This is a genomic window from Streptomyces sp. CA-142005, assembly GCF_050942335.1.
Taxonomy (GTDB): domain Bacteria; phylum Actinomycetota; class Actinomycetes; order Streptomycetales; family Streptomycetaceae; genus Streptomyces.
On sequence record NZ_CP192078.1, the window covers coordinates 5251653 to 5308846 of the forward strand.

The window sequence follows — 57194 nt, forward strand, 5'->3', positions numbered from 1 at the left end:
TGGGTGGGTTCGTCGCCTCGATGACGACGTTGTTCGCGGTGGGGGTGCTGCTGGATGCCACCGGGGACGACTACTCCGTGGCGTTCTCGGTCGTGTTCGTGTTGCAGGCGCTCGGGGTGTCCCAGATTCTGCGGCTTCGTGGGCGGGCGGCCCGGCGTGAGCGGGAGCGGCTGGTGGCGAGCCGGGTGGAGACGGTGCACGTGCCCGCGGCTTAGCAGCGCTCTCCCACCCGCGCGCCGGCCGTTTCCCGTGAGCCGGCCGGGCCCGTGGTCACCGTGGGGCGGCTGCGCGCAGTTGCGCGGCGCCCGCCCCCGCTCCGGTTACGGCGTCACCGTGAAGTTGTGCAGGATCGCTGCCGTCAGGTCCGGGTCGCCCTCGGTCTTCACCCGGTCGGCCACCGCCTCCGGGGTCACCCGGCCGCAGGCGAGGCGGACGTAGGTCTCCCAGTCGAGGGTGAGGGTGGCGGCGGGGCCGAGGGCGGGGGCGGTTTCCAGGGAGCCGCGGCCCTGGATGTCGACGCGGATGGTGCGCAGGAACTCCACCGGGCCGTGCACGTCGAAGACGATGGCCGAACTGCGCGGGGCCGCCGCGTCCTTCGCGACGACCTTGGGGAGCGCCTCGAGGAGGACGTCCCGGACCACGTACGCGCCCGGCGAGTCCAGGTTGCCGGGGCGGCCGAGGGCGGTACGCAGGTCCTGCTCGTGCACCCACACGTCGAAGGCGCGGGCGCGGTAGGCCTGTTCCACCGTGATCTCCGTGCCCAGCGGGCCGCGGACCGTGGTGCCGGGGTCACGCGACTCGTTGCGCAGCTGGCGGTTGCGGCGGATGACCGTGTACTCCAGCTCGGCCGTCATCTCCGGCGCCGTGTGGTGGCGGCGGACGTCGACCTGCATCTCCGTGTACCGCTGGTGCTCGGTGGTGACGTGGAAGAGGTCGCGGGGGAGGGTGTGGATCGGGCGCGGGTCGCCGAGCATCTCGCAGTCCATGCCGATGACGTGCGACACGATGTCCCGGACCGACCAGCCGGGGCACGGGGTCCGCCGGTTCCACTCGCCTTCCGCGAGCGACTGGACCATCTCGGATATCGCGTCGATGGAGTGCGTCCAGGCGTCGGCGTAGGGCTGGAGGGTGGGATGCAGACTCACGGAACGGGACCCCTCGGCGGTCGGTACACGGGCAGGTTGTGGCGGCGTTGCCAGCGGGCGGCGGCTGCACTTCGGCGGGCGTCTGGGAGCCCCCTGGTTCTCGGCTTCGCTCGAACCGGGGGGACCCCCAAGTTACGCTGCCTTCAGGCACCCCGGCAGTGCTTTCGTGTGACGATCGTAGGCCTGTGTGGACGACTCGAATGCCAGGACGGTGGTAGTGTGCGCGCCTCGCTGATCCAGATCGCCGTGAACGAGGATGAATCGGTCGACAACCGGCGGCAGCGGGTGGCCGCGCTGGTCCGGGAACAGGCCGGTGCCGACCTGGTGGTCCTGCCGGAGCTGTGGACCACCGGCGCCTTCGCCTACGAGGACTTCGGCCGCGAGGCCGAGCCGCTCGAAGGGCCGACGTTCGAGACGATGGCCAAGGCCGCGAGCGACGCGGGCGTGTGGCTGCACGCGGGATCGATTCCCGAGCGGGACCCGGACGGGCCGCTCTACAACACCTCTCTCGTCTTCTCCCCCTCCGGTGAGCCGGCCGCCGCCTACCGCAAGATCCATCGCTTCGGTTTCGACAAGGGCGAGGCCGTGCTGATGGGCGCCGGGCGGGACCTGGTGACGGTCCGGCTGCCCGGGACCACGCTCGGCGTGGCCACCTGCTACGACCTCCGTTTCCCCGAACTCTTCCGGGCACTGGTCGACGCCGGTGCCGAGACGCTGGTGATCCCCGCGGGCTGGCCCGAGCGGCGACGCGCGCACTGGACGCTGCTGGCTCAGGCGCGGGCGGTGGAGAACCAGGCGTTCGTGCTCGCGTGTGGAACGGCCGGGACCCATGCCGGAGTTCCGCAGGCGGGTCACTCGATCGTGGTGGATCCGTGGGGCGAGGTGCTCGCCGAGGCGGGCCCGGGCGAGGAGGTCCTCACCGTCGACTTCGACCCGGCGAAGGTGGCGACCACCCGCGAGCAGTTCCCGGCGCTGAAGGACCGCGTGCTGGGCCTGGAGCCGCCGCGGCGCTAGCGGGCCCCTCGAGCGGGGCTCGGGCGTGGGAGAGCCCCGTCAGTCGTCCGCCCGCTCCTTCTGCGCCAGGTGGATCACGCACACCGCCACCGCGATCAGCAGTGCCGGGTCCGCGTCCTCGCGCACGATGTCGACGCCGTAGGTGTCCCGAAGGGTCAGCCGGCGGCGGGAGATGACGGCCAGGAGTTCGCCGTCGTACTCGACGGCGAACTCGTGGTCGAGGATCTTGCCGCTGACGTCCAGCTCGGTGCCGTCGACCAGGGACACCCGGTAGTGGTTGCGCAGCAGGGACAGCCGCTTGCGCTTGATGGTGGCCAGGCCCTCGCCGTCCCGCTCGATCACCATGGTGTCGCGCAGCGCGAACATCTTCTGGTGGATGTCGATCAGCACGCGCCCATGGGCGTCCTTCAGCTGGAAGGTGTCCCGCAGCCGCATGGCCTTGCCGTCGACGAGGAAGACCTTGCGGCCGTGCTCGTCCTCGATCCAGTAGTCGTCGCCGATGCCGAGCAGCCGGTCGTGCACGAGGAGTCTCATGCGGGTACCGTTCCCCGCCGCCCGTTGATCGTCACGGGCCCGCCGGCCCGAAGCGCCTGCGGTACGCCGATGGGCTGAGCCCCGTCTCCCGGCGCAGCCGGGCCCGCAGATTGGCCGCCGTACCGAGGCCGCAGCGGGCCGCGACCACGTCCAGGCGCTCCTCGCCCCGCTCGATCAGCCGGCAGGCCAGCGCCACCCGCTCCCCGGTGAGCCAGGCCAGCGGGGTCGTACCCAGCTGGGTACGGAAGCGCCGGTGCAGGGTGGCGGGGCTGACGGCCGCCCGGTCGGCGAGGTCCGCCACGGTCAGCGGCTCGCCGAGCCGCTCCTGCGCCCAGGCCAGCAGCGGGCCGAGCGACTCGTCGGGCACGTCGGGCACGGGGCGCTCCACGAACTGCCGCTGGCCGCCGTCGCGGTGGGCGGCGAAGACGAGGCGCCGGGAGACGGCGTTGGCGACTTCGGCGCCGTGGTCGCGGCGCCAGAGGTGCAGCCCGAGGTCGAGTGCGGCGGCGCTGCCGGCGGCGGTGAGGATGTCGCCCTCGTCGATGAAGAGGACGTCCGGCTCCAGCAGGACCTTGGGGTGCAGGTCCCGGAAGGTGTCCGCCCACATCCAGTGGGTGGTGGCACGGCGCCCGTCGAGCAGTCCGGACTCGGCGAGGGCGAAGGTGCCCGTGCAGAAGCTGACGATGCGCGCCCCGCGCGCGTGGCTGCGCCGGATGGCCTCCAGCACGTCGGCGCCGCGCGGCACGACGTTGTCGGGGCGTCCGGGTACGACGAGGGTGTCGGCCTCGTCCACCGCCTCCAGGCCGGGTACGCCGGACAGGGTGAAGAAACCGTGGTTCATCCCGATCCGCGGGGTGGGCGCGCACAGCGTCACCGTGTACAGCGGCCCCTGACCGCCCAGTTCGGGCCGGGGCAGTCCGAAGAGTTCGGTCGCGACGCCGACCTCGAAGGGGTTGGTGCCCGCGTCCACGATCACGACGACCCGGTGCGGCGGCACGACCCGGTGCGGAGGCTGAGAGGATCCTTGCGGCATATGCGATTCCTAGCACTCGTGGGGCGCTGGCGGAACCTCGCACGATGACCCCATGGAACCCATCTCCGAACCCACCGCCCTGCCCGCCCGCGAGCCCGTCTCCCTGGACAAGGCGTTCGCCTCCTTCGACGAGTGCTGGAGCCCGCGCATCGTCGCCGCCGTCAACGACTACGACGTCCGGATCGCCAAGTTCGAGGGCGAGCACGTCTGGCATGTGCACGAGGACACCGACGAGTTCTTCCTGGTGCTCGACGGCGAGGTGCACCTGGGCCTGCGCGAGCCGGCCGGCGAGCGCACCCTCGTCCTGACCAGGGGCTCGGTGTTCACCGTGCCGCGCGGCACCTATCACAAGCCGTCCGCGCCCCGCCGCGCCGAGGTCCTCCTCTTCGAGCCCACCGGCACCCTCTCGGTCGGCGACCGGCACGAGGAGGTTCCCGACCACGTGGACGTGACCACGGGCCACGCCCTGTCCTGACCGGGGTCCGGAATCCATCGGGCCGGTGCGTGTCCCGCAGGTGAACTTCCGGTATGGAAAAGGAAGTCGGCCAACCCGCGGCGGGGTCCCCGAGTCGAACGGTGCGGAAGTCGTCACCACGATCCGCCCGTTCCTCCCGGAGGCCCCGCATGACCCGCATGCCCTCGATACGCGCCGCCGCCGTCCTGGCCCTCGGCGCCGCCCTGGCCGCACCCCTCACCCTGGCCGGGACCGCCGGCGCCGCCACCGCCTCGGCCACCGCCGCGGTCAACCAGTACGACTGGCAGCTCACCTACCAGGCCGCCCCCGGCCAGACCAACAAGGCCACCGTCACCGCGGCCTTCACCGCGGACCGCGCCGGCATCACCTATGTGATCGACGACGTCGTCCCGATCAAGGCGGGCCACGACTGCGCCCACCCCGACCGCGCGGACCGCACCAAGGTCTCCTGCACGGTCACCCTCGTGGACAGCCAGGACCCGTACGCCGCCCTGATCACGAACCTGGGCGACCGCAACGACACGGTCGCCTACAAGAACGGCACCGACCAGGTCTACTTCTACGCCCAGATCTCGCTGGGCGCGGGCAACGACAAGGCGACCGACTCCGGCCGCCTGGACGGCGCCTACGTCTCCGGTGACGCCGGCGACGACACCCTCACCGTCGGCGCGGAGGGCCTGGCCTGGGGCGGTGACGGCAACGACACGGTCTACGCGAGCGGCGGTGACAACATCGTCCAGGGCGGCAAGGGCGACGACGCGCTGCACGGCGGCGCCGGAGCCCAGTACCTGTCCGGCGACGACGGCAAGGACACGATCACCGGCGGAACCGGCGCCGACACCCTGAACGGCGGCACCGGCAACGACGTCCTGTACGGCAACAGCGGCGACGACAAGCTGTACGGCAACAGCGGGAACGACCGGCTGTACGGCGGCCCCGGCCGGGACACGCTCTCCGGCGGCCCGGGCACGGATGTGATCCACCAGGACTGAGAGCGACCGCACGACCGAGAGCGACTTTTCCACAGGCGCCTGAGCGGGCCCCGCCGGTTGTCCACAGGCGCCCCAACGGCTGTCGGAGTCGGGTGGCACTCTTGGAGCCATGACCGACTCCGCATCCCGACGCGCCCGCGTCCGCGCCCCCGAGCTGATCGGCAAGGGTGGCTGGCTGAACACGGGCGAGAAGCAGTACACCCTCGCCGACCTGCGCGGACGCATTGTCGTCCTGGACTTCTGGACCTTCTGCTGCATCAACTGTCTGCATGTCCTGGACGAGCTGCGCGAGCTGGAGGAGAAGCACCGGGACACGGTGGTGATCATCGGCGTGCACTCCCCGAAGTTCGTGCACGAGGCCGAGCACCAGGCGGTCGTGGACGCGGTGGAGCGCTACGGCGTGGAGCACCCGGTGCTGGACGACCCGGAGCTCGCCACCTGGAAGCAGTACGCGGTGCGCGCCTGGCCCACCCTGGTCGTCATCGACCCGGAGGGGTACGTCGTCGCCCAGCACGCGGGCGAGGGACACGCGCACGCCATCGAGCGGCTGGTGGAGGAGCTGGAGGCAGAGCACGAGGCGAAGGGCACCCTGCGCCGCGGCGACGGTCCGTACGTGCCGCCGGAGCCCGAGCCGACGACCCTGCGCTTCCCGGGCAAGGCGCTGCTGCTTCCGTCCGGGAACTTCCTGGTCAGCGACACCACCCGGCACCAGCTGGTGGAGCTGGCCGAGGACGCCGAGACCGTCGTACGGCGCATCGGCTCGGGCGCGCGCGGCTTCGCGGACGGCGGCCCGCAGGAGGCCTCCTTCAACGAGCCGCAGGGCCTGGCGCTGCTGGAGGACGGCGCGGTGGTCGTGGCGGACACCGTCAACCACGCCCTGCGCCGCCTCGACCCGGCCACGGGCGCGGTGACCACTCTGGCCGGCACCGGGAAGCAGTGGTGGCAGGGGTCCGCCACCTCCGGCCCGGCCCGCGAGGTGGATCTGTCCTCGCCCTGGGACGTGGCGGTCTTCGGCGGCCGGGTGTGGATCGCCATGGCGGGCGTCCACCAGCTGTGGACGTACGACCCCGCGGCGGGCACGGTCGCCGTGGCGGCCGGCACCACCAACGAGGGCCTGGTCGACGGCCCCGGCGCCGAGGCCTGGTTCGCCCAGCCCTCCGGTCTCGCGGCGACCGCCGAGCGGCTGTGGCTCGCCGACTCCGAGACGAGCGCCTTGCGCTGGGTGGACCTCGACGGGCACGTGCACACGGCGGTCGGCACCGGCCTGTTCGACTTCGGCCACCGGGACGGCGCGGCCGAACAGGCCCTGCTCCAGCACCCGTTGGGCGTCACCGCCCTCCCGGACGGCTCGGTGGCGGTCGCCGACACCTACAACCACGCCCTGCGCCGCTACGACCCGGCGACCGGCGAGGTCACCACGCTGGCCACCGACCTGCGCGAGCCCAGCGACGCCGTCCTGGTCGGCGGGGACATCGTGGTGGTCGAGTCGGCCCGGCACCGGCTGACCCGGCTGCGGCTGCCCGAGGAGGCGGTGCGGGTCGAGCCGGTCGCCCACCGCACCCGGCGCGCGGCGACCGAGGTCGCCCCCGACAGACTCCGGCTGGACGTCGTCTTCCAGGCCCCGGCGGGCCAGAAGCTGGACACCAGATACGGCCCCTCGACCCGTCTGCTGGTCTCCTCGACCCCGCCCGAGCTGCTGCTCAAGGGCGAGGGAGCGGACACGGACCTGAGCCGTGACCTGGAGCTGAACCCGGAGGTCGCGGAGGGCGTCCTGCATGTCTCCGCGATGGCCGCCAGTTGCGACGACGACGACACGAACGAATACCCCGCCTGCCACGTCCACCAGCAGGACTGGGGCGTCCCGGTCCGTCTCACCGAGGGTGCGACGGACCGCCTGCCGCTCGTCCTCGCCGGGATGGACGAGCAGTAGGCGGCATGGCGCGTCAGACGCCGTAGCCGTCGCTGTACCCGTCGCTGTACCCGTCGACGCGGTGGTGGTGACGGTGCGGTTCCTCCTCCACCACCGGCGTCGGCGGCATCACGACGCGCCGGCGCCGCGCGATACCGCTGAACGTGGCGACGCCGATCAGGCCCACGGCCATCAGGATCAGGCCGACGACGTCGAGGTTGACGCCGTTCATGTGCCAGTCGGTCGCGAACGTGAGGATGGCCCCCACGGCGATGAGGATGATGCATCCTCCGAGCCCCATGAGAAGTCGCCTCCCCTTTCGGTTCCGGAATCTCCGGTGCCGTCCGGGTACCCGGGGCGGAGCCGGCTAGCCCTCCAGAAAGGCCGTCAGGGCGTTCGCCAGCAGGAACGGGTCGTCGGCGCCGCACAGTTCACGCACGCTGTGCATGGAGAGGATCGCCACGCCGATGTCCACGGTCCTGATGCCGTGCCGGGCCGCGGTGATGGGGCCGATCGTCGTGCCGCAGGGCATGGCGTTGTTGGAGACGAACGACTGGAAGGGCACGTCGGCCTTCTCGCAGGCCGCCGCGAAGATCGCGCGGCCCGAACCGTCCGTGGCATAGCGGTTGTTGACGTTGACCTTGAGGATCGGACCGCCGTTGACCCGGGGGTGGTGCGTCGGGTCGTGCCGCTCGGCGTAGTTGGGGTGGACGGCGTGGCCCGTGTCGGAGGACAGACACACCGTGCCGGCGAAGGCGCGGGCCCGGTCCTCGTAGGAGCCGCCGCGGGCGAAGACCGAGCGCTCCAGCACGCTGCCGAGCAGCGGGCCGTCCGCGCCGGAGTCCGACTGGGAGCCGTTCTCCTCGTGGTCGAAGGCGGCCAGCACGGGGATACGGGCGAGCGGGGCGCCCGAGGTCGCCACGGCGGCCAGGGCGGCGGCGCCGGCGTGCACCGACAGCAGGTTGTCCATGCGCGGGCCGGCGACCAGGTCCCGGTCGCGGCCCAGGTAGGCCGGGGCCTCCACCGGATGCGTCATCAGGTCCCAGCCGGTGACGGAGCCGGCCGCGAGCCCCGCCTCCTGCTCCAGGAAGGCGATCAGGTCGCCGTCGCGCACATCGTCGCCCAGGCCCCAGACCGGCTGCAGATGACGCTGCTTGTCGAGCTTGAGCCCCTCGGTGCTGACCGAGCGGTCCAGGTGGATGGCGAGCTGGGGCACGCGCAGCAGCGGCCGGTCGACGTTGACCAGCACGGTGGAGCCGTCGCGCAGGCTCAGCCGGCCGGCCAGGCCGAGGTCGCGGTCCAGCCAGGAGTTCATCAGCGGGCCGCCGTAGATCTCGACGGCGACCTGCCGCCAGCCGTGCGCACCGCTGTCGGGCCGCGGCTTGATGCGCAGGTTCGGGGAGTCGGTGTGTGCGCCGACGATGTGGAACGGCGTGTGCGCCTCGGCGCCCTCGGGGACGTACCAGGCGACGATCGCGCCGCCGCGCAGCACGAACTTGCCGCCGCTCGTCCCGTCCCAGGCGTCCGTCTCGGCGACCTGACGGAAGCCCGCCTTCTCCAGCCGCCCGGCGGTGTTCGCCACGGCGTGGTACGGCGACGGGCTCGCCGCCAGGAAGGACATGAGGTCGTCGGTGTGGCCGCGGTCGAAGCGGGCTGGTGCGCTCATGGGGTTCACCTTAACGACGTGCACGGGCCCGCTCCCGGAAAGGGAGCGGGCCCGCACAGGGAATCCGTGGGTACGTGCCGGAACGGCCGGCAGGTACCTGCTAGAACGCGGCCTCGTCCAGCTCCATCAGGTCCAGCTCGACACCGGAGGCGACCTTGCGGGCGAGGGTGACGCCCGGCAGGACGTTCGCCGCGAAGAACCTCGCCGCGGCGATCTTGCCGGTGTAGAAGGCCTTGTCCTTGGCGGAGGCGGTGGCCAGCTTCTCGGCGGCGATCGCGGCGCCCTTGAGCAGCAGGTAGCCGACGACGACGTCACCGGAGGCCATGAGCAGGCGGGTGGTGTTCAGGCCCACCTTGTAGATGTTCTTGGTGTCCTGCTCGGTGGCGGCGAGGTCGGTCAGCATCAGGCCGACGATCGCCTCCAGCTCCACGGCCGCCTTGGCCAGGTGCTCGCGGGCGCCCGCCAGCTCCTCGCCGCCGGTGCCGAGCGCCAGGAACTTCTTGATGTCCTCGGCGAGGGAGTTCAGCGCGGCGCCCTGGTTGCGGACGATCTTCCGGAAGAAGAAGTCCTGGCCCTGGATCGCGGTGGTGCCCTCGTACAGGGTGTCGATCTTGGAGTCCCGGATGTACTGCTCGATCGGGTACTCCTGCAGGAAGCCGGAGCCGCCGAAGGTCTGCAGCGACTGGGCGAGCTGCTCGTAGCCCTTCTCGGAGCCGTAGCCCTTGACGATCGGCAGCAGCAGGTCGTTCAGCGCGTGCTCGGCGGAGGCGTCCTCGCCGGCCGCCTCCTTGATCTGGATCGCGTCCTGGATCGAGGCGGTGTACAGCACCAGGGCGCGCATGCCCTCCGCGTACGCCTTCTGCGTCATCAGCGAGCGGCGCACGTCCGGGTGGTGGGTGATGGTGACCTTGGGCGCGGACTTGTCCATGAAGTTGGCCAGGTCCGGGCCCTGGACGCGCTCCTTGGCGTACTCCAGCGCGTTCAGGTAGCCGGTGGACAGCGTGGAGATCGCCTTCGTGCCGACCATCATGCGGGCGAACTCGATGATGCGGAACATCTGGCGGATGCCGTCGTGCTTGTCACCGATGAGCCAGCCCTTGGCGGGGTGCTGGTCGCCGAAGGTCATCTCGCAGGTGTTGGAGGCCTTCAGGCCCATCTTGTGCTCGACGTTGGTGGCGTAGACGCCGTTGCGCTCGCCCAGCTCGCCGGTCTCGAAGTCGAAGAGGTACTTCGGGACGAGGAAGAGGGACAGGCCCTTGGTGCCGGGGCCGGCGCCCTCCGGCCGCGCGAGCACGTAGTGGAGGATGTTCTCGGACATGTCGTGCTCACCGGAGGTGATGAAGCGCTTCACGCCCTCGATGTGCCAGGAGCCGTCCTCCTGCTGGATCGCCTTGGTACGGCCGGCGCCCACGTCGGAGCCCGCGTCGGGCTCGGTGAGCACCATGGTGGAGCCCCACTGCTTCTCGACCGCGATCTTGGCGATGTGCTTCTGGACCTCGTTGCCCTCCTCGAAGAGGATGCCGGCGAACGCCGGACCCGAGGAGTACATCCACACGGCCGGGTTGGCGCCCAGGATCAGCTCGGCGTAGGCCCAGATCAGGGAGCGCGGCGAGGTGGTGCCGCCGATCTCCTCGGGCAGGCCGAGCCGCCAGTACTCGGAGTCCATGAAGGCCTGGTAGCTCTTCTTGAAGGACGCCGGGACCGGCGCGGTGTTGGTCTCGGGGTCGAAGACCGGCGGGTTGCGGTCGGCGTCGGCGAAGGACTCGGCCAGCTCGTTCTCCGAGAGGCGGGTCAGCTCCTCCAGGACGCTCTTGGCGGTGTCGACGTCCATCTCCTCGAACGGGCCGGTGCCGTACACCTTGTCGCGCCCCAGTACTTCGAAGAGGTTGAACTCGATGTCGCGGAGATTCGACTTGTAGTGCCCCATGGTCACGGCTCCGTAGAGGGATCGGCGAGGCACTGACTCCTCGCGGCTAGTTCACGTACCAACAAGTAGCTCCGATGATGCTACCCGCCGGTAATAAGAAGCAACCCCTGCCCCGGCAAGTGTGAGAAGGGTCTACTCCGCGGCGCTGGTGAGCGGGGCCGCCCGCCGTTCAGGGTGTCCGGCGAAAGACAGGTGACCGCCCGGTATCCCCGATCACGCGGTACCGGGCCGTCAACTCGCCCCTCACGCGCGGCGATACCCCGTGCTCGCCGCACAGACAACTCCGGCACCCGCTCCGCCCCCCTCCCTCGGTACTCTTGCGCCCATGTACGGCTACGACCAGAACGTTGGCGCTCAGCAGCAGTACGCCCCGCCGCAGCAGCCGGGCGGTGTCGGCGGGTACGGCCAGCAGCCGCCGCTCTACCCGGAGCCGTCCCCGCCCTCCCTCGCGGACGCGGTGCGGGCCTTCACCACCGGGCAGATGTCCGCCGAGGACTTCCAGCAGATCTTCGCCACGTCGAAGGTGTACTGCCCGCGCGGTGACACCCCCGGCTTCCTCGCCCTGCACAACACCCAGCAGCCGGTGATCCCGATGTTCACCTCGCTCAAGGAGCTGCGCCGGTACGCGGGCAAGGAGTCCAAGTACTTCGTGATCACCGGCGCCGAGGTGATCGACCTGCTGCCCACCGGCTACGGCTTCGTCCTGGACATGGAGGGCGAGCACCGGATGGTCTTCGACGCGAAGGCGGTCGAGCAGATGGTCGACTTCGCCATGCGGCGGATGTACGGCTAGCCGGCCGTGCCGCGCGGACGGCGGGGTGGTGCCGGTCGTGGTCTTCCTCGCCGCGCTTCCCGTGGGTGCCGTCGGCTGCTGGTCCGCCCGGGCCGGCCGGCGGCCGGTGCGCGCCGCCTGGGCGCTGCGCAGGCGGGGGCCGTGGCGGAGGGGCGGCTGGAGTCGTCGTACGCACTTGTACGGGCAAGGATGTCCGCGGTGACGCATGGGCGCCGATCCTGTACGACCCCGCCGATCCCGACGGAAGCGGCCGGGCCGGCACCGGCACCGCGGGGATGCTCGCGTCCGGTGCCGTCCTGTTGCTGGTGTTCGGGATTCCGGTGGCCGCCGGCTCGGTGGCGGTCCTGCTCGCCGTCGTCCTCGCCGTTGTCTGACGTGCGCTCCCTGGAGCCCGGAGGGAATTCCCTCCGGGCTCGTTCCGTTGGGGGTGGCAGAAAGTTCAACGCTCAACTAAAGTGAGTGCACAAGGAGGTACCGACCATGCCTGCAGTGACCGTCGAGAACCCGCTGACGCTGCCCCGCGTGACCGCCCCCGCCGACGCCGTGGCGCGTCCGGTGCTGGCCGTCGCGAACGCTCCGAGCGGGTTCGAGGGCGAGGGCTTCCCGGTGCGCCGGGCGTTCGCGGGGATCCACTACCGCCACCTCGACCCGTTCATCATGATGGACCAGATGGGCGAGGTGGAGTACGCGCCGGGCGAGCCCAAGGGCACCCCCTGGCACCCGCACCGCGGCTTCGAGACCGTCACCTACATCATCGACGGCGTCTTCGACCACCAGGACTCCAACGGCGGTGGCGGCACCATCACCAACGGCGACACCCAGTGGATGACCGCGGGCTCGGGCCTCCTCCACATCGAGGCGCCGCCGGAGTCCCTGGTCGTGTCCGGCGGTCTCTTCCACGGCCTGCAGCTGTGGGTGAACCTCCCGGCCAAGGACAAGATGATGGCCCCGCGCTACCAGGACATCCGCGGCGGCAGCGTCCAGCTGCTGACGACCCCGGACGGCGGTGCGCTGCTGCGCGTCATCGCGGGTGAGCTGGACGGCCACAAGGGTCCCGGCATCACGCACACCCCGATCACGATGATCCACGCGACCGTCGCCCCGGGCGCCGAGGTCACCCTGCCCTGGCGGGAGGACTTCAACGGGCTGGCCTACGTCCTCGCGGGCCGCGGCAGCGTCGGTGCGGAGCGCCGGCCGATCCACCTCGGCCAGACCGCGGTGTTCGGCGCCGGGTCCTCGCTGACCGTCCGCGCGGACGAGAAGCAGGACTCCCACACGCCGGACCTGGAGGTCGTCCTGCTCGGCGGGCAGCCGATCCGTGAGCCCATGGCGCACTACGGGCCGTTCGTCATGAACACCAAGGACGAGCTGATGCAGGCGTTCGAGGACTTCCAGAAGGGGCGGCTGGGGACGATCCCCGCGGTGCACGGCATGACCGGCGAGGGGCCGCAGGCCTGACGGCTACCGGTACCGGTACGGGTACCAGGGGGCAGTGCCCCCCTGGCCCCCCGGGCCTGTGCCCGCCCACGGTCCGAGCCGGTCGGCGGCAGAGGCCGGCCGGGAGCCGGTGCTAGGCCGAGGGCACCATCGTCCTGGCCGAGACGTCCTCCTGGGCGATCCGGCGCAGCGCGGCCATCGCGGCGTCGCCCAGTACTGTGCCCAGCACCACGGCTTCGACCTTGCCGTCCGCGGTCGGCACCCGGGCCACGGTGGCCAGTTCGGCCCCGGCGAGCCGGCCGGCCGCCGAGGCGTACTCGTCGAGCAGTGCCAGCAGATCCTCCCGCTCCAGATCGCGGTACGTCAGGATGAGCTGGACCAGCGCCACCCAGCCGGGATTCTCCGGCTCCACCCGCCAGCCGTGCCGGCGTACCAGCTCGGCCGCGTCCGCCTCGGCCCGCTCGCGGTCCTGCGGGGTGCCCCGTTCCGCGGCGGTCCGGCCGACGGCGGGCCGGGCGGCGCCGCCGAGCATCCCGTGGACGGTGCGGTCCGGGGCGTCCATCCGGGCGAGCACCTGTCCGACCGCGGTCACGGACATGCCGCCGACCTCCAGCATCGCCCGGATCAGCTTGAGCCTGTGCACGTGGGTGTCGTCGTACCGGACCTGGTTGGGGCTGGTGCGCACGCCGGGCGGCAGAAGGCCCTCCCGTGCGTAGTACTTGATCGTCGGAACCGGGACTCCCGTGCGCTGCGCCAGCTCTCCGATACGCATGGGGCGAGGATACGAGCCTCCCGGCCCGCCGGAGCCGCACCTCACCCGCCCGGCCCCGCGCGGCAGGACACCCGTCGGCGCCCATGATCCGCTGGACGTGTGCAGCTGTTGCCCGACCCCGTTCGACGCCTCGCCGCCTGGTGCGCAGTGCTGCTGCTCGTCGCCGGGGTGGGCTGGGTCGGGGTGCGGCTGTGCGGGGAGTTCCGTACGGCCGTCACCCCGGTGCTGGTCGCGCTGCTCGGCACCGCGCTGCTCGGCCCGTTGCACCGGCGGCTCGTGCGGGCCGGGGTGCAGGCGTCGGTGGCGGCCGGGCTCACCTGTGTCGCCGTCGTGGCCGTCGTCGGCGGTGCCGTGTACATCGTCGTCGCCGCGCTCATCGACACCGGCGACGAGATCATCGCCTCGCTGCGGGACGCCGCCAAGGCGGTCGCACAGCACTTCGGGGCGGCCGGCACCGGTCTCGACGACCTCGCCGCGAACTCGCGCAACCTGCTGAGCAGGTTCGGGAGTACGGCCGCGTCCAACGTCATCAGCGGGGTCAGCGTCGTCGGCGAGTCCCTCGCCATGGCCGTGCTCGCCCTGCTGCTCGTCTTCTTCTTCCTGCGCGACTCCCACCGGGCCGTGGAGGTCCTGCGGGCCGTGGCGCCCGGCGGCACCGCCGACACCCTGGAGGCCGTCGCCCGGCGCGCCTTCGAGGCGGTCGAGGGGTTCATGCGCGGGACGACCCTCATCGCGCTCATCGACGCCGTGTGCATCACCGTCGGCCTGCTGATCCTCCAGGTGCCCGGCGCGGTCGGGCTCGGCGCGCTCGTCTTCGTCGGCGCCTACATCCCCTATCTCGGCGCCTTCATCTCCGGCGCGGTGGCCGTCCTGGTCGCGCTCGCCGACCGCGGTTTCGTCATCGCGCTGTGGGCGCTCGGGGTCGTGCTCGCCGTGCAGGTGCTGGAAGGGCATGTGCTGCAGCCGGCCATCCAGAGCCGGACCGTGCAGATGCACCCGGCAGCCGTGATGCTCGCCATCACCGCCGGGGCGTCCGTCGCGGGCATCCTCGGGATGCTGCTCGCGGTGCCGCTGACCGCGGCCGCCTTCGGGGTCGTACAGGAGCTGCGTGCGCGTTACGCGGCGCCCTCCGACTCGGCGCCCTCCACCGCGGCACCTTCGAGCCCGGCGTCCACCGACGCATCGCCTTCCGCCGCACGCCCCCCGGACACGCCCCCGGACGCACCGCCCGACTCATAGAGCTCGAACCAGATGCTCTTGCCCTCGCCCCGCGGGTTCACCCCCCAGGCGTCCGCGAGGAGCTCGATCAGCATCAGGCCGCGGCCCGAGGACGCCAGCTCGCCGGGGCGGCGCTTGTGCGGGAGGTCGTCGCCCGCGTCGGTGACCTGCACCCGCAGCCCGCGCGCACCCGCCTCGCCGGTCACCTCGGCGAGCAGCAGCGCGTCGGTGTCGGTGTGGACCAGGACGTTGGTGACCATCTCGGAGACCAGCAGCACCGCCGAGTCGATCTGCTCGGGCGAGGCCCAGTCGTGCAGCAGCTCGCGCAGGTGCCGGCGGGCCTCGGCGATCCGGTCCGGCTCGTCCTGCGCCACCGACAGCAGGGTGCGCCGTATCGCGGGCCGTCCGGCGCCGTCCAGCGGCCTCCCCAGCAGAAGCAGTGCGATGTCGTCCTCGCGGCGGTCGGCCAGGGGACCGGTGGTGTGGTGGGAGGACGGCCCGTGCACACCCTGCACCAGCGCGTCGGCCAGCGACTCCAGATCGACCCCGTCGTCCCCGGGGTGCTCTTCCAGGATCGTGCGCAGTCTGCGCCAGCCGGTGTCCAGGTCGTGCCCGCCGGTCTCGATCAGGCCGTCGGTGCAGAGCATCAGCGTCTCGCCGGGTTCGAGCGCGAACCGGGTCGTCGGATAGTCCGCGTCCGGGTCCACGCCCAGCGGCAGCCCGCCCGCCGTCGGCCGCATCATCACCGTGCCGTCGGCCATCCGGATCGCCGGGTCCGGGTGCCCGGCGCGGGCGATCTCCAGCATCCCGGTCGCCGGGTCGGCCTCCACGTACACGCAGGTCGCGAAGCGGATGTCGGTCATCTGGTCGTCGTGGGTGATGCCGTGCAGGAACCGGGAGGCGCGGGTGAGCACGGCGTCAGGGCGATGGCCCTCGGAGGCGTAGGCGCGCAGGGCGATGCGCAGCTGGCCCATGAGGCCCGCGGCCCGTACGTCATGGCCCTGGACGTCGCCCATGGCCAGCGCGAAGCGGCCGGAGGGCAGCGGGATCATGTCGTACCAGTCGCCGCCGACCTGGAGACCTCCGCCGGTCGGGATGTACCGGGCGGTCACCTGCATGCCGGGGATCTCCGGGCCGAGCGAGGGCAGCATGGAGCGCTGCAGGCCCTCGGTGAGCTCCCGCTCGGACTCCTCGGCGCCGGCCCGGGACAGCGCCTGGGCCAGCATCCGGGCCACCGTCGTCAGCACGGCCCGTTCGTCGGGCGTGAACGCCACCGGATAGGCGAAGGCCGCCATCCAGGCGCCCATCGGGCGTCCGGCCGCCGTCAGCGGCAGGAAGGCCCACGAGCGGCGGCCGAAGTGCCGGGCGAGCGGCCAGGACGCCGGGTAGCGGGCCTTGTACTCCTCGGGGGAGGACAGATACACCGCGCGGCCCGTGCGGACGACCTCGGCCGCCGGGTAGTCGGTGGTCAGCGGCATGTCCGAGAAGGGGTTCATGTCGCCGGGCTGGTGCCCGTGCTGGCCGGTGATCGTCAGCCGGTCGCCCTCCACCCCGAACACCACGAGCCCGTCCGGGGAGAACCCCGGCATCGACAGGCCGCCGGCCACCCGCAGCACCTCGGCCGTGGACCGCGCCTCGGCCAGCGCCCGGCCCGCGTCCAGCAGGAACGCCTCCCGCGAGCGCCGCCAGTCGCCGGTGACCGCGCTGCGGGCGGCCCGGGTGCCCGGGGTCGGCTCGGTGACCTCCTGGAGGGTGCCGATCAGCTCGTACGCCCGCCGCTCGGGATCGAAGGAGGGCTTGGACCGGCTGCGCACGACCCGCAGGACGTTCCCCTGCTCGTCCATGATCCGGATGCGCACCTCGGCGAGCGTGCCCTCGTCGACCGCCAGCGGGACCACACCGGTGATCTCGTTCCAGTCCTCGGGGTGCAGCCGGGCCCGGGTCTGGACCTCGGTGAGGGTGGTCGGCTCCGCGGGCAGTCCGAGCAGCCGCGCCGCCTCCGCGTCCACGGTGACCAGTTTGGCGGCCGTGTCCCAGTGCCACAGCCCGGTCGCGAGGGCGGCGAGGACGTCTCCGACGGACGGGAGGGGCTCGCCAGTACGCATCGCCCCACTTTAGGAACATATGACCGGTGGATGCCACCTAGGTGACCGAACGGTAATGGTGGGGAGCCGATCTTGGGGTGCCCGGTACCCTTGATGGGTCCGGGCCCCGTGCCCGTTCTCGCCGGGGAGAGCACCCCTCCCCCGCAGACCCACACACGAAGGACGATGAACGACGATGCATCGGTACAGGTCCCACACCTGCGGCCAGCTCCGCGCCTCTGACGTCGGCACCGACGTCCGGCTCAGTGGCTGGCTGCACAATCGGCGCGACCTGGGCGGCATCCTCTTCATCGATCTGCGCGATCACTACGGCATCACGCAGCTGGTGGCCCGCCCCGGCACGCCCGCGTACGAGGCCCTGGACAAGCTCTCCAAGGAGTCCACGGTCCGCGTCGACGGCCGCGTTGTTTCACGTGGAACCGAGAACATCAACCCCGACCTGCCCACCGGCGAGGTCGAGGTCGAGGTGGCCGAGGTCGAGCTGCTGGGCGCCGCCGCGCCGCTGCCGTTCACGATCAACACCGAGGACGGGGTCAACGAGGAGCGGCGCCTGGAGTACCGCTTCCTGGACCTGCGCCGCGAGCGCATGCACCGCAACATCTTGCTGCGTACGGCGGTCATCTCGGCGATGCGCCACAAGATGACGGCGATGGGCTTCAACGAGATGGCGACGCCGATCCTGTCCGCCACCTCCCCCGAGGGCGCGCGTGACTTCGTGGTCCCCTCGCGCCTGCACCCCGGCAAGTTCTACGCGCTGCCGCAGGCCCCGCAGCAGTTCAAGCAGCTGCTGATGATCTCCGGCTTCGACCGCTACTTCCAGATCGCGCCCTGCTTCCGCGACGAGGACGCCCGTGCCGACCGCTCGCCGGGCGAGTTCTACCAGCTCGACATCGAGATGTCCTTCGTCGAGCAGGAGGACATCTTCCAGCCGGTCGAGAAGCTGATGACCGAGCTGTTCGAGGAGTTCGGCAACGGCCGTCATGTCACGTCCCCCTTCCCGCGGATCCCGTTCCGCGAGGCGATGCTGAAGTACGGCTCCGACAAGCCGGACCTGCGCGCCAAGCTGGAGCTGGTCGACATCACTGATGTCTTCGAGGGTTCGGAGTTCAAGGCGTTCGCCGGCAAGCACGTGCGCGCGCTGCCCGTCCCGGCCGTCCAGGACCAGCCGCGCAAGTTCTTCGACCAGCTCGGCGAGTTCGCCGTCTCGCTGGGCGCCAAGGGTCTGGCCTGGGTCCGCGTCGGCGAGGACGGCGCGCTGTCCGGCCCGATCGCGAAGTTCCTCACCGAGGAGAACGTTGCCGAGCTGACCAAGCGCCTGTCCCTGGCCCCCGGCCACGCGATCTTCTTCGGCGCGGGCGAGTTCGACGAGGTCTCCAAGATCATGGGTGCGGTGCGGGTGGAGGCGGCTCGCCGCGCGGGCCACTTCGAGGAGGGCGTGTTCCGCTTCTGCTGGATCGTCGACTTCCCGATGTACGAGAAGGACGAGGAGACCGGCGCGATCGACTTCTCGCACAACCCCTTCTCCATGCCGCAGGGCGGTCTGGAGGCCCTTGAGACCCAGGACCCGCTGGACATCCTGGGCTGGCAGTACGACATCGTCTGCAACGGTGTCGAGCTGTCCTCCGGCGCCATCCGGAACCACGACCCGGAGATCATGCTCAAGGCCTTCGAGATCGCGGGCTACGACCGCGAGACCGTCGAGGAGAAGTTCGCGGGCATGCTCCGCGCGTTCCGCTTCGGCGCCCCGCCGCACGGCGGCATCGCCCCCGGCGTGGACCGCATCGTCATGCTCCTCGCGGACGAGCCCAACATCCGCGAGACGATCGCCTTCCCGCTCAACGGCAACGCCCAGGACCTGATGATGGGCGCCCCGACCGAGCTGGAGGAGGCCCGCCTGCGCGAGCTGCACCTGAACATCAGGAAGCCGCAGCCGAAGTAGTACGGCAGCTTCAACGGAGAGGCCCGAAACCCCGGCGTGGGGTTCCGGGCCTCTCCGTCGTCAGTCCCCGTCCTCGACGTCCTCCGCGTCCGGTGACGCGCCGTCCTCCAGCAGCCGTTCGGCGATGTCGTCGGACCACTGCTGGGCCCAGGCGCGCAGGCCGGTGACCTCGGCCTCGTCCAGGCCGTACCGGACGAAGTCCAGGTCGGAGTAGAAGTCCGTGCCTGTCAGCCGGGACTGCAGGGTCGGCAGGTCGAACGGGTCGTGGGCGTGCCGGCGGCCCAGTTCCTCCAGGTCCGGCAGGGAGAACCGGACCGCGGCGGCCCGCGCGTCGATCAGGTCGACGGCCGCGCCCCGGTCGTACAGGGCCCGGATCTTCGTCCCGACGGCGTCCTCCAGGGACAGGGCCGGCCCGTACCCGGTGAGCGCCGGCGGCTGCCAGAAGGCCTCCTTGTGCAGCGCGAGGGCGCAGGGCTCACCGGTCGGCGGGTCGGTGACGGTCAGCTGGGCGGTGAGCATGCCCGCGGGCCCCAGGCGCACCTGCCGGCCCCGCGACTCCAGGGCCGCACCGAGGGCACCGGCGATCCGCTCCATGCCCTCGGCGCTCTCCGTGGCGAAGTCGAGGTTCGCGTGGGGGCGTTGCACCAGGCCGTGCGCCTGCAGGGCGTATCCGCCGGCGAGCACCAGCCCGTGGGGGCCGCCGGCGGTGACGACGTCGGCGAGGAGCCGGTGGTGGGATTCGGGGAGGTTCACGACACCGGTACTTTGCCAGAGATTTTTTCCGGCTCCCTGTCACACGCCCGCGAGCGCCGGTGTCAGAGAGGCGTCCGCAGCCGGATCACCTCTCCACGGGAGCCTCTCATGCACATCGCCTACGTCGTCGTCACCCTGCTCGCCGCGCTGATGGCCGGGTTCTCCGGGGCCGTGCTGCTGATGCGGGCCGACTGGATCGTGAAGGCGCTCACCGACTACGCGGTGCCGCGCAGTTGGTGGACGGCGCTGGGGCTGGCCAAGGCCGCCGGAGCCGGGGGGCTGGTGGTCGGGCTGTTCGTGCCGGTGATCGGAGTGCTGGCCGGGATCGGGCTGGTGGCCTACTTCCTCGGGGCCGCGGTCACCGTGGCACGGGCACGCTGGTACACGCACATCCCGTTCCCGCTCGTCTACGCCGCACCGGTCGTCGGCGCGCTCGTCCTCGGGCACGCCTCTTGAGCGGACATTCTCGCCACGGGCGGCAACCAGGCAGCCCAGGCGACGTGGACGGCGGGCCCGGGGAGGACGTCTTCCCGGGCCCGCTCAAGCTGTCGGACTCGTCAGCCTTCCTCGCCGCCGAAGCGCTCCTTGTACGTCGCCAGGTCCTCGTCGGTCAGCTTGGCGAAGAGGACCGGGGGGACCGTGAAGGGGGTGCCGGCGGGGACCGAGGTCAGGGCCTTGGCCTCGTCGGGGGTGACCCAGGTGGCGGTGTCGTCCTGCAGGGAGAAGGCCTGGCGCATGGCGGCGGACGTCGCCGGGATCAGCGGCTCGGAGACCACCGCGTACAGGTGGATCAGGTTCATCGCCGTGCGCAGGGTGAGGGCCGCGGCGTCCTTGTCGGTCTTGATCTGCAGCCAGGGGGCCTTCTCCTCCAGGTAGGAGTTGCCCGCCGACCACAGGGCGCGCAGGGCCGCGGCGGCCTTGCGGAACTGGAGCGCCTCCATGTGGCCCTCGTACTCGGCGAGGAGCTCGGCGATCTGCTCGCCGAGCTTCGTCTCGGCCTCGCCGGGGGTGCCGCCGACCGGGACCTCCTCGCCGAAGCGCTTCTTGGAGAAGGACAGCACGCGGTTGACGAAGTTGCCGAGGGTGTCGGCGAGGTCCTTGTTGACCGTCGCGGTGAAGTGCTCCCAGGTGAAGGACGAGTCGTCCGACTCGGGGGCGTTGGCGACGAGGAAGTAGCGCCAGTAGTCGGCCGGGAGGATGTCCAGGGCCTGGTCGGTGAAGACACCGCGCTTCTGGCTGGTGGAGAACTTCCCGCCGTAGTACGTCAGCCAGTTGAAGGCCTTGACGTAGTCGACCTTCTTCCACGGTTCGCGCACGCCCAGCTCGGTGGCCGGGAACATGACGGTGTGGAAGGGGACGTTGTCCTTCGCCATGAACTCGGTGTAGCGGACGGGGTTCTCGCCGGAGTCCGCGTCGTACCACCACGACTTCCAGTCCCGGTTCTCCGGGTCCTGGTCGGCCCACTCCTTCGTCGCGCCGATGTACTCGATCGGCGCGTCGAACCAGACGTAGAAGACCTTGCCCTCCGCGGCCAGCTCCGGCCAGGTGTCGGCCGGGACCGGGACGCCCCAGTCCAGGTCACGGGTGATCGCCCGGTCGTGCAGGCCCTCGGTGAGCCACTTGTGGGCGATGGAGGAGGCGAGCTGCGGCCAGTCCTTGTCGTGCCGGGCCACCCACTCGCGGACCTCGTTCTCCAGCTTGGACTGGAGGAGGAAGAGGTGCTTGGTCTCGCGGACCTCCAGGTCCGTGGAGCCGGAGATCGCCGAGCGCGGGTTGATCAGGTCGGTCGGGTCCAGGACGCGGGTGCAGTTCTCGCACTGGTCGCCTCGGGCCTTGTCGTAGCCGCAGTGGGGGCAGGTGCCCTCGACATAGCGGTCCGGCAGGAAGCGGCCGTCGGCGGGGCTGTAGACCTGGCGGATCGCCCGCTCCTCGATGAAGCCGTTCTCGTTCAGCTTGCGGGCGAAGTGCTGGGTGATGTCGCGGTTCTCGGGGGAGGAGCTGCGGCCGAAGTAGTCGAACGCGAGGGCGAAGCCGTCGTAGACCGCCTTCTGCGCGTCGTGCGCCTGGGCGCAGAACTGGTCGACCGGCAGGCCCTGCTCCTTGGCGGCCAGCTCGGCCGGGGTGCCGTGCTCGTCGGTGGCGCAGATGTACAGGACGTCGTGACCGCGCTGGCGCAGATACCGGGAGTACACGTCCGCCGGGAGCATGGACCCCACCATGTTGCCCAGGTGCTTGATCCCGTTGATGTAGGGAAGGGCGCTGGTGATGAGGTGTCGAGCCATCGTGGCTGCTCCCAGGTCGCTGCTTTTCTGCGGTTTCGAACCTTGAAATCGTAGCCGACATGGGTGGGCCGCCCGCTTCCCGTTTTGCAGGGTGGGAAGCGGACGGCCCGGATGTCACTCAGGGTGACCGCCCGTCGTGGTCCGTTACGGACGCCAGGTGGCGAGGACGCCCTCGTACAGCTCCGCGTCGGTCAGCTCGCGGGGGGTGGGTCCCGCGTGGAAGAACGACGTGTTGTCGCTCTTCAGTTTGCGGAGGTAGTCGAAGGCCTTGTTGTCGTGTTCGCCGAAGGCGACGAAGGAGAAGAAGACGGCGGGGTGGGTGTCCGCCGCCGCGGTGAGTGCCTGGGTCGCGGGGGTCTTCGCGTCCGGGGCGCCGTCGGTCTGGAAGACGACGAGGGCGGGGGTGGCGGGGGTGGTGTCCTTCTCGTACTCGTCGTAGTGCGCGAGTACGGCCTCCACGGCGGCGTGGTAGCTGGTACGGCCCATGCGGCCGAGGCCGGCGTGGACGTCGTCGATCTTCGTCTCGTGGTCCGGGGTGAGGGTGAGGTCGGTGGTGCCGTCGATCTCCGTGGAGAAGAAGACGGTGTGGACCGTGGCCTCGGGGTCCAGGTGGGCGGCGAGGGCGAGGGTCTGGTCGGCGAGGGCCTGGGCGGAGCCGTCCTTGTAGTACGGCCGCATGCTCGCTGAGCGGTCGAGGACGAGGTAGACCTTGGCTCGGGTACCGGTGAGGTCCCTCTTCTTCAGGGCGGTCGTGGCGGCCTTGTAGGCGGTGGCGAGGGAGGGGGTGCGGGACCTGACCTTGGCCAGGGTGGTGGCGGGCGCCTGCGGCGTGGGGGTCGGGTCGGCGTTCGCCTCGGCTTCGCCTTCGGCGTCTGTGTTCCCACCCGCACCACCCGTGCGGCTTTCGTCGTCGGCTGCGGGTGGCCCCTGTGGGGCGTCCTCGCCGTCGGCGGCTTGCGGGGCGGTCGTCTCGTCGGCCGGTGCGACGGTTTCCTCCGCCGTCACCGACACCGCCTCGACGGCCTCCGGCGCCTCAGCCTCCGGCTCGGTGTGGTCCTCGACCTTTGCCTTCTCGGCCTGCGGCTCCTCGGGCGCGGTCGGCTGCTCGGCCTCCGGCTCGGTGTGGTTCTCGGCGGGCTGCTGCTCGGCCTGCGGCGTGGTGTCGCCCTCGGCCGTCTCCTCCGCCTCGGCGGTCTCCGCGACCTCGGGCTCGGTGTGGTCCTCGACCTTTGCCTTCTCGGCCTGCGGCTCCTCGGGCGCGGTCGGCTGCTCGGCCTCCGGCTCGGTGTGGTTCTCGGCGGGCTGCTGCTCGGCCTGCGGCGTGGTGTCGCCCTCGGCCGTCTCCTCCGCCTCGGCGGTCTCCGCGATCTCCGGCTCGGTCGGCGTCTCGGCCTGTGTCGGCTGCTCGGCCTCCGGCTCGGTCTGCGTCTCGGCCTCTGCCGGCTGCGTGACCTCGGCCTCGGCCGTCTCTGTGATCGGCTCCTCCGGCTCGGCCGGCTTGTCGGACGTCGGGGTGGCGGGGGGCTCGGGCTCCGCCTGGACTGTGGGTTCCGCCTCCGAGGGGCGGGGGACCGTGATGTTGTTGAAGGCCGCTGCCACCAGGTCGTGTTCCTCGTGGGAGGAGCGGCGGGGTTCGGGGACGGTGGCGCCGGCCGCGGGGGCTGTGGGCTGGGGGGTTTCCGGCTGCGCCGGCAGGCGGTCCGCACCCTCTGCCTCCGTGGCTCGTCCCTTGCGGGAGCGGCTGAATGCGTTCCGCAGGAGAGTGAGAATGCCCATGTGTGCAACCCTTCGCGTGAGTTGATCCACGTCGATCCCTGGCCAGGACGGACACGTAAGGTTAGCGAAGCACTCAGTGGGGGGATGCGATCGACCGGGCCGCCGCGACCTCCTGGCGCAGCGGCTCCAGGACGCTGCCCGCGGGACCGGTGAGGTCGGTGCGGACCGGGGTCAGGATCTCGGCGTCCCGTACGCCCTCCGAAAGCTCCCGGAGTTGCAGGACCACCTGGGTGATCTCGGCCGCGGACGGGCGCGCCGCCCCGTGCCGCACACGGACGCGCGCCGCCGTCGTGGCGTCGACGATGCGTTCCACCGCCACGACCAGCGGCCACCACGCGGCCGCGCGGCGGCCGGTCGGCGGTGGTTCGGTCAGGGCCCGCTGGAACTCCGTACGGATCACCGAGAGGTCGCGGTAGAGGCGGCGGCGCATGCGGGCCCGCTCGGCGGGGTCCCCGTCGGCGGTGAAGGCCGTCTCCACGTACCGCGCCGTGTCCGCCACCGCGTCGGCCAGGCGGTCGCCGACCCTGGTGCGCCAGCTCTCCGGCCAGAGGAGGTAGCCGGCCGTCAGGGCGATCGCGCAGCCCAGGAGCGAGTCCGTCAGACGGGGGAGCAGCAACGCCGTGCCCTGGTGGTTCAGGATGTCCGACAGGAGGAGGATCACCGGGGTGATGGCCGCCGTCTGGTAGCCGTAGCCGCGGGGAGTCAGGGCCGGGATCAAGGGGGCCAGGAGCAGCATCGCGAGGACGTCCCACCAGCCCATCGGGACCTCCGCCAGGACCACCGCCGCGATCACCAGGCCCGCCACCGTGCCGAGGGCGCGCAGCAGGGCGCGGGAGAAGACCGAGCCGAAGTCGGGCTTCAGGACGAAGGTGATCGTCAGGGCGACCCAGTAGGAGCGGGGAACGGGGATGAGCGACACCAGGGCCTGGGCGATGCCGATGCAGACCGCGAGGCGCAGGCCGTACCGCCAGGAGTTGGCGGAGAGTACGACGTTGCGGGCCGCTCTGGCCGTTCGGATGCCCAGCGCCGCCGGGCGGCCCAGGCGGTCGTCGATGCCCCGGGGGTCCACGTCGGGGGCCGTCACCACCTCGGCCGTGTGGCGCAGGGCGTGGTCCACCGCGCGGGCCGTCTCCGTCGTCGGTACCGGGAGGTGCAGGGCCGTCCGGCCCGTATGGCCCGTTTCCACCGCCTGGGCCAGGTGGTGGACCGCCGCGGGGATCTCGGGCGGCAGGGGGCGGGCCGCCAGATGGGCCGCGGGGGCCGCCTCCACCACCGGGATGATGGCGTTCAACTGGGCGAGGAGACGGGTGAGTTCGGGGCTGCGGCCGTGGTGGCGGGCGCGCCGGGCGAGGATCAGGTCGTAGGACTGGTTGAGGGACTGGGTGACCGCATGGCGGGCCTCGTCGTACTCCTCGATGTGGTCCGTCCCGGAGACGGCGAGGAGCGTGCCGACGGTGCGGTAGGCGGCCGCCACCGCCGAGCGCTCGGGCACGCCCGAGCGCAGCGGCCAGGCCAGGAGGGCGAGGAGGAGGACCAGGAGGCCGCCGCCGGTCATCAGTGCCGGGGCCAGCCACCAGGGGCGGGGCAGCGGAAGGCCCGCGCCCACCACGCAGTTCAGCAGGAGGAGCAGGCCGGAGACCGAGGCCACCGCGCCGATCGTCGACATCATGCCGGAGAGCAGGGCGATCCCGGTCACCACGGTCACCGCGTACCAGCCGTGGCCGTACACCAGCGCGCCCAGCGTCACACCGACCGCGCCGAAGAACTGCGGGACGGCGATGTTGAGGATGCGCATGCGGTAGGCGTCGGCGGTGTCGCCGATGACGCCGGACAGGGCGCCCATGGAGGCGAGGGCGCCGTATGCCGGGTAGCCGGTGGTGAGGCCGATCGCCAGGGGGAGGGCCATGGCGATGGCGGCGCGGACGACGGCCGCCTTGTTGACGGGGGCCTGCTGGGGGCGGAGGTTCCGGACCAGCCAGTCGGGAGGGGTGAGGCCGATGGGGAACTCGCGCGACATGCGGCCATTATCGCCGGTTCGCTCCGCGCCGACCGGAGTCGTCCCAGGTCGGCGCCCTGGTCCCGCCGGACTCATCCGCGCCGGTGCAGGGTGACGTCCACGACGAGGGCCCGGTGGTCGCTGCCGGACACGCGGAGGAAGCGGGCGCCGGTCGCGGTGAAGTCCGCGGAGAGCAGGACGTGGTCGATCTGGGCGCCGATGACGGAGGCGGTGCGTGCGGGCCAGCTGGCGGCGTGGTCGTCTCCGGCGAGAGGGGCGGCGTCGGTCAGGCCGGTGCCGAGGATGCGGCGCAAGGCCGCGTGGTCCTGGGTGGCGTTGAAGTCGCCGGCCAGGATGGTGGGCGTACGGGGCTCGGTGGCGGCGAAGTCGCGGAGCCGGCCGAGTTCGCGCCGCCACAGGCCGACCTGGCCCGGCAGCGGGGGCATGGGGTGGGCGAGTTGGAGGCGAACGGCGTGGCCGTGCACGTCGGCGATCGCGCCGGGCATGCCCATGGTGCCGGGGACACCGGCCGTCGGTTTCAAGGGGTAGCGGCTGAGGATGAGCGAGCCGTGGGAGCCGGCCGCGCGGACCGCCTGCCGGTAGGGGTAGGCGGTCGCGAAGTCGGCCTCCAGCATGGCCTGGCAGGTGAACTCGCACTCCTCGACGAACACGACGTCCGGGCGCCGGTCCCGGATCCGCGGGACCAGGGCGGTTGTCCACAGGCTGGGGGCGGTGGGTGTGCCGGGGGTGTCAGGCCTGGGCCCGGGTCGAGGTCTGGGGCGGGGACGTGGGTGGGGGTGGGGGCGACACCGGTGGGGCGGAGGGGCGTCGGGGGCGGCTCAGGCGGAGGCGGCGGGTCAGCCATGCGGTCAGCGCCACCGTGAGGCCGAGGCCCAGCAGGAGCCAGGCCACCGTGCGCAGGGTGCCGGTGAGGGCGTCGTAGACCGCGCCGACCGCGGGGTGGGGGACGTCGTCGGGCAGGCCGGCGAGGGTGAGGCTGCGGCCGACGGCCACGGCCAGGGCCAGCACACCGCCGCCCAGGGCCGTGCCCAGCGCGGTCGCGGCGACGGCGCGGCGGCGGTGGACGGCGAGGGCGATCCCGGTGGCGGCGAACGCGACAGTCGCCACCGGCAGCCAGAAACCGGCTACTTCGAGCACGTGGAAACCCTTCCGGAATGAGGCCAGTTCGCTTGCCGGGAGCACCGAGACCGCGGTGTGCTCCACCGGGATGCGCGCGGCGATCGGCACATGGTCACGGGTCAGCTGACGCTTGACCTGGGCGGTGACGGCGGCGAAGTCGACGGTGACCGCCCGCCCGGCCGCCTCGTCGTCCTCCTCGTCGCGCAGGGCGCGCAGAACCGCGTCGTGGGTGACCCGGTTGCCGGTGTCCCAGGCCAGCCGGAAGGCCTCGGTCTGGGTGAAGGAACGCACCGCGTCGCGCACGAACGGACGGAGGGAGCCTCCCCCAGAGGGGGTACCCCCAGCCGGGCGGACGTCCAGGTGCTGGTCCACCGCGCGCAGGATGCCGTCACCGACCGTGTCCGCGACGGCCTCGCGCACGTTCGGGTCGGCGGCCAGCGGCGCCATCGTGGTGACGTACCGGCTCGTGTCGGCGAGCCCGTACGCCGCCCAGGCCGCCAGCGCGCCGAACGGCACGAGGAGGCAGGACAGGGCGAGCAGCAGGGCCGACAGGGCGCTCCGGATACGTGAGGGCACGTTTCCAGCGAACGGTCCCGCGGGCGCTGATGCGAGCGGGGCGCGCGCATTCGGGCGAAGACCCGCACCCCTTTGCGGAACTGGGGACTCCGATCTCCGGTGGAGGGTTCACCCGAACGGGTGTTTCCTGGTGTTGGGGGGAGGAGACCGGTGCAAGCCCGGGTGAGGGAAGTGGGGAATCACGGGGGAGGCGTGGGTCCCGGCCCGCCGGGACCCACGTCCACACTCTCGCGGGTCAGCGGACCCGGTGCCCGAAGGCGTCCTCGCGCGTGTAATAGCGGTAGAAGAACGTGCCGAAGGTGCAGCCCGCGACGAGCAGTGACATCATCACGGCCCGCCAGATGGAGTGCGGCGTCTGGATGTACAGGAAGCCGAACGCGATGCCGGCGAACGCCGACCACAGCAGCGCGTGCAGTTCCCGCGTCATCCTCGGGGCCAGCCTCAGCAGGGCGATGGACACCACCGCGAACACCAGCGCGCTGAGCCAGCCGAGCAGCAGGTTCCCGCCGGTGATGGGGCCGCCCTGGCGGGCGTCGGCCGCGACCCAGTAGCCGTAGACCAGGCCCAGTACGACCGGTACGGCGAAGTGCGCGATGCGGTGGGTGCGCGCGTCGAAGACGTCGGGCGGACGGGTGCGCCGCCCACCGGGAACCCGCTCTCCGATCTCCCTGCGGCCGGGGCGGGCCATGCCGCCGGGCACGGGTGCCGCTTGAGTCATGAGAGCACTCCTCTCTCTCCTCGCCCCCGCCTTCCAGAGCACACCTGGGGGCACGGCCTGGCAAGTCGGCCAGGAGGGTGACGGGTGCCCGGATGCGGCGGGTTCTCTCCCGTGTTTCGCTGGAAATGCCGAGACACATGGAGGGCTGCCCGCCGTGACGGACATCGAGTACGGCCGGTGCGCGTCCGTGGCCGGAACCTCGGCCGGAACCTCGGCTGGGTGCCGCCCCTGCTGCTGCTCGTCGGCATCGTGCTGCTGGACTTCAACACCAGCGAGCGGTTCCGGATCATCACCTGGATCGTGCTGGTCCCCGGCACGGCCGCCGCGATCTGCGGGGTGTGGACGACGGGCACCTTCGCCGTGCTGGCGGGGGTGACGTACTTCGCCGTCGACAGCGCCTGGCCGGACGAGTACCGGGCCGGTCTCGGCGACTTCATCCTGGTCGCCGTCGGCGGCCTGCTGGCCGTGATCGCCTGTGCCGTGCGCCTGCGCAAGGAGCGGCGGACCCTGCACATCCAGGACATCGCCGAGACCACCCGCCGTACCGTGCTGCGCCCGCTGCCGACGCGCTGGGCCGGACTGGAGCACGCCGGGGCGTATCTGGCGGCCGACGTCGAGGCCCGGGTCGGCGGCGACTTCTACGACATCCAGCCCGGCCCGCACGGCACCCGCGTCTTGGTCGGCGATGTGCAGGGCAAGGGGCTCGGCGCGGTGGAGACGGCCGCCGCGCTGCTCGGCACGTTCCGCGAGGCCGGCTACCACGAGGCGGACCTCGCGACCGTCGCCGAGCGCCTGGAGATCCGGATGCTGCGGCACCGCCGGCACACCACCGCGCTCGGCCGCGCGGACGGCGACCGGTTCGCCACCGCCGTGCTGATCGGCTTCCCCGAGGACGCGAAGGAGAGCGTCGACGTCGTCAACTTCGGCCATGAGCCCCCGCTCGCCGTCGGCCCGCGCGGCGTCCGCGAGCTGTCCGGCGGCGACGGGCTGCCGCTCGGCCTGGCCGACCTCGTGGGCGGTCTGCCGCCCGTGCACCGGGTGCCGCTCGCCGCCGACGAGACCCTGCTGCTGGTCACCGACGGGGTGACCGAGGCCCGCGACCGGCGGGGCACCTTCTATCCGCTGGCCCTTCGGCTCGCGCCCGCGGTCGCCGACCGGCCGGACCTGGCCGACCCCTCGCGGCTGGTCCGGCTGGTCCGCGACGGCGTCCTGCGGCACTGCGGCGGCCGGCTGGACGACGACACCACGGTGTTCGCCGTGCGGCGGGCGCGGGAGGCGGCGGGCGAAGACGGCGAAGAGGGACGTTTGCGGTCCTGAGGCTTTCCCGGGGCGCGCGTCTGCAGCCGCAGCGGTTACGGTGCTGGCTGGAGAGCGTGGAGAGCCGACCAGGTCGGCAGGGCCGACAGGGGCTACAGGGTTACAGGGGGAGGACCGATGCCCGGAACCGTGCTGCTGCTCGCCGCCTCGCCGGTGGGCCGGGGGCGGCTGGTGGACGCGGCCGGTGTGCTGCCGGTGCTGGCCGCCGTGCCGCCCGCCGTGCTGTCCGGCACCGACACCGCGAACGTCGTGGAACTCGCCGACCCGCTGGAGCCGCAGGCCGTGCTGACCCGGCTGCGTGCCGCGGCGGCCGCGCCCGGGCCGCTGACCTTGTACATCGCCGGCCAGCTCCAGCTGGACCGCCGGCAGCGGCTGCCGCATCTGGCGCTGGCGCGCACCACCGCGGCGACGGTTCGTTACACCGGGTTGCCGTGGCACTGGATACGGGAGGAGCTGCGGTTGCGCTCCGCTGTGGATACGGCGCTGGTCGTGGATGTGCACGCGGATGCGGAGGCGTGGCGGTACGTCGCCGAGCGCGGGCTGGACTGCGGTGCGAATGCCGCCGTTTACGGTCGTGTGGCGCCGGGAGGTGGGCGGCGGGGGGTGGCGGAGCCGGTGTACATGAAGGCGGTGGCGACGTTGCTGCGCAGTGGGCATCGGCCGCCGCTTCTTCAGTTGCACGAGCAGGCGTTGGCTCGGATCGCGGAGTCGAGTGCCGGGCGTGACCTGGTACTGGCCGTCCCCGGGGGCTCCGCCCCCAGCCCCCCGTTCCCCCACTCACCCACCGGACTCGGCCGCCCGGAGAGCCGACCCCCAACGGCCCCCGGCACACAGCAGACCCCGCCTGCTGTCATGGAGGTCCCGCTTCCGCCTGGCGCTGGGCAGGAGCCGTCCGCTGTCGGGCAGGTCCCGCCCGTGCCGGGCATCGAGCAGGCCCCGCCTGCTGTCATGCGCGTCCCGCCGTTGTCTGGCGCCGAGCAGACGCCGCCCGCTGTCATGGAGGTCCCGCTTCCGCCTGGCGCTGGGCAGGCCCCGCCCGCTGTCATGCAGGTCCCGCCGTTGCCCGGCGCCGAGCAGGTCCCGTCCGCTGTCGGGCAGGTCCCGCCTGTGCCGGGCATCGAGCAGACACCGCCCGTGCCTGGTACCGAGCAGGCCCCACCCGCTGGCACCGACCAAACCCTGCACGCTGTCACGCAGGGCCCGCCCCTGCCCGGCGTCGAGCAGGCCTCGACCGCTGTCACGCCGGTGCCGCTTCCGTCCGGCGCCGGGCAGGAGTCGTCTGCTGTCATGCAGGTCCCGCCGTTGCCCGGCGCCGAGCAGGTCCCGTCCGCTGTCATGCAGGTCCCATCCCTGCCCGGCACCGAGCAGGAGCCGCCCGTCTTCAAGCCGAACCCGCCTGGCATGGAACAGGCCCCCTACGCTGTCAAGCAGGACCGGGCCCTGCCCCGCACCGAGCAGGAGCCGCCCGCTGTGACGCAGGTGCCGCCCGTGCCCGGCACCGACCAGACCCCGCCCGCCGTCACGCAGCTCCCGCCACCGCCCGGCGTCCAGCAGCCCCCGTACCCCATCACGCAGGTGGCCCCGCCCGCCGCCAAGCAGTCCCCGCGCACCACCGAGCAGGACTCCTACGCCGCCGGTCGAGAGCCCGGCGCTGTCGGCCAGGACTCCTACGCCGCCGATGGAGATCCCCGCCCCATTGGCCAAGCCTCCGATGCCGCCGATGGAGATCCCCGCCCCATTGGCCAAGCCTCCGATGCCGCCGATGGAGATCCCCGCCCCATCGGCCAAGCCTCCGATGCCGCCGGTCGAGATCCCGGTGCTGTCGGCCAGGACTCCCACGCCGCCGATGGAGATCCCCGTGCCGTCGGCCACGCCCCCGACGCCGCCGATGGAGATCCCCGCCCCACCAGCCACGCCCCCCACGCCGCCAAGCGAGCCCCCCGCCCCGGCGGTCACGACCCTCACGCCGCCATCAGTGCCGCCGTGCAGGGTGGGCGGCATGGGGATGCCGATGTGCTGGCCGCTCAGCAGGAGCGGCTTGCCGTGCGGGTTCATGGTCCCGTCTCCGATGAGGCCCTGCACTGGGCCGAAGTCCGGGCGGATCTGGCGATGTTCGCGGGGGACGCGGAGCGCAGTTGCCGGGCGTGGCTCGCCGTCGCCGGGGTGCGGCTGGCCGCCGGGCAGGCCGTGGACGCGCCTGCCGTGGAGGCGGCCGTGGACCGGGCGCACCACCAGTGGGGCCGGATCACGGACGCCGCACGGGCCCGTGAACTCGGGCCGGAACTCGCGGAGTTGCGGTTGCGGGTGCCGGGCCGCCGGCGGGGCGCGCTGGAGAACGTCCGGCGGCAGCTGCGGCAGCTTCAGACCGCCCGGTAGCCCCGGGAGGGCTCGCCGTCAGGCCACCGACAGCAGTGCCAGGGCCCCGGAGACCAGCGTTTGGACGCCGGGCGCGATCACGGACAGGTCGGGGGCGAAGTGCGGGCTGTGGTTGCTCGGTACGGCCGCGAACTTCTCCGGGAGGGTGTCGCCGGGGGCCTTGTCCCACACCTCGGCCGGGGTGGTGGTCACGAACCAGTACGAGTACGGGATGGCGCCGTCGAGCGCCAGCGCGGGGAAGTCCTCGCTGCCCATCGCCGGACCCGGGTCGAACACCGTGCCCGCGCCGAAGACCTCGCCGTGCACGGCGGCCACCGTGGCGTCCGTGGGCGCGTCGTTCACGGTCACGGGAAAGGTGTTGCCGAGGACGATGTCGGGCTCGCGCGGGCAGCCGGCGGCCAGGCACTCGCCGTGCGCGATGCGCCGGATCGCGGCCAGCATCCGCTGCCGTACCTCCGCGGACTGGCTGCGCAGGTTCAGCGAGATGCGGGCCTCGGACGGGATGATGTTGTGCCGGGTGCCGGCCTCGATCCGGCCCACGGTCAGCACGGCGGACTCGCCGGCGGCCAGTTCCCGGGAGACGACCGTCTGCAGGCGGGTGACCAGGTAGGCGGCGGTCACCACCGGATCCACGGTCGCCTCCGGACGCGAACCGTGCCCGCCCCGGCCGTGCACCACGATGTCCACGTCCGTCGCCGCCGACATGATCAGTCCCGGCGCGTGCGGGTACAGGCCCGCCAGGCCGGGAGTGGCATGCTGCCCGAGCAGCACGTCCGGCCGGCCGAACCGCTCGTACAGCCCGTCCGCGACCATCCGGGCCGCGCCCTGCCCGGTCTCCTCGGCCGGCTGGCCCACCACCAGCAGGGTGCCCCGCCAGGTATCCCGCCCGGCGGCCAGGGCCTCGGCGGCGCCGGTCAGCCAGGTGACGTGCAGGTCGTGCCCGCACGCGTGCATCACCCCGTCCGCCTCAGAGGCGTACGGCAGCCCGGTGGCCTCCTGGACCGGCAGCGCGTCCATGTCGGCCCGCAGCAGCACGGTCGGCCCGTCGCCGTTGGCCAGCCGGCCCACGACCCCGGTGCCGCCGACGCCCTCGACGGTCTCGAACCCGGCGCCCCGCAGCCGCCCGGCCAGCGTCCCGGCGGTGCGGTGCTCGCGCAGGGACAGCTCCGGGTGGCGGTGCAGGTCGCGGTAGAAGTCCTCCCACCGCGTCACCGGGAGGTCGGAGGTCAGGTCCAGGGCGGTACGGGCGGCGGCAGAGGTCATGGTCGCAGCGTAGGTCTCCGGCGGGGCGGGCGGGAGGGCCGGTCGTTCCGGCCGGGCCGGCCCTTTGCCGGGTTCGAGACCGGCTGACCGGTCACCGCGCGGGCGCCGACTGCTGGGTCCGGTCGGCGGCCGGTCCGGGGTCCGCCGCACGGGCCGGGCCCGCGTTCGCCGCGAGGATCAGGGCCGCCGCGGCGATCAGAGCTGCGGCAACGGCCCTGCGGGCGGTGGTGTTTCCGTAGGGTGCGGATGTACGTCCGGGCACGGCGACCTCGCAACACAACAGCGACGTATTAAGCAGACTTAATCCGCCGTTTAACCTAGAGGCTCGACGGGTCCAACGGCAAGTGATGCCAGAGGAGTTGGGGGTCAGCAAAATGCGGGAACGGGACGACCCTGCGGTCATCGGACGACGCGTACAGCACCTACGCACCCAGCGCGGGCTGACCCAGCGGCAGTTGGCGGAGCCCGCCTACACGCCCGCCTACATCTCCACCGTGGAGGCGGGCCGGGTGCGACCCTCCGACGAGGCGCTGCGGCACATCGCCGGCCGGCTCGGCGTGGCCTTCGAGGAGCTGGCCGTCGGCCGGCCCACCCACCTCGCCACCGACCTCAGGCTGCGGCTCACCGAGGCCCAGCGCGTCCTCGCCGACGGCAGGGCCGAGGAGGCCGCCGGCCAGTACGCGGCGCTGCTCGCCGAGGCGGAGACCCACGGGCTGGGCTGCGAGCAGGCCACCGCGCTGCTCGGCCTCGGTGAATGCGCGCTGGAGACCGGCGAGTTGGAGAAGGCCCGGGAGTTCTTCGAACGCGCCGAGGCGCACCTCGCGGACGAGTCCCTCCCGGTGCGCGTACCGGCCGTCCGGGGCCGCGCGGTCGCGCACTACCTGGCCGGGGAACTCCGTTACGCCGTCTACCTCCTCGAATCCACCCTCGACGAGCTCAACCGCGGCGGACTGCACGATCCCGACGCCCTGCTGCTGCTCTACGCCAGCGTCATCGGGCCGTACATGGACATGGGCGCGCACGCCCGTGCCGCCCAGGCCGCCGAGTTCGCCCTGGCGCTCGCGCCGCAGGCCGGCGACCCGGCGCTGATCGCCCGGATGCACCGCTCGGTGGCCCGCACCCTGATCGCCGAGGGCCGGGTCACCGAGGCCGACGCCTCGCTCGCCAAGGCGGCCGAGCTGTACCGCCGGCTGAGCCTGCGCACCGAGCTGGCCAACTGCCACTGGATGCGCGGTTACGTCTGTGCCCAGAACGGCGAACTGGAGCGCGCGGAGGCCGAGTTGCGCCAGGCGTACGCCATGCTCTCGGAGACCCGGGCCGCGCTCTACCGCAGCCAGGCCGCCGTGGAGCTGGCCGACGTGCTGCACCGCCGGGGCAAGTCGGAGGAGTCGGCCGTGCTCCTGGAGGGGGTCCTCGGCGACTTCTCCTCCGAGCGCGGCGCGGTCCACGCCGCCGCCGCCCACCGCCTGCTCGGCATCATCGCCGAGGACGCCCGGGAGACGGAGGCCGCCGAGGAACACTACGTCCGTGCGCTCAGCCTGCTGGAACGCGCGGGCGCGGCCGGCGACCTGGCCGACCTGTGCCGCCTCCTCGGCGACCTGCTGCGCCGCACGGGCCGTATCGACGCCGCCCTGGACGCCTACCGCACCGGCCTCGGCCACCGCACGACCCCGGGCACCACGACCCTGGGCCCGGCACCGGCCCAGCCACCCCTGTGAGACACGACGTGAGGCCTTGAAGAAGCCGGGGAGGAAGGTGCTCGAGGATGCCTGTCGCGGGGCTGTCCCAGTACCGCACCCCGGTTCACACCTGAGCCCTCCCCTGCTTGCGGATGTCCGCCAGGCGCAGGGCGCCGATCTGGACGGCGGCCTGGGTCGCGTCGTTCGGGACGTCGCCCAGGCCGCCGTTGGTGAGGGCGAACGCGTCCTGGCCGACCCGGACGGCGGCCACGTCCAGCGTCAGCACGCCGTGCCGGCCGTCGGAATCGGTGGCGGCGAGGCTGACCCTGAGGCCCTGGCGCGCGTCCCCGACCTCCGGCAGCGGGGCGTCGTTTACCTGGACGTCCTCCATGATCCCGGTCTCCGTGGTGGCCGTGAACCGCGCGCACTGCGCCGGCATCGTCTTCAGCCAGGCGAGCGCCGCGTCCACGTCGGCGGGGCGGCGGGCGGCGATCTGGTAGCGCAGCTGGGCGTTGGTGTCGGCGTCGTCCAGGCCGATGGCGACGCGGGGCGGGCCGCCGAGGAGTTCGTCGGTGTAGAGGGCGTCCAACAGCCGCTGGCACGCGCCGGCCGAGGTGGTCGCCTTCAGCAGCTGGTCCCGCCAGGTGGCCGCCCCGCGGGTCGCCGTCCAGGGGGCGCCGAGGTCGGTCTGGGTGAGGAGAGCGGCCTGCGCCTGCTGGTCGGTGAGGGAGGAGCCGTCGCCCCGCGCGGACGCCTTCGGCGTCGGCGACGGCTTGCCGATCGTCGGGAGGGGCTGGGTCGCGGTCTCCGGCTGTTTCAGACTGAGGGCCGCGCAGCCGCCCATGGCGAGGAGGCCGGCGACGATCAGCCAGAACAGGAGGCCGCGGGGGCGTATCTCGTGGGTCATGGAGTGCCTCCTGGGCCGACTGCCGATGCGGTGCCTGATCTCACGGCACCACCGGCCCGACCGGCCCACCAGCGCTCCGGTCCGTCCGGGTGACCGGCCCGCCGTATCCCGGTCGGCGGTGCGCGGAAATCGCGTCGACCCGGTGCTTCGGCGGCTGCTACGGTCGCCGTATGCAGCGCGCCCAGCAGTGCCCGAAGAGCACGACGACGCCGGAGACCGTCCCGGCGCGCTGACACCTGACCAGCATCGAAGCCCCGGGGCGAACGCCCCGGGGCTTCGGCGTGCCGTGGGTGTTCGCCTCCCGCAGCGAGGAGACCCACCCATGAGCGACGCACTGCCCGACCACCGCCGCCTCGGCCGCGAGCTCGGACTGTTCGACACCGACCCGCTGATCGGCGCGGGCCTGCCGTACTGGCTGCCCGACGGCGCGGTCGTACGGCACACCCTGGAGGAGTACATCCGCGAGGCGGAACGCCGGGCCGGGTACCGGCACGTGTACTCGCCCGCGCTCGGCAAACGGGAGCTGTACGAGACCTCCGGGCACTGGGACCACTACAGCGACGACATGTACCCGCCGATGAGGCTGGGCGCGGAGGAGGTCGTCCTGCGGCCCAGCCTGTGCCCCCACCACGCCCTGATCTACCGCTCCCGCTCCCACAGCTACCGGGAACTGCCCCTGCGCATCGCCGAATTGGGCGGCATGCACCGTGCCGAACTCTCCGGCGTCCTCGGCGGTCTGACCCGCGTCCGTGCGATCCAGCTCAACGACGCGCATATCTTCTGCACCCTGGACCAGGCGGTTCAGGAGGCCCGCGCCGCGCTGGAGCTGATCGCCCGCGCCTACGCCGACCTGGGCATCGAGGCCGTACGGCACCGGCTGTCGCTGCCCGGGGAGGGCGGGAAGTACGTCGCCGATCCGGAGCTGTGGCGCCGGGCCACCGTCCTGCTGCGGGAGGTCCTGGACGCGTCCGGTCTGGAGTACGAGGAGGCGGAGGGCGAGGCCGCCTTCTACGGCCCGAAGATCGACGTGCAGATCGCCGACCCGGCCGGCCGCGAGTCCACCCTGTCCACCGTGCAGATCGACTTCCACCAGCCGGCCCGCTTCGACCTGCACTACATCGGCGCCGACGGGGCGAAGCACCGGCCGGTCATGGTGCACCGCAGCATCATCGGCAGCGTCGAGCGGGCCGTCGCCCACCTGATCGAGGCGCACGCGGGCGCCTTCCCGGCCTGGCTGGCGCCCGTCCAGCTGATGGTGCTGCCGGTCGCCGAGGAGCAGGTGGAGCAGGCGGCTGCGGTCGTGCGCGAGGCTGTGGCGCTGGGGCTGCGGGCCGAACTCGCGGGCCCGGACCAGGGCAGCCTCGGCGCCCGGATCCGTGCCGCGCGCCTGGTGCCGTACCAGGCGGTGATCGGCGCCCGTGAGGCCGCGGGAGGCCTGGCCGCGGTACGGCTGCGGGACGGCCGCCGGCCCGGCGAGCTGCCGGTGCCGGAGCTGCTGTCCCGGATCGCCGGACGGGTGGCGGAACGGGGCACCGCCCTGTGGGAGTGACCGAGCTGATCTAAGGTCGGAACTAGTCCAAGGTCGGCTTGACGGAAGGAGTCCGCCGTGACCGGTCAGCCCATCCCGGTGATCATCGACTGCGACACGGGGGTCGACGACGCCCTCGCCCTGCTGCTGGCCGTGCGCCACCCGGGCCTCGATCTGCGGGCGGTGACCTGTGTGGCCGGGAACACGGACGTCGACGGCGTGGTCCGCAACACCCTCACCGTGCTGGACCAGGCGGGCGCCCCGGACATCCCGGTGGGCCGGGGCGCCGCACGCCCGCTGATCGAGCCGGCCCGCTCGGCACAGCACGTGCACGGCGCCGACGGCATGGGCGACCTGGGCCTGCCCGCGCCGCAGCGCACCGCGTCCGAGCTGGACGCCGTGGCGCTGCTGCGCCGCGAGATCCTGGCCTCCCCGCGCCCGGTCACGCTGATCCCCACCGCGCCCCTGACGAACATCGCGCTGCTGCTGCGGGCCCACCCGGAGGTGACCCGCAACATCGAGCGGATCGTCTTCATGGGCGGCGCGGTGGCCGTCGGGAACGCCACGCCGGTCGCCGAGTTCAACGTCTGGCACGACCCGGAGGCGGCGGCGATCCTGCTCACCGCGGGCGTGCCCATCACCATGTACGGCCTCGACGTCTTCATGCAGGTCGTCGTGGACGCCGCGGACGTGCACCGGATGCGCGCGAGCAGCGACCCCGGCACCCGGCTGGCCGGCGAACTCCTCGCCCACCGGCCGACCGCACAGGGCGAGGCTCCGGAGGCGGAGGAGGCCGGCGGCCTCGGTGACGCGGGCGCGGTGTGCGCGGTCGCCGACCCGCAGGGCATCACCACCCGGCTGCTGCCGGTCGAGGTGTCCCTGGCCCCGGGCCCGACCCGGGGCCAGACGATCGTCGACCGCCGCCCCCGTCACGGCGAGTCCGAAATCCACGAGGGCCGACGCGAACAGGCCATGGTGGACGTGGCGTTGGAGGTCGACGTGGCCCGCTACGTGAAGCTGTACCTGGAGACGGTCGAGCGACTCTGACCGGTCCGTTCCGGTCCCCCTGGTTTCGGTCCGCCGACGGTCGCGGCCTACTCGCTCGCCCCGCCTCCCACGCCGTGCACCGACCTCACCGGCGCCCGCGGGTGCCGAGGGACGTAAGGGGCGGTCCTCGCGACGTGGGCCCCCTCGACGTGAAGGTGTGGCGCAACGCGGCGCAGGGCATGCCGCCCTAAGGTTCCTTTTCCGGGCAAGCTGGACAGCTTCCCTGTACCGTCGTCCTGCCCGAAGGGATTCCGTATGGCAGACCGCACCCCGGACCTCTCCTCCAAGAGCCCCGACTGGTGGCGCCAGGCCGTCATCTACCAGGTCTATCCCCGCAGCTTCGCCGACGCCGACGGCGACGGGCTCGGGGACCTGCGCGGCATCACCCAGCGCCTGGACCACCTCGCCGGGCTCGGCGTCGACGCGCTGTGGCTGAGCCCCTTCTACCCCTCGGAACTGGCCGACGGCGGCTACGACGTCGCCGACCACCGGGACGTCGACCCCCGCCTCGGCACCCTGGACGACTTCGACGCCCTGGTCGGCGAGGCCCACTGGCTCGGGCTGAAGGTCGTCGTCGACATCGTCCCGAACCACACCTCGCACCAGCACCCCTGGTTCCAGGAGGCCCTGCGCTCCGCCCCCGGCTCCCCGGCGCGCGAGCGCTATGTCTTCCGCCCCGGCCGCGGCGCCCACGGCGAACTCCCGCCCACCGACTGGCAGTCCGTCTTCGGCGGCAGCGCCTGGAAGCGGGCCCCGGACGGCGAGTGGTACCTGCACCTCTTCGCCCCCGAGCAGCCCGACCTCAACTGGGACAACGAGGAGGTCCGCGCCGACTTCCGCACCACCCTGCGCTTCTGGTCCGCCCGGGGCGTCGACGGCTTCCGGATCGATGTCGCCCACGGCCTCGTCAAGGACCTCGCCGAGCCGCTGCGGGACATCGGGAACATCGGCGCGACCGGTGAGGAGGCCCTGCCGCTCGTCCCGCCGGGCAGCCACCCGTACTGGGACCGCGACGAGGTCCACGAGATCTACCGGGACTGGCGCAAGATCTTCGACGCCTACAGCCCGCCGCGCACCGCCGTGGCCGAGGCCTGGGTCCCGGGCCCCCGCCGCGCCCTGTACGCCCGCGCGGACGAACTCGGCCAGGCCTTCAACTTCGAGTACCTGGAGACCCGTTGGGACGCCGACGAGCTCCGCCGGGTCATCACCGACGAGCTGGCCACCGCCCGGGCCGCCGGTGCCACCGCCACCTGGGTGCTGTCCAACCACGACGTCGTACGGCACGCCTCCCGCCTCATGCTTCCGCCCGGCACCGACCCGGCCGCCTGGCTGCTGTCCGGCGGCAGCGCGCCCGCGATCGACGCCGGAGCCGGGCTGCGCCGGGCGCGCGCGGCGACCCTGCTGATGCTGGCGCTGCCCGGATCGTCGTACCTCTACCAGGGGGAGGAACTCGGCCTGCCCGAGGTCGCCGACCTGCCCACCGAGGTGCTCCAGGACCCGATCTGGGAGCAGACCGGCCATGTCCGCAAGGGCCGCGACGGCTGCCGGGTGCCGCTGCCGTGGACGACGGATGGACCGTCGTACGGCTTCGGGCCGGGCGCCGCCTGGCTGCCGCAGCCGTCGTCCTTCGCGGCGTACGCCGTCGAGGCCCAGACGGAGGTGGAGGGCTCGACCCTGGAGCTGTACCGCACCGCCCTGCGGCTGCGCCGCAAGCTGCTGGAGGGCGAGACGCTGACCTGGACGCCGGACGCCCCCGCCGGCGTGCTGGACTTCGCCCGTTCCGAGGCCTGGCGCTGCCTGGCCAACCTCTCCGGCCGGCCCGTACCGCTGCCGCCGGGGGAGGTGCTGCTGGCCAGTTCCCCGCTCGACGGCAGGGTCCTCCCGCCGGACACGACCGTCTGGCTGGCCTAACCCACCGTCGGGCTCGGGCTCGCCCCCGGACTCGCGCCCGTGCCGCCGTTGGTGCCGGTCAGCCCGTTGATGTCGACGGGCGTCGACGTGGCGTTCGGCGGCGGGGTGAGGACCACCTCCGGCTGACCGGCGGCCGGGGGTGGCGGGGTCAGGTCGGAGTTCGGCAGCTTGGGCGGGGTGGTCTGCTGGAAGATGGTCTGGTCGAAGTCGACCAGACCGGTCTTCTCCATCACCGTCATATGGTCCAGCACGGTGTCGTTGGCCTGGTCGGCGAGGGCGCGCACCAGCGAGTTCTTGGTGGTGGACCGGATCTTCGAGATGGTGTTGAAGATCGAGCCGTGCGTCATCCGCAGGATGTTGGCGAAGTCGCTGTCGAACTTCTTCCCGCTGTCCGCCTTGAGCTGGCTGACGAAGCCCTGCTGCTGGGGACTCGGCAGGTTGGGCAGCGTGATGTTCAGCAGCGGCGCGATCTTGCGGCAGCTGGTGTCCAGGGCCGCGTGCCCGTCGACCAGGTGCTTGCTGGCCGTGATGACCGCCGGTGTGGTGCCCTTCTGCAGCCCGATCTGCCCGACCGGGTACTCCCACAGGCCGGCGGCCCGCACCTTCACCACGAAGTCCCGGTCCTGCTCGGTGAGCGGCCCCCACTGGGTGTTGGCGATGACGCGGTCCTGCGCGGTGGAGACCTTGCTCAGACCGAGCATGCTTGGGTAGGCGAGTGCCACGAGGGTCATGGCCATCGCACCGCCCACGAAGAGCGTTCCCGTCGCGTTCCGCGAAAAGCGCACCGTGCCTCCTGCCCGGTCGTGGATCCCGCCCATGCGTAGGCGCGGGGCGGTTCGGACGCACAGCAGTACGGATGCGGAGGCCGTTCGTATCGGTGCGGCGGGTAAAGATTTGTATCTCTGCTGCGGGTAAAGAAGAGTTGACCATTCCTCGGGAGAGGCGAGAGGAAGTCCTGGCATAGATTCCCCGCATGCCCCCACAGCCACCACCGTCCCGCATGCCGGGCGCACGGATCCCGGCTCCGGCCTCCCTCCCCGTCCTGCCCTACCGCAAGCCCACGAAGGGCCGCGACTACTGGGTCTTCGACGACGTCCTGCCCGACGTGGACGCCGTACGGGAGCGGTGCCTGGCCAAGGACGACTGGGTCGAGGGCTACCCGTACACCTCCGAGACCTGGCCCGGCCTGCGCGCCATGCCCGGACTGGAACCCGGTGAACTCGCCCGCGTCGAAAGCCTGGTGAAGCAGGCCACCGGGGCGAAGGAGCTGTGGGTGCAGCAGGCGCCCGGCGGCGGCACCCTCAACCACAACTGCGTCCAGGTGGTCGGCGAGGGCGAGAGCGAACCGCGGCCGCACACGGACTCCCGCGCCCTGTGCCGGTACGCCGCCGTGCTGTACCTGAACCCCGGTGTCCCCAAGAACTGCGGCACCGCCTTCTACCGCCAGTCACTGCCCGGCGGCCGGCTCGGCGGCAACATCGTGCAGGCCCCGCACAACAACCTCGTCGAGGCCCTCGGCACGAGGTTCGTCCCGGCCGACCACTTCGAGGAGGACGTCCGGGTTCCCCACCGGTACAACCGCCTCCTCCTCTACAACGCCAACCTGGTGCACAGCGCGACGGGTTACTGCGGCACCGCGCTGGAGGACAAGCGCATGACGGCGGTGTTCTTCTGGATGGCGTGACGGCCCTGCGGCCTCCCGGTGCCGGTTCCGGTCACAGGAGCAGCAACAGCGTGGCCAGGGCCGTGCAGCCGGTGCACACCGCGAGGGTCAGGGCGAGGCAGCGGCGGCGCAGTTCGTCGTAGCGGTGCTCGTACTCGGCGCGCAGCGACATGCAGCGGGCCGCGATGCGTTCCAGGTCGGCCCGGGCCCTGGCCAGGCTGTCGGCGACGTACCGGTGCTCGATCTCCTCGCGCTGCCCGGTCGTCAGCCAGTCCAGGGGCCCGGTGAACTCTCGTGCGCGCCGCTCGGCCTCGGCGATGCGGGCCTGCCAGAGCAGGTACCCCTCCACCTCGTTGGCGAGCGCGCCGTCGGAGCCGTGACCGGGCGGACCGTTCACCCCTGGTCCCGGTCGGTTCTTGCCGGGACGTACCTCTCGTGCTCCAGCATCGCGATGTCGGGGTGGTGCAGGTCGAACGCCGGGGACTCGCTGCGGATCCGCGGCAGGGTGAGGAAGTTGTGCCGCGGCGGCGGGCAGGACGTCGCCCACTCCAGCGAACGGCCGTAGCCCCAGGGGTCGTCCACGCCGACCGGCTTGCCGTACTTGGCCGTCTTCCAGACGTTGTAGAGGAATGGCAGCATCGACAGGCCGAGCAGGAAGGAGCAGATGGTGGAGAGCGTGTTCAGGGCAGTGAAGCCGTCGGCCGCCAGGTAGTCGGCGTAGCGGCGCGGCATGCCCTCGGCGCCCAGCCAGTGCTGGACCAGGAAGGTGCCGTGGAAGCCGACGAACAGCGTCCAGAAGGTGATCTTGCCGAGGCGCTCGTCCAGCATCTTGCCGGTCATCTTCGGCCACCAGAAGTGGAAGCCGGAGAACATCGCGAACACGACCGTACCGAAGACCACGTAGTGGAAGTGGGCCACCACGAAGTACGAGTCGGAGACGTGGAAGTCCAACGGCGGCGAGGCCAGGATGACACCGGTCAGACCACCGAACAGGAAGGTGACCAGAAAGCCCGTCGCCCAGAGCATCGGTGTCTCGAAGGACACCGAGCCCTTCCACATGGTGCCGATCCAGTTGAAGAACTTCACCCCGGTCGGCACGGCGATCAGGAAGGTCATGAAGGAGAAGAAGGGCAGCAGCACGGCACCGGTGACGAACATGTGGTGTGCCCACACCGTCGTGGAGAGGCCGGCGATCGAGATCGTCGCGGCCACCAGCCCCATGTACCCGAACACTGGCTTGCGGGAGAAGACCGGGATGACCTCGGTGACGATGCCGAAGAACGGCAGCGCGATGATGTACACCTCCGGATGGCCGAAGAACCAGAAGAGGTGCTGCCACAGGATCGGGCCGCCGTTGGCCGGATCGTAGACGTGGGCGCCGAACCGGCGGTCCGCCTCAAGGGCGAACAGGGCGGCGGCCAGTACCGGGAAGGCCAGCAGGACCAGGACAGCGGTCAGCAGCACGTTCCAGGTGAAGATCGGCATGCGGAACATGGTCAGTCCCGGGGCGCGCATGCAGATGATCGTGGTGATGAAGTTGACCGAGCCGAGGATCGTGCCGAAGCCGGAGAAGGCCAGCCCCATGATCCACAGGTCCGGGCCGAGCCCGACGGAGAACCGGGCGTCGGACAGAGGGGTGTACGCGAACCAGCCGAAGTCCGCCGCCCCGTCCGGAGTGAGGAAGCCGCCCATCGCGATGCTCGAGCCGAACAGGTACAGCCAGTAGGCGAACATGTTCAGCCGCGGGAACGCCACGTCGGGCGCGCCGATCTGCAGCGGCATGATCCAGTTGGTGAAACCGGCGAACAGCGGGGTGGCGAACATCAGCAGCATCACGGTGCCGTGCATCGTGAACAGCTGGTCGTACTGCTCTTTCGACATGATCTGCAGGCCCGGCCGGGCCAGCTCGGCGCGCATGAGCAGCGCCATCACGCCACCGATCAGGAAGAACGCGAACGACGTCGCCAGATACAGCGTGCCGATCGTCTTGTGGTCGGTGGTCGTCAGCCACTTCACCACGACATTGCCGGGCTGCCTGCCCCTGACCGGCACCTCGCTCTCGTAGGCGTCCTCGGCCGCGGCGGCACCATGGGGTTCGTTGAGGATGCTCACAAGTCGTCTGTCTCCTGATGCTCGCGGTCCGCGCATGCCATGAAGTCGGCTACTTGCCATCCTTTGCCGCGAAGCGGTGCGGGCGACGCCCGACGCGCGGCCGACCGCGTGACGGATGCACCCGAACGGCGCAACGGCGTCCCTCGCCCGAGATCCCTGGTGGCGTGCCGCTTCCGTACGACAGGATGGCGCGGTGACCGAAGAGGAAGATCAGTCCGCCGCCCACCGGGTCGCGTACCGGCCCGTCCAGGTGGCCGGGCGGCTGGCTGTCGGGGGACTGCTGCTGGCCGGGCTCGCCTGGCTGGTGCGCGGGGTGTGGGAGGTACGGCTCGCCGTCGCGGGGGAGCCGGGCGACGGGCCGCCGGACCAGGGGAACGGGGTGCACCGGCCGCTCAACTCGCTGGAGGATTCGTACCACTGGGTGACCTCGGTGGGGGCCGGGCTCGCCCTGGTCTGTGCGCTGCTGTTCCTGTCCTGGCTGTGGCGGCTGCGGGACAACGCGCGGGCGCTGTCGGGGGACGCGCCCAAGTACCTGGGGTTCTGGGTGTATCTCGGGTGGGTCCTGCCCGTGTTCAACCTGTGGGTTCCGCGCGGGATCGTCGTCGACGCGTTCCGCGGCAGCGCTCCCGGGCGCCGGCTTCCCGGCTCCGTCGACGTCTGGTGGGCGCTCTGGCTGCTGGGCACGTTCGGCGGGGTGGGGGTCGTGTACCGCGACTCCACGGACGAGATCATCGGGCGTGCCTACCGTGAGGTGTGGCCGCTGCTCGTGTGCGACGCCGCCGTGGTGGGCGCCGCCGTCGCCGGGGCGCTGGCCGTGCGGGCCGTCACCGCCGTACAGGTGGAGCGGATCCGCGGGGCCCGGGCTCAGGAGGCCGAGGTCGGGGCCGTCTAGGTCACCGGCTCGATCACACGTGCCGCCACCACGTCGTTTCGGTCGTCATGGCGGGGCCGGTGTGTGGCGCGGTGGCGGGTGCGGTACGGATGGTGGGCATGAGCAGTATCGCGATTGTCGGGGCGGGGCCGGGGCTGGGGGCCGCCGTCGCGCGGCGGTTCGGGCGGGAGGGGTTCGCGGTGGCCCTCTTCGCCCGGGAACGGGAGCGGCTCGACGCGCTGGTGCGGGACCTCGACGGCAGCGGGGTGACGGCCCGCGGGTTCGTCGCCGATGTGCGCAGGCCCGAGGAGCTGACCGCGGCTCTGGGGCGGGCGGCGGCCGAGCTGGGGCCCGTCGAGGTGCTGCAGTACAGCCCGGTGCCGCATCGCGACTTCATGCGGCCCGTGCTGGAGACCGGGCACCGGGATCTCGTCGGGCCCATCGAGTTCTCCGTCTACGGCCCCGTCGCCGCCGTGCAGCAGGTGCTGCCGGGGATGCGCCGGCTGGGGCGCGGGACGATCCTCTTCGTCAACGGCGGCACCGCCGTCGTACCCCACACCGAACGCGCCGGGACGTCCATCGCGTTCGCCGCGGAGACCGCCTACGGCCATCTGCTGCACGAGCGGCTGGCCGGCGAGGGGATCCATGTCGCGCAGCTGGTGATCCCGGGGGCGATCACTCCCGGGCACGCCCGCAAGGATCCGGCCGTGCTGGCGGAGACGCTGTGGGGCATGCACCGGGAGCGGCACGGGTTCCGGCACTTCGCCGACGATCTCGACAGCTGACGGGGCGCTGTCACCATCTGACGGGACACCGTCACCCTGCGGTGCGGGGTTTTGTGCGCCAATATGGTGATGTTGGGCGTATTGCTCTCTTCGAGGGGGGCGCCATGGCCGTCGACATCCCCGCGATCGTCCGGCCGTCCCGGCTCAGGAGCCGGGGCGGACTGCTGGGCGAGTGCCTCGCCGAGTTCCTCGGCACCTTCGTGCTCGTCTCCTTCGGCTGCGGCGTGGTCGCGACGGCGGTCGCCGCGCTGCCCGGTTCGGGCCGTGCCGCGACGCCCACGACGATCTTCCTGGCGGCCGGTGACTGGCTGCTGATCACCTGGGGCTGGGCGTTCGCGGTCGTGTTCGGCGTCTATGTCGGCGGCGGGGTGAGCGGGGCCCATCTGAACCCGGCGGTCACGCTGGCCATGGCGGTGCGGCGCGGTTTCTCCTGGGCCAAGGTCCTGCCGTACTGGTTCTCGCAGGTCGTCGGTGCCTTCACCGGCGCTGCACTGGTCTATCTCGTGTACCACCAGGCGATCGCCGCCTACGACCACGCCGCGCCCCCGCCGAAGGTGAACGGGCACACGAACGCCACCTTCTCGATCTTCGCCACCTTCCCGGCGGCGTACTTCCACGGCGGGATCTGGGGGCCGCTGATCGACCAGATCGTCGGTACGGCGTTCCTGCTGATGCTGATCGCCGCCGTCCTCGACGTGCGCAACCAGGCCGTGAAGGCCAACCTCGCCCCGCTGATCGTGGGCTTCGTCGTCGCCGCCATCGGCATGTCCTACGGCGCCAACGCGGGCTACGCCATCAACCCGGCCCGTGACTTCGGTCCGCGCCTGCTCACCTATGCGGAGGGCTGGGGCAGCCTCGCCTTCCCGGGCAGCGTGTCCGGCGTGTACAGCGGCTACTGGTGGATTCCCATCGCCGGGCCGCTGATCGGAGGCGTGATCGGGATCATCGTGTACGACCTCTTCATCGGTGACGTCCTGCTGGTCCGGGCGGAGCTGGCCCAGCCACCGGAGCCGGGGCGGGCGACCGCGGCGCGCACCACCGACGAGGAGTAGGCCTGCGGACGGCGGCCCTCCGGCAACGGTCCTTCAGCTGCCGGGGGTGTCCTCCGTACCGGGACCGGTACCGGTGCCGGTGGCCGCGGCCCGGCGGGCCGTCGCGGCGATCTCCTCCAGCGCCGCCAGATGGCGGTCGAGCGCCCTGCGGCCGGTGAGCGTGAGCGCGGCCCAGGTGCGGGGGCGCTTGCCGAGGTAGCCCTTGCGGATGCCGACGTAGCCGGTCTTCTCCAGCGCGGAGAGGGTCTTGCTCAGCGTGGAGTCGGAGACCTGGCAGTAGTCCCGCAGGACGGCGAACTCCGCCTCGCCGCACGCCGAGAGGTAGGCGGCGAGGGCGAGCCGGGTCGGGTGGTGGAGTTCGCGGTCGAGAGCGGGGGGCGCGCCGCGCGTCGGGCCGGTCATGCGACGGCGGCCCGCCGGGTCGCGCGCAGGACGTAGTCCGCGCCGGAGGCCAGGCCGAAGGCGATGAGCCAGCCTGTCGTGCCGTACGGGATGGCGGCCAGCAGGCCGATGGCCAGGGGGACGAAGGGCACGACCCAGGCGTACCAGGCCGGCCGGCCGGGCCCGCGGTCGCGGTTGAACCAGCGTGTCACTCCGCCGTGGTGCGCGCCGAGCCAGATCAGCACGAAGAAGGCGATCAGGCACGGGAGGGCGGCGAGCAGGAGCCAGATCCCCCACTGCGGCTCCTGGTTGGCGACGCCCAGTGCGGTGAATCCGGCCGCGAAGGTCAGGCCCTGGCCTATCGCGTACCCGCGGGGCCTGTCGCGCTCGCTCGCCCTGCGCGCCGCGGTCCGTGCGGCGCAGGCGGCGGCGAGCGCGTCCCGGGCCTGCCGGGCGTCCATCGGGTCCCCCGTGCTGCTGTTCATGTGTGCCTCCGGTTCGGGCAGCGAGGGGCGGGTGGTCGGGCCGCCTCGGTTCGTGCCGTAAGCATGGACAGTACTTTCCATGAATGCAAGTACTTTCGAGGGTGAAGTATCCCTGACGGGACGGCGGTTACAGCGGCCGGTTCGGCCAGTCCAGGAGGCGGGCGCCGATCACGGCGGTCTGGAGCATGTAGCGGTGCGCCGGGTCGGCGGGGTCGGCGCCGGTGAGTTTGTGGATGCGTTCCAGCCGGTAGGTGAGCGCGCGGACGCTGAGGGAGAGCCGGCGGGCGGCCTCGGCGGCGACGCAGCCGGAGTCGAAGTAGGCGGCGAGCGTGTCCAGCAGGGGCACGGCTCCGCCGCGGGCCCGGTTGAGCGGGCCGAGGGTGTGTGTCACCAGGTCGACCAGCGCCTGCCGGTCCCGGGCCAGCACCGGGTAGACGAGGAGGTCGGCGGCGCGCAGCACCGGCCCGGGCAGGCCGAGCCGGGCGGCCATCTCCAGCGCGGCGAGGGACTCCTCGTACGACTGCACCACCCCGCCGGCGCCGTGCTGCGGGCGGCCGATGGCGATCCGGACGCCGTCCGACGCCGCGTACGCCTGCTTGGCGAAGTGCAGGAGGATCTCGTCCTCGTCGCCGGGCGCGACACACAGCATCCGGCCGTTCTTGGTGGTCAGCAGGATGCTGCGGGAGTCGAAGCGGGCGAGCACGGCGGCCTCGACCCGGCGGGCGACCGGGCCGCCCTCGACATACGCGGACAGGCCCTGGGCGACGGCCACCGCGTGCGCCCGGGACAGGTGCAGGCCGAAGCGTTCGGCGCGCTCGGCGAGGCGGCCCAGGTCGCTGCGGCCGTAGAGCAGGTCGTCGATGAACTCCCGGCGCGCGGCCTCCTCGCGGCGTACGGTGAGCCGCTGCGCGCGCTCGTAGCCCTCGGCGAACGCGTCGATCGCCTGCTCGACGGCGGCCAGCGTGGCCAGGCTGCTCTCGGCCGAGCCGGGCACGGCCGGCCAGGCGGCGCGGGTGGCGGCCAGGTGGGCCACGATCAGCGCGCGCAGTCCGTGCCCGGCCTCGGCGGCCTGCTCGCCCAGGGTCCGCCGGGACTTCAGCTCCTCCCTGGTCAGCCGCCGGCCGGTGGCCGAGACCTCGGCCAGTGTCCGGGTGAAACCGTCCAGATAGTGCTCGGACGCATCGCGTATGTCGTGCTTGTCCCCCATGCCGGTCCCGGCCCCCGTCCCCCGTGCTCCAGCGATCTTGACGCGCCGGTGACGCTTTCTTAGCAACTGTCCGGCATCCAGACCCTAGTGAACACTGCCGGACACCGGCAATGCGAGGGTGAACGCCCTGGCCGCACCATCGTCCGCGGGGAGCACTACGGAGGGTCGCGGTGCCGGCGCCGGCACATGACCGGTGGTCCAAGCACCGGTACGGGGGTCCGGTACATGGTCCGGCACCGCGATCCCGGGGGCTTCCGTACTTCATCGTCTGACGCAAGGACGTATGCCATGGAAGTCCTCGGCGTGCTCGTCGCCGCCTGTCTCGTCGTCGTGCTGCTCGCGCTGCTCGCCTTCTCGCGGCTGTACCGCAAGGTGGACCAGAGCCAGGCCCTGATCGTGTCGAAGACGCGGCGGGTCGACGTGTCCTTCACCGGGCAGGTCGTGCTGCCGATCGTGCACAAGGCCGAGGTCATGGACATCTCGGTGAAGACCATCGAGATCAGCCGCTCCGGCCGGGACGGGCTGATCTGCCGGGACAACATCCGCGCCGACATCCGGATCCTGTTCTTCGTCAAGGTCAACAAGACCGTCCAGGACGTCATCAAGGTCGCCCAGACCGTGGGCACCGAGCGCGCCAGCCACCAGGACACGCTGCAGGAGCTGTTCCACGCGAAGTTCTCCGAGGCGCTGAAGACCGTCGGCAAGCAGATGGACTTCACCGACCTGTACACCAAGCGCGAGGAACTCCGGTACCACATCATCGAGTTGATCGGCATCGACCTCAACGGCTACCACCTCGAGGACGCGGCGATCGACTACCTGGAGCAGACCCCGCTGTCCCAGATGGACCCGGCCAACGTCCTCGACGCCGAGGGCATCCGCAAGATCACCGAGCTGACGGCGATCGAGCACGTGCGCACCAACGAGGCCCGCCGCAACGAGCAGAAGGAGATCACCCGCCAGGACGTCGACGCCCGCGAGGCCATCCTGGAGCTGGAGCGGCGGCAGGCGGACGCCGAGATCAAGCAGAGGCGGGAGATCGAGACCTCCCGGGCCCGCGAGGAGGCCGAGACCGCCCGCGTGGTGGAGGAGGAGCGGCTGCGCGCACAGGGCGCCTTCCTGCGCACCGAGGAGCAGCTGGGGGTGCAGCGGGAGAACCAGGCCCGGGAGATCGCCGTCGCCGCGAAGAACCGCGAGCGGGTCATCGCCGTCGAGAACGAGCGCATCGAGAAGGACCGGCTGCTGGAGGTCATCGCCCGGGAGCGGGAGACCCAGCTGACGAAGATCGCCGCCGAGAAGGAGGTCGAGGCGGAGAAGCGGGAGATCGCCGAGGTCATCCGGGAGCGGGTCGCGGTGGACCGTACGGTCGCCGAGCAGGAGGAGTCCATCAAGAAGCTGCGCGTGGTCGAGGAGGCGGAGCGGGAGCGGCAGGCCCTCGTCATCGCCGCCGAGGCGGAGGCGCAGGAGAAGCTGGTCAAGGACATCAAGGCGGCCGAGGCCGCCGAGCAGGCCGCCACGCACCGGGCCGCCGAGGAACTGACGCTGGCCGAGGCCCGGTTGAAGACCGCCGACCTCGACGCCCGGGCCAAGCTGCGGCTCGCCGAGGGCGTCCAGGCCGAGGCCGCCGCCGAGGGGCTTGCCGCGGTGCAGGTCCGCGACAAGGAGGCCGAGGTCACCGTGAAGGCCGGACGCGCGGCGGCGGAGGCCGCCGAGGCACGGCTGCGGGCCGAGGCCGAGGGCACCCAGGCCAAGGCGCTCGCCGAGGCGGAGGGCGCACGCGCCAAGGGCCTCGCGGAGGCCGAGGGCGCACGGGCGGCGGCGGAGGCCACCGAGGCGCGGCTGAAGGCGGAGGCGGAAGGTGCGCGGGCCAAGGGGCTGGCCGAGGCGGAGGGTGCCAAGGCGAAGGCGCTCGCGGAGGCCACCGCGATCGGCGAGAAGCTGAAGGCCGAGGCCGCCGGCCTGACGGAGAAGGCCGCCGCGATGGCCGCGCTGGACGAGGCCTCGCGCGGGCACGAGGAGTACCGGCTGCGGCTGCAGGCGGAGAAGGAGATCCGGCTGGCCGGTCTGGAGACACAGCGGCAGGTGGCCGAGGCGCAGGCGACGGTGCTGGCGACCGGGCTGGAGAACGCCGACATCGACATCGTCGGCGGGGACTCGGTCTTCTTCGACCGCCTGGTGTCCTCCATCGCCCTCGGCAAGGGCGTGGACGGCTTCGTCGACAGCTCCCACACCGCGCAGTCCCTGGCGAAGCCCTGGCTGGACGGCACGGGCAGCTTCACGGACGACCTCTCCCGCATCCTCGGCTCGCTCGGCTCGGCGGACGTGCGGAACCTGACGGTGTCGGCGCTGCTGATGAAGCAGATCAAGGGGGGCGGCCCGAACGCCGGGCAACTCCAGAAACTCCTGGACAGGGCGAGCGAGCTGGGCCTGTCGGACACCCCGCTCGCAGCCCTGAACGGGAGCGGTGCGGGGAGCTGAGGCCGGGGGCTGGTCGCTGTGAGGTGCCGCTGCCCCGAAGCCGACCAGCCCACCACGTACCCGCGGTCGGCAGACGACCCGCAGCCCCGAGCTCGTAGCCGCACGGCCCACGAAGGGAAACGCATCCGCCATGGCAACCGACGGTGCCGTAGACGCCGGTACCTACGAGGTGCTCCGCGACCGGCTCGCCGGGCACGCCGCCGAGCTCGCCCGGCGGGCCGAGGTGCTCAACACCCGCCGCGCCGAGGAGTTCGGCTCGGCCCGGCTGGACCTCGCGCGCACCGCTCGCCTGCGCACCGAGCACGCGTGCGTGCCGAGCGACATCGTGGCCGTGGGGGACGCGCTCCTCTTCGGCGCGACCGGCGCAGCCACGGACGTCCTCGTGCTGTACGGCCGCGACGGCGAGCAGGCGGCCGAGGACGCCGTACCCGGTCTGCTGGACGACCCCCGGTTCGTAAGGGAGTTCAGCGCGCTGCACCGCTACTACCGCGAAGCGAGCCTGCTGCGGCTGCGCCGGGTGGACGGCCGGCTGCTGGCGGTGTTCCGCACCGGTGAGAAGGCCGAGGACGTCCGCGTGCTGCGCTGGAGCCTCGCCGAGGACGGCCGCGTGGCGTTCCTGGACGCGCGCGGCGACCGCGACGACGTCTTCCCGCCGGCCCAGGACCTGACCTGGACGGAGACCACCCGCGAGGACCACGTCCTCGGCCGGGACCAGTACGTGGCCGTCCCCGGGGGGCTGGGGGTGAGCACCGTCGGCGGCTCCCTCACCGTGCGCACCCAGGACGGGGAGGAGCTGTACGCCGAACCCGTGCAGGAGCCGTTGCAGGCACTCGCGGACGCGGCGGTCGGGCACGCCCGGGCCGGGGCGCTGGTGCTGCTGCGGGTGCGGCCGTACAAGGAGGAGGCCGACCGGTACCTCGTCTTCGACACGCTGAGCCGGACGGTGGTGCGGCTCGACGGGATCGGGCAGGCGTGCCGGCGGCTGCCCGAGGAGCAGGGGATCGTCTTCCCCGGCGGGTACTGCCTGGCGGGCGGGACCCACAAGACGTACGAACTCGACGTCACGGGCCTGGAGTTCGAGCGCGAGGTGCGCGCGCCGAACGGCGAGGACGTGCTGTACGCCTTCCGGTCCCGGACCGGGGGGCGCGCCCTGCTGCTGTCGTACAACACCCTGCGCAAGGAGGTCGCGAAGCCGCTGCCGTGCCGGGGCTGGGCGCTGTTCGAGGACGGCGCGCTCGCCGTGCTGCGCGACGGGGGCGAGGAACCCGCGCACACCCATCCGGTGCAGTGGTGGACCTCGCCGTACGTCTCCGACACCCACGCCGCCGCGCTGCGCACCGGCACCGGCGCGTTCGCCCGGGTCGGCAACGCGGATCTGGTGCGCGGGCTCGCCGACTGTCTGTCCGTGGCCCGGCTGGTCACCGACGGCATCGAGACCAGCGAGGGGTACCGGGCGCTGGCGGCGGCCTGTGTGCGGGCCGCCGACACCCATCACTGGCTCACCGAGCCCGAACTGGGCGACCTGGCCGGTCCGTTGGGGGAGGTCCGGACGGCCGCCGAGCAGGTGCTGGGCGAGTTCGAGACCGTGCGGGAGCTGACCCGGCACGCCGCGGACGTCCTCGACGAGGCAGACGAGCGGATCGCCGCCGTGGTCCGGCGGCTGCGCGGCGTGGCGCCGCGCGAGGCCGCCGCCTGGGTGCGCGGACTGACCGAACTCCGGCACGCGCACGGCCACCTGCTCACCCTGCGGGAGCTGCGGTACGTCGATGCCGCCCGGCTGGAGGAGCTGGCGGCCGCCGCCGAGGACGACCTCGCCGCCTTCGGGCGGCGCGCGGTGCAGTTCCTGGCCCGCGCGGACGCCTTCGCGGGGCAGCAGGCGGAGGTCGAGCGGCTGGTCGGGGAGGCGGCGGCCGTCGAGACCGTGGCCCAGGGCTCGCCCGTCGCCGCCCGGCTCGACGAGCTCTCCGACGGGCTGCGCACGGTCACCGAGGTGGTGACCGGCCTCGACATCGCCGACGCCACCGTCCGTACGGCCGTCCTGGAACGGATCGCCGAGGTGCTGGGCGGCGTCAACCGGGCCCGGGCGACCCTGGACGCCCGCCGGCGCAGCCTGAAGGACCGCGAGGGACGGGCCGAGTTCGGGGCCGAGACCGCGCTGCTCGCCCAGGCCGTCACCGCCGCGCTCGCCGCGTCCGGCACGCCCGAGGAGTGCGACGACCAACTCGCCTCCGTCCTGGCCAGGTTGGAGGACCTGGACGGCCGGTTCGCCGAGTTCGACGACTTCCTCGCGGAACTCGCCGACCGGCGCGCCGAGATCTACGAGGCGTTCGCCGCCCGCAAGCAGTCCCTCGCCGACGCCCGCGCCCGCCGCGCCGAACAGCTCGCGCTCTCGGCGGGGCGCATGCTGGAGTCGGTCGCCCGCCGGGCCGCCACGCTGCCCGACGCCGACGCGGTCACCACGTACTTCGCCTCCGACCCGCTGGTCGCCAAGGTCCGCCGCACCGCCGACGAGCTGCGCGCCCTCGGCGACAGCGTGCGCGCCGAGGAGCTCGACGGCCGGCTGAAGTCCGCCCGCCAGGAGGCCGCCCGCGCCCTGCGCGACCGCGCCGACCTGTACGCCGAGGACGGCCGCACCCTGCTGCTCGGCGGCCACCGCTTCGCCGTCAACACCCAGCCACTGGACCTCACCCTCGTCCCGCACGGCGACACCCTCGCCTTCGCGGTGACCGGGACGGACTACCGCGCCCCGGTCACCGACCCGGACTTCGCCGCGTACCGCCCCTTCTGGGACCGCCACCTGCCCTCGGAGTCGCCGGAGGTCTACCGCGCCGAGCACCTCGCCGCCCGTCTGCTCGCCGAGCACGGCCCGGCCGCCCTGGCCGCCGCCGAGGACCTGCCGGGCCTGGTCCGCCGGGCGGCGCAGGAGTCGTACGACGAGGGCTACGAGCGCGGTGTCCACGACCACGACGCGACGGTCGTCCTCACGGCCCTGCTGCCGCTGTACGAAGGTGCCGGCACCCTGCGCCACGAGCCCGCCGCCCGTGCCGCCGCCCAGCTGTTCTGGGCGCACGGCACGACCGAGGAGGTCCGGTCGGCCTGGTCCCGGCGGGTGGTGTCGCTGGCCCGGGCCCGGGACGCCTTCGGTGTCGTACCGGCCATCGGGGAGCTTCAGCGGGAGCTGGCAGCGGCGATCGAGGCGTGGGACGCGTCGGTGGCGGGCGGGCCGGCCGCCGCGTACCTCTTCGAGGAGCTGACCGGCGGTCCCGAGGGGTTCGTGCTGGGTGTCACGGCGCGCACCCTGCTGGAGAAGTTCCGGCACGCCGAGGGGAGTTACCGCACGGACCTGGAGGGGCTGACCGAGCTGGCCGCGCGCCGGCAGGTGGTGCACGCCTGGCTCGCCGCGTACGCCTCCGCCACCGGCACCGACGCCGGGCCCGGCGAGCTGGCCGAGGCGGTCGCCGCCGAGCTCTGCCCCGGCCTGCCGCGCTACGACGGCGACGCCCCGCTGACGGCGACGGCCGAGGGCCTGCTGGGCACGCACCCGCGCGTGGCCGACGGCCGACTGCCCCTCCGCCTGGACGAGTTCCTGTCCCGGACGACCCGGTTCGCGGCCGACGAGGTGCCCGCCTTCCGCGCCTACCAGCGCCGCCGTACGGCCCTGGTGTCCGCCGAGCGCGACCGGCTCCGCCTGGACGACCACCGCCCCAGGGTGATGTCGGCCTTCGTCCGCAACCGCCTCGTCGACGAGGTGTACCTGCCGCTGATCGGCGACAGCCTGGCCCGGCAGCTGGGCACCACCGGCGAGTCCAGGCGCACCGACACCGGCGGGCTGCTCCTGCTGGTCTCCCCGCCCGGCTACGGCAAGACGACGCTCATGGAGTACGTCGCCGACCGGCTCGGCCTGATGCTGGTCAAGGTCAGCGGCCCGGCGCTCGGCCACACCGTCACCTCGCTGGACCCGGCCGACGCCCCGAACGCCACCGCCCGCCGCGAGATCGAGAAGATCGACTTCGCGCTGGCGGCCGGCAACAACACGCTCCTGTACGTGGACGACATCCAGCACACCTCGCCCGAACTGCTGCAGAAGTTCATCCCGCTGTGCGACGCCACCCGGCGCGTGGACGGCGTCTGGGACGGCGAACCGCGCACCTACGACCTGCGGGGCAAGCGCTTCGCGGTCTGCATGGCCGGCAATCCCTACACCGAGTCCGGCGAGCGCTTCCGCATCCCCGACATGCTCGCCAACCGCGCCGACGTGTGGAACCTCGGCGACGTCCTCACCGGCAAGGAGGACGTCTTCGCGCTCAGCTTCGTCGAGAACGCCCTCACCGCCAACCCGGTGCTGGCCCCGCTCGCCGCCCGCGACCGCGCCGACCTGGAGCTCCTGGTCCGGCTGGCCGGCGCCGACCCGACGGTTCGCGCCGACCGCCTGAGCCGGCCGATGCCGCCGGCCGAACTGGACGCCACGGTGGCCGTGCTGCGGCACGTGATGGCGGTCCGCGCCACGGTGCTGAAGGTGAACGAGGCCTACATCGCCTCCGCCGCCCAGTCCGCAGCCGCCCGCACGGAACCCCCGTTCCGCCTCCAGGGCTCCTACCGCGACATGAACCGGATCGCGCAGCGTCTGCGCCCGGTCATGAACGACGCCGAACGCGAGGCCGTGGTCGACGACCACTACACGGCCGAGGCCCAGACCCTCACCACGGGCGCCGAGGCCAACCTGCTGAAACTCGCCGAACTGCGCGGCACGCTGACCCCGGCCGAGGCCGCCCGCTGGACCGAGGTGAAGACCGCCCACGTCCGCGCCCGCACGCTAGGGGGGCCCGAGGAGGATCCCGTGAGCCGGGCCGTGGCCGCGCTGGGACTGCTCGCGGACCGGATCGCGGCGGTGGAGTCGGCCATCGAACGCGCGCGGGAACGGTGACGTCAGCAACCCGTGTCCGGGAACACCGGGACGAACTGCACGCGCGCGTGGTCGGCGGCGTCCAGGACGCGGTCGTAGTCGAGCCGGTCCACGCGGTACCAGACGTCGTCCCGCTTGCGGTTGCCGTTCACGTCGTCCAGGCGGACGCACCACCGCTCCGGGCGCACTTCCCTGCGGTACGTCTCGGTGCCGCTGCGCACCGTGTGGCAGTCCTGGTAGTGCTCGGTGGTGTACCAGGTGCGGGTGAGGCGATGGCTGCCGGAGCCGGAGCGGGAGGAGTGCCGGACCTGGTGGGTGCCTGTCGTGCACCGCTTGACCAGGTGCGGCCGGGTGGCCCGAGTGGTCTTCCGGGTGACGTGGCGGAGCGTGTCCTTGAGGCCGTGCACGGGGTCCGGGTCGTCTCCTCCGTGGCCGCCCCCGCACGCGGCGAGCGCGCCGAGCAGGACCGCCGCCACACCGGCGGCACGCAGTCGCCTGCCGGACATTGTGCCGAACATGTGTCTCCCCCCGTCGCCGGACGCGCAGCGTAGCCGACCGACGGGGGTGCCCTGCCGGGCGTGTCGCGTGGTGCCCGTCAGCCGAGGCAGACGAGGAGCAGGCAGAGCTGGTCGTGCGAGGTCGAACCGGTGGCCGGGGTGGTCGAGGTGCCGCTGCTCGTGCCGCTGCCGCTGCCCGTGCCGGTGGAGGGCGTCGGCTGTGCCGTCGTACCGGAGGAGCCCGCGTTGGTGTCCGTGCTCGTGCCGGAGGTCGACGGCGTGGTGCTGCGCGGCTGCGGGGCCGCCGGTGCGGCCTGCGAGGCGGGTACGGCCGGTGCGTCCTGGTGCGCGGTGACCGTGCCGGTGTGCGGGTGGCCGGCGGACTGGGCCGTGCGGGGTGCGGAGGCCACGGAGTGCTGCTGCTGGGGGGCGCTCACGGCGGGCGTCCGCGCCGTCGGCGTGGCCGGCGTGTGCCGGTGCGGGGCGGCGGGCGACGCGGGGGTGGATGCCGGGTCGCTGGGGGCGCCCGAGG

General features: G+C 72.5%; 46 protein-coding genes and 2 pseudogenes (2 of these 48 cut by a window edge). 22 read left to right on the forward strand and 26 right to left on the reverse strand.

What is annotated here, in order from left to right; genetic code table 11:
* Positions 1-215: the 3' end of an MFS transporter gene (locus ACQPXS_RS24655; RefSeq protein ID WP_433451420.1), read on the forward strand. It extends 1096 nt beyond the left edge of the window; 215 of the gene's 1311 nt are visible here — the last part of the coding sequence; its start codon lies beyond the left edge, outside the window; it ends in the stop codon at positions 213-215.
* Between the two features lie 105 nt (positions 216-320).
* On the opposite strand, the gene ACQPXS_RS24660 is transcribed toward ACQPXS_RS24655, so the two are convergent.
* Positions 321-1145, reverse strand: a complete 825-nt coding sequence (locus ACQPXS_RS24660) for a maleylpyruvate isomerase family mycothiol-dependent enzyme (protein ID WP_365324205.1) — start codon at positions 1143-1145, stop codon at positions 321-323.
* 219 nt (positions 1146-1364) lie between these two features.
* Here ACQPXS_RS24660 and ACQPXS_RS24665 point away from each other — a divergent pair, with 219 nt between their 5' ends.
* On the forward strand, positions 1365-2159 hold the full coding sequence (locus ACQPXS_RS24665) for a carbon-nitrogen family hydrolase (protein WP_351803037.1): 795 nt from the start codon (positions 1365-1367) through the stop codon (positions 2157-2159).
* A 39-nt stretch (positions 2160-2198) separates the two neighbouring features.
* Here ACQPXS_RS24665 and ACQPXS_RS24670 read toward each other — a convergent pair whose 3' ends face one another.
* Positions 2199-2693, reverse strand: a complete 495-nt coding sequence (locus tag ACQPXS_RS24670; protein ID WP_351803039.1) for an LURP-one-related/scramblase family protein — start codon at positions 2691-2693, stop codon at positions 2199-2201.
* A 31-nt stretch (positions 2694-2724) separates the two neighbouring features.
* Entirely contained in the window at positions 2725-3726 is a 1002-nt protein-coding gene (locus ACQPXS_RS24675; protein WP_433451421.1) for a GlxA family transcriptional regulator, read from the reverse strand.
* Between the two features lie 52 nt (positions 3727-3778).
* On the opposite strand from ACQPXS_RS24675, the gene ACQPXS_RS24680 reads away from it, so the two are divergent.
* From ACQPXS_RS24680 to ACQPXS_RS24690, 3 genes are all read left to right on the forward strand, one after another.
* Positions 3779-4201, forward strand: a complete 423-nt coding sequence (locus ACQPXS_RS24680; protein ID WP_433451423.1) for a cupin domain-containing protein — start codon at positions 3779-3781, stop codon at positions 4199-4201.
* 149 nt (positions 4202-4350) lie between these two features.
* The gene (locus ACQPXS_RS24685; RefSeq protein ID WP_433451424.1) at positions 4351-5193 is read left to right on the forward strand and encodes a calcium-binding protein; all 843 of its coding nucleotides are present in this window, start codon (positions 4351-4353) and stop codon (positions 5191-5193) included.
* A 109-nt stretch (positions 5194-5302) separates the two neighbouring features.
* Positions 5303-7123, forward strand: a complete 1821-nt coding sequence (locus ACQPXS_RS24690) for a thioredoxin-like domain-containing protein (protein WP_433451425.1) — start codon at positions 5303-5305, stop codon at positions 7121-7123.
* Positions 7124-7136: 13 nt separating this feature from the next.
* Here the strand turns inward: ACQPXS_RS24690 and ACQPXS_RS24695 are convergent, their stop codons facing one another.
* From ACQPXS_RS24695 to ACQPXS_RS24705, 3 genes are all read right to left on the reverse strand, one after another.
* Positions 7137-7403 carry a DUF6458 family protein gene (locus ACQPXS_RS24695; protein WP_433451426.1) on the reverse strand — a complete coding sequence of 89 codons (267 nt, stop codon included), beginning with the start codon at positions 7401-7403 and terminating at the stop codon, positions 7137-7139.
* Positions 7404-7469: 66 nt separating this feature from the next.
* Positions 7470-8768, reverse strand: coding sequence for a M18 family aminopeptidase (locus ACQPXS_RS24700; protein WP_351803051.1), 1299 nt, complete (start codon positions 8766-8768; stop codon positions 7470-7472).
* Between the two features lie 100 nt (positions 8769-8868).
* Entirely contained in the window at positions 8869-10695 is a 1827-nt protein-coding gene (locus tag ACQPXS_RS24705; RefSeq protein WP_433455922.1) for an acyl-CoA dehydrogenase, read from the reverse strand.
* A gap of 325 nt (positions 10696-11020) precedes the next feature.
* Here ACQPXS_RS24705 and ACQPXS_RS24710 point away from each other — a divergent pair, with 325 nt between their 5' ends.
* Positions 11021-11488, forward strand: a complete 468-nt coding sequence (locus ACQPXS_RS24710) for an SseB family protein (RefSeq protein ID WP_351803055.1) — start codon at positions 11021-11023, stop codon at positions 11486-11488.
* Between the two features lie 480 nt (positions 11489-11968).
* Complete coding sequence (locus ACQPXS_RS24715; RefSeq protein WP_433451427.1) at positions 11969-12946, forward strand: pirin family protein; 978 nt, start codon at positions 11969-11971, stop codon at positions 12944-12946.
* A gap of 112 nt (positions 12947-13058) precedes the next feature.
* Here ACQPXS_RS24715 and ACQPXS_RS24720 read toward each other — a convergent pair whose 3' ends face one another.
* Positions 13059-13697, reverse strand: coding sequence for a MerR family transcriptional regulator (locus tag ACQPXS_RS24720; protein WP_351803061.1), 639 nt, complete (start codon positions 13695-13697; stop codon positions 13059-13061).
* A gap of 99 nt (positions 13698-13796) precedes the next feature.
* Here ACQPXS_RS24720 and ACQPXS_RS24725 point away from each other — a divergent pair, with 99 nt between their 5' ends.
* The gene (locus ACQPXS_RS24725; protein WP_433451428.1) at positions 13797-14936 is read left to right on the forward strand and encodes an AI-2E family transporter; all 1140 of its coding nucleotides are present in this window, start codon (positions 13797-13799) and stop codon (positions 14934-14936) included.
* Here the strand turns inward: ACQPXS_RS24725 and ACQPXS_RS24730 are convergent.
* Positions 14903-17020, reverse strand: a pseudogene (locus tag ACQPXS_RS24730) (SpoIIE family protein phosphatase); the annotation flags it as partial. The gene ACQPXS_RS24725 and the pseudogene ACQPXS_RS24730 sit on opposite strands and share 34 nt — an antisense overlap.
* A 175-nt stretch (positions 17021-17195) precedes the next feature.
* On the opposite strand from ACQPXS_RS24730, the gene aspS reads away from it, so the two are divergent.
* Complete coding sequence (aspS, locus tag ACQPXS_RS24735; protein ID WP_433451430.1) at positions 17196-18959, forward strand: aspartate--tRNA ligase; 1764 nt, start codon at positions 17196-17198, stop codon at positions 18957-18959.
* 60 nt (positions 18960-19019) lie between these two features.
* Here aspS and ACQPXS_RS24740 read toward each other — a convergent pair whose 3' ends face one another.
* On the reverse strand, positions 19020-19712 hold the full coding sequence (locus ACQPXS_RS24740; RefSeq protein ID WP_433451431.1) for a nucleotidyl transferase AbiEii/AbiGii toxin family protein: 693 nt from the start codon (positions 19710-19712) through the stop codon (positions 19020-19022).
* A gap of 108 nt (positions 19713-19820) precedes the next feature.
* On the opposite strand from ACQPXS_RS24740, the gene ACQPXS_RS24745 reads away from it, so the two are divergent.
* Complete coding sequence (locus ACQPXS_RS24745) at positions 19821-20168, forward strand: DoxX family protein (protein ID WP_433451433.1); 348 nt, start codon at positions 19821-19823, stop codon at positions 20166-20168.
* Positions 20169-20269: 101 nt separating this feature from the next.
* On the opposite strand, the gene metG is transcribed toward ACQPXS_RS24745, so the two are convergent.
* From metG to ACQPXS_RS24775, 6 genes and pseudogenes are all read right to left on the reverse strand, one after another.
* Complete coding sequence (gene metG, locus ACQPXS_RS24750; protein ID WP_433451434.1) at positions 20270-21994, reverse strand: methionine--tRNA ligase; 1725 nt, start codon at positions 21992-21994, stop codon at positions 20270-20272.
* A 144-nt stretch (positions 21995-22138) separates the two neighbouring features.
* The gene (locus ACQPXS_RS24755; protein ID WP_433451435.1) at positions 22139-23770 is read right to left on the reverse strand and encodes a VWA domain-containing protein; all 1632 of its coding nucleotides are present in this window, start codon (positions 23768-23770) and stop codon (positions 22139-22141) included.
* Positions 23771-23843: 73 nt separating this feature from the next.
* Positions 23844-25787: an FUSC family protein gene (locus ACQPXS_RS24760; protein WP_433451436.1), complete on the reverse strand. Its 1944-nt coding sequence runs from the start codon at positions 25785-25787 to the stop codon at positions 23844-23846.
* A gap of 71 nt (positions 25788-25858) precedes the next feature.
* Positions 25859-26482: pseudogene (locus ACQPXS_RS24765) on the reverse strand (endonuclease/exonuclease/phosphatase family protein); the annotation flags it as partial.
* 34 nt (positions 26483-26516) lie between these two features.
* The gene (locus tag ACQPXS_RS24770) at positions 26517-27482 is read right to left on the reverse strand and encodes a hypothetical protein (protein ID WP_433451438.1); all 966 of its coding nucleotides are present in this window, start codon (positions 27480-27482) and stop codon (positions 26517-26519) included.
* A gap of 235 nt (positions 27483-27717) precedes the next feature.
* A complete protein-coding gene (locus ACQPXS_RS24775; RefSeq protein WP_433451439.1) occupies positions 27718-28200 on the reverse strand; it encodes a hypothetical protein in 483 nt (160 codons plus the stop codon).
* Positions 28201-28377: 177 nt separating this feature from the next.
* On the opposite strand from ACQPXS_RS24775, the gene ACQPXS_RS24780 reads away from it, so the two are divergent.
* Both ACQPXS_RS24780 and ACQPXS_RS24785 read left to right on the forward strand, forming a co-directional pair.
* Entirely contained in the window at positions 28378-29517 is a 1140-nt protein-coding gene (locus tag ACQPXS_RS24780; RefSeq protein WP_433451441.1) for a PP2C family protein-serine/threonine phosphatase, read from the forward strand.
* Between the two features lie 117 nt (positions 29518-29634).
* Positions 29635-31893 (forward strand): hypothetical protein, encoded by a 2259-nt coding sequence (locus tag ACQPXS_RS24785; RefSeq protein WP_433451442.1) that lies wholly within the window; start codon positions 29635-29637, stop codon positions 31891-31893.
* Between the two features lie 18 nt (positions 31894-31911).
* Here ACQPXS_RS24785 and ACQPXS_RS24790 read toward each other — a convergent pair whose 3' ends face one another.
* Together ACQPXS_RS24790 and ACQPXS_RS24795 are read right to left on the reverse strand one after the other, a co-directional pair.
* Positions 31912-33156: an amidohydrolase gene (locus ACQPXS_RS24790; RefSeq protein WP_433451443.1), complete on the reverse strand. Its 1245-nt coding sequence runs from the start codon at positions 33154-33156 to the stop codon at positions 31912-31914.
* Positions 33157-33247: 91 nt separating this feature from the next.
* A complete protein-coding gene (locus ACQPXS_RS24795) occupies positions 33248-33418 on the reverse strand; it encodes a hypothetical protein (RefSeq protein WP_433451444.1) in 171 nt (56 codons plus the stop codon).
* A gap of 112 nt (positions 33419-33530) precedes the next feature.
* Between ACQPXS_RS24795 and ACQPXS_RS24800 the strand changes: the two genes are divergently transcribed.
* Positions 33531-34874, forward strand: a complete 1344-nt coding sequence (locus tag ACQPXS_RS24800; RefSeq protein ID WP_433455924.1) for a tetratricopeptide repeat protein — start codon at positions 33531-33533, stop codon at positions 34872-34874.
* Between the two features lie 85 nt (positions 34875-34959).
* Here the strand turns inward: ACQPXS_RS24800 and ACQPXS_RS24805 are convergent, their stop codons facing one another.
* Positions 34960-35742: a hypothetical protein gene (locus tag ACQPXS_RS24805; protein ID WP_433451445.1), complete on the reverse strand. Its 783-nt coding sequence runs from the start codon at positions 35740-35742 to the stop codon at positions 34960-34962.
* Positions 35743-36064: 322 nt separating this feature from the next.
* On the opposite strand from ACQPXS_RS24805, the gene thrS reads away from it, so the two are divergent.
* The 3 genes from thrS to ACQPXS_RS24820 all read left to right on the forward strand — a co-directional run bounded on the left by thrS (position 36065) and on the right by ACQPXS_RS24820 (position 40228).
* A complete protein-coding gene (gene thrS, locus ACQPXS_RS24810; RefSeq protein ID WP_433451446.1) occupies positions 36065-37291 on the forward strand; it encodes a threonine--tRNA ligase in 1227 nt (408 codons plus the stop codon).
* A 57-nt stretch (positions 37292-37348) separates the two neighbouring features.
* On the forward strand, positions 37349-38317 hold the full coding sequence (locus ACQPXS_RS24815; RefSeq protein ID WP_433451447.1) for a nucleoside hydrolase: 969 nt from the start codon (positions 37349-37351) through the stop codon (positions 38315-38317).
* A 255-nt stretch (positions 38318-38572) separates the two neighbouring features.
* Positions 38573-40228: a glycoside hydrolase family 13 protein gene (locus ACQPXS_RS24820; protein WP_433451449.1), complete on the forward strand. Its 1656-nt coding sequence runs from the start codon at positions 38573-38575 to the stop codon at positions 40226-40228.
* Here the strand turns inward: ACQPXS_RS24820 and ACQPXS_RS24825 are convergent.
* On the reverse strand, positions 40225-40959 hold the full coding sequence (locus ACQPXS_RS24825) for a DUF4142 domain-containing protein (RefSeq protein ID WP_433455926.1): 735 nt from the start codon (positions 40957-40959) through the stop codon (positions 40225-40227). The two genes, ACQPXS_RS24820 and ACQPXS_RS24825, sit on opposite strands and share 4 nt — an antisense overlap.
* Positions 40960-41201: 242 nt before the next feature.
* Here ACQPXS_RS24825 and ACQPXS_RS24830 point away from each other — a divergent pair, with 242 nt between their 5' ends.
* A complete protein-coding gene (locus ACQPXS_RS24830) occupies positions 41202-41912 on the forward strand; it encodes a DUF6445 family protein (RefSeq protein WP_433451450.1) in 711 nt (236 codons plus the stop codon).
* A gap of 31 nt (positions 41913-41943) precedes the next feature.
* On the opposite strand, the gene ACQPXS_RS24835 is transcribed toward ACQPXS_RS24830, so the two are convergent.
* A complete protein-coding gene (locus tag ACQPXS_RS24835) occupies positions 41944-42288 on the reverse strand; it encodes a cytochrome C oxidase subunit I (RefSeq protein ID WP_433451452.1) in 345 nt (114 codons plus the stop codon).
* Positions 42285-44003: an aa3-type cytochrome oxidase subunit I gene (gene ctaD, locus ACQPXS_RS24840; protein WP_433451453.1), complete on the reverse strand. Its 1719-nt coding sequence runs from the start codon at positions 44001-44003 to the stop codon at positions 42285-42287. The genes ACQPXS_RS24835 and ctaD overlap by 4 nt, the downstream gene beginning before the upstream one ends.
* Positions 44004-44196: 193 nt before the next feature.
* On the opposite strand from ctaD, the gene ACQPXS_RS24845 reads away from it, so the two are divergent.
* The 3 genes from ACQPXS_RS24845 (at position 44197) to ACQPXS_RS24855 (ending at position 46711) form a co-directional block, all read left to right on the forward strand.
* Positions 44197-44895: a DUF4328 domain-containing protein gene (locus ACQPXS_RS24845; RefSeq protein ID WP_433451454.1), complete on the forward strand. Its 699-nt coding sequence runs from the start codon at positions 44197-44199 to the stop codon at positions 44893-44895.
* Between the two features lie 98 nt (positions 44896-44993).
* Positions 44994-45659: an SDR family NAD(P)-dependent oxidoreductase gene (locus tag ACQPXS_RS24850; RefSeq protein WP_351803107.1), complete on the forward strand. Its 666-nt coding sequence runs from the start codon at positions 44994-44996 to the stop codon at positions 45657-45659.
* Positions 45660-45763: 104 nt separating this feature from the next.
* Positions 45764-46711, forward strand: a complete 948-nt coding sequence (locus tag ACQPXS_RS24855; protein WP_433451455.1) for an MIP/aquaporin family protein — start codon at positions 45764-45766, stop codon at positions 46709-46711.
* Positions 46712-46744: 33 nt separating this feature from the next.
* Here the strand turns inward: ACQPXS_RS24855 and ACQPXS_RS24860 are convergent, their stop codons facing one another.
* From ACQPXS_RS24860 to ACQPXS_RS24870, 3 genes are all read right to left on the reverse strand, one after another.
* Positions 46745-47113: a winged helix-turn-helix domain-containing protein gene (locus ACQPXS_RS24860; RefSeq protein WP_433451457.1), complete on the reverse strand. Its 369-nt coding sequence runs from the start codon at positions 47111-47113 to the stop codon at positions 46745-46747.
* Positions 47110-47577 (reverse strand): hypothetical protein, encoded by a 468-nt coding sequence (locus ACQPXS_RS24865; protein ID WP_433451458.1) that lies wholly within the window; start codon positions 47575-47577, stop codon positions 47110-47112. The genes ACQPXS_RS24860 and ACQPXS_RS24865 overlap by 4 nt, the downstream gene beginning before the upstream one ends.
* Positions 47578-47704: 127 nt before the next feature.
* Positions 47705-48784, reverse strand: coding sequence for a PucR family transcriptional regulator (locus tag ACQPXS_RS24870; RefSeq protein ID WP_433451459.1), 1080 nt, complete (start codon positions 48782-48784; stop codon positions 47705-47707).
* A gap of 288 nt (positions 48785-49072) precedes the next feature.
* Between ACQPXS_RS24870 and ACQPXS_RS24875 the strand changes: the two genes are divergently transcribed.
* Together ACQPXS_RS24875 and ACQPXS_RS24880 are read left to right on the forward strand one after the other, a co-directional pair.
* The gene (locus ACQPXS_RS24875) at positions 49073-51262 is read left to right on the forward strand and encodes a flotillin family protein (RefSeq protein ID WP_433451460.1); all 2190 of its coding nucleotides are present in this window, start codon (positions 49073-49075) and stop codon (positions 51260-51262) included.
* Positions 51263-51392: 130 nt separating this feature from the next.
* Positions 51393-56186: a DNA repair ATPase gene (locus ACQPXS_RS24880; protein ID WP_433451461.1), complete on the forward strand. Its 4794-nt coding sequence runs from the start codon at positions 51393-51395 to the stop codon at positions 56184-56186.
* 2 nt (positions 56187-56188) lie between these two features.
* Here ACQPXS_RS24880 and ACQPXS_RS24885 read toward each other — a convergent pair whose 3' ends face one another.
* Together ACQPXS_RS24885 and ACQPXS_RS24890 are read right to left on the reverse strand one after the other, a co-directional pair.
* Complete coding sequence (locus tag ACQPXS_RS24885; RefSeq protein WP_433451462.1) at positions 56189-56683, reverse strand: hypothetical protein; 495 nt, start codon at positions 56681-56683, stop codon at positions 56189-56191.
* Positions 56684-56760: 77 nt separating this feature from the next.
* Positions 56761-57194: the 3' portion of an SCO2400 family protein gene (locus ACQPXS_RS24890; RefSeq protein ID WP_433451463.1), read on the reverse strand. 412 nt of this gene lie beyond the right edge of the window; the window shows 434 of its 846 coding nt (coding positions 413-846); its start codon lies beyond the right edge, outside the window — the gene reads right to left on this strand; the stop codon is at positions 56761-56763.

Coding starts and splice junctions, on each gene's coding strand:
- ACQPXS_RS24715 (WP_433451427.1), top strand. CDS start 11,969: ATGCCTGCAGTGACCGTCGAGAACCCGCTGACGCTGCCCCGCGTGACC.
- ACQPXS_RS24875 (WP_433451460.1), top strand. CDS start 49,073: ATGGAAGTCCTCGGCGTGCTCGTCGCCGCCTGTCTCGTCGTCGTGCTG.
- ACQPXS_RS24785 (WP_433451442.1), top strand. CDS start 29,635: ATGCCCGGAACCGTGCTGCTGCTCGCCGCCTCGCCGGTGGGCCGGGGG.
- ACQPXS_RS24790 (WP_433451443.1), bottom strand. CDS start 33,156: ATGACCTCTGCCGCCGCCCGTACCGCCCTGGACCTGACCTCCGACCTC.
- ACQPXS_RS24880 (WP_433451461.1), top strand. CDS start 51,393: ATGGCAACCGACGGTGCCGTAGACGCCGGTACCTACGAGGTGCTCCGC.
- ACQPXS_RS24885 (WP_433451462.1), bottom strand. CDS start 56,683: ATGTTCGGCACAATGTCCGGCAGGCGACTGCGTGCCGCCGGTGTGGCG.
- ACQPXS_RS24825 (WP_433455926.1), bottom strand. CDS start 40,959: ATGACCCTCGTGGCACTCGCCTACCCAAGCATGCTCGGTCTGAGCAAG.
- ACQPXS_RS24755 (WP_433451435.1), bottom strand. CDS start 23,770: ATGGGCATTCTCACTCTCCTGCGGAACGCATTCAGCCGCTCCCGCAAG.
- ACQPXS_RS24865 (WP_433451458.1), bottom strand. CDS start 47,577: ATGAACAGCAGCACGGGGGACCCGATGGACGCCCGGCAGGCCCGGGAC.
- ACQPXS_RS24680 (WP_433451423.1), top strand. CDS start 3,779: ATGGAACCCATCTCCGAACCCACCGCCCTGCCCGCCCGCGAGCCCGTC.
- ACQPXS_RS24745 (WP_433451433.1), top strand. CDS start 19,821: ATGCACATCGCCTACGTCGTCGTCACCCTGCTCGCCGCGCTGATGGCC.
- ACQPXS_RS24830 (WP_433451450.1), top strand. CDS start 41,202: ATGCCCCCACAGCCACCACCGTCCCGCATGCCGGGCGCACGGATCCCG.
- ACQPXS_RS24675 (WP_433451421.1), bottom strand. CDS start 3,726: ATGCCGCAAGGATCCTCTCAGCCTCCGCACCGGGTCGTGCCGCCGCAC.
- ACQPXS_RS24860 (WP_433451457.1), bottom strand. CDS start 47,113: ATGACCGGCCCGACGCGCGGCGCGCCCCCCGCTCTCGACCGCGAACTC.
- ACQPXS_RS24775 (WP_433451439.1), bottom strand. CDS start 28,200: ATGACTCAAGCGGCACCCGTGCCCGGCGGCATGGCCCGCCCCGGCCGC.
- ACQPXS_RS24850 (WP_351803107.1), top strand. CDS start 44,994: ATGAGCAGTATCGCGATTGTCGGGGCGGGGCCGGGGCTGGGGGCCGCC.
- ACQPXS_RS24700 (WP_351803051.1), bottom strand. CDS start 8,768: ATGAGCGCACCAGCCCGCTTCGACCGCGGCCACACCGACGACCTCATG.
- thrS (WP_433451446.1), top strand. CDS start 36,065: ATGAGCGACGCACTGCCCGACCACCGCCGCCTCGGCCGCGAGCTCGGA.
- ACQPXS_RS24855 (WP_433451455.1), top strand. CDS start 45,764: ATGGCCGTCGACATCCCCGCGATCGTCCGGCCGTCCCGGCTCAGGAGC.
- ACQPXS_RS24870 (WP_433451459.1), bottom strand. CDS start 48,784: ATGGGGGACAAGCACGACATACGCGATGCGTCCGAGCACTATCTGGAC.
- aspS (WP_433451430.1), top strand. CDS start 17,196: ATGCATCGGTACAGGTCCCACACCTGCGGCCAGCTCCGCGCCTCTGAC.
- metG (WP_433451434.1), bottom strand. CDS start 21,994: ATGGCTCGACACCTCATCACCAGCGCCCTTCCCTACATCAACGGGATC.
- ACQPXS_RS24705 (WP_433455922.1), bottom strand. CDS start 10,695: ATGGGGCACTACAAGTCGAATCTCCGCGACATCGAGTTCAACCTCTTC.
- ACQPXS_RS24805 (WP_433451445.1), bottom strand. CDS start 35,742: ATGACCCACGAGATACGCCCCCGCGGCCTCCTGTTCTGGCTGATCGTC.
- ACQPXS_RS24720 (WP_351803061.1), bottom strand. CDS start 13,697: ATGCGTATCGGAGAGCTGGCGCAGCGCACGGGAGTCCCGGTTCCGACG.
- ACQPXS_RS24760 (WP_433451436.1), bottom strand. CDS start 25,787: ATGTCGCGCGAGTTCCCCATCGGCCTCACCCCTCCCGACTGGCTGGTC.
- ACQPXS_RS24820 (WP_433451449.1), top strand. CDS start 38,573: ATGGCAGACCGCACCCCGGACCTCTCCTCCAAGAGCCCCGACTGGTGG.
- ACQPXS_RS24670 (WP_351803039.1), bottom strand. CDS start 2,693: ATGAGACTCCTCGTGCACGACCGGCTGCTCGGCATCGGCGACGACTAC.
- ACQPXS_RS24695 (WP_433451426.1), bottom strand. CDS start 7,403: ATGGGGCTCGGAGGATGCATCATCCTCATCGCCGTGGGGGCCATCCTC.
- ACQPXS_RS24685 (WP_433451424.1), top strand. CDS start 4,351: ATGACCCGCATGCCCTCGATACGCGCCGCCGCCGTCCTGGCCCTCGGC.
- ACQPXS_RS24800 (WP_433455924.1), top strand. CDS start 33,531: ATGCGGGAACGGGACGACCCTGCGGTCATCGGACGACGCGTACAGCAC.
- ACQPXS_RS24690 (WP_433451425.1), top strand. CDS start 5,303: ATGACCGACTCCGCATCCCGACGCGCCCGCGTCCGCGCCCCCGAGCTG.
- ACQPXS_RS24710 (WP_351803055.1), top strand. CDS start 11,021: ATGTACGGCTACGACCAGAACGTTGGCGCTCAGCAGCAGTACGCCCCG.